The sequence below is a fragment of the Mycolicibacterium sp. XJ879 genome (genome assembly GCF_053483935.1).
Genome location: NZ_JBEFTH010000005.1, coordinates 1 through 57671 on the forward strand (window position 1 = coordinate 1; position 57671 = coordinate 57671).

At 66.2% G+C, this 57671-nt stretch carries 48 protein-coding genes and 1 tRNA gene (1 of these 49 running past the window's edge); 17 read left to right on the plus strand and 32 right to left on the minus strand.

Annotation, left to right across the window (positions count from 1 at the left end; all coding sequences use genetic code 11):
* Positions 1 to 104: 104 nt before the first annotated feature.
* The 4 genes from mscL to ABQF13_RS12890 form a co-directional block, all read right to left on the minus strand.
* Positions 105 to 566 (minus strand): large-conductance mechanosensitive channel protein MscL, encoded by a 462-nt coding sequence (mscL, locus tag ABQF13_RS12875; protein WP_448393150.1) that lies wholly within the window; start codon positions 564 to 566, stop codon positions 105 to 107.
* Between the two features lie 96 nt (positions 567 to 662).
* Positions 663 to 1325, minus strand: coding sequence for an SAF domain-containing protein (locus ABQF13_RS12880; protein ID WP_448393151.1), 663 nt, complete (start codon positions 1323 to 1325; stop codon positions 663 to 665).
* A gap of 69 nt (positions 1326 to 1394) precedes the next feature.
* Complete coding sequence (locus ABQF13_RS12885) at positions 1395 to 1727, minus strand: FmdB family zinc ribbon protein (RefSeq protein WP_448393556.1); 333 nt, start codon at positions 1725 to 1727, stop codon at positions 1395 to 1397.
* Positions 1728 to 1799: 72 nt separating this feature from the next.
* Positions 1800 to 2405: a 5-formyltetrahydrofolate cyclo-ligase gene (locus ABQF13_RS12890; protein WP_448393152.1), complete on the minus strand. Its 606-nt coding sequence runs from the start codon at positions 2403 to 2405 to the stop codon at positions 1800 to 1802.
* A gap of 65 nt (positions 2406 to 2470) precedes the next feature.
* Here ABQF13_RS12890 and ABQF13_RS12895 point away from each other — a divergent pair, with 65 nt between their 5' ends.
* From ABQF13_RS12895 to ABQF13_RS12915, 5 genes are all read left to right on the plus strand, one after another.
* Positions 2471 to 3382 (plus strand): UTP--glucose-1-phosphate uridylyltransferase, encoded by a 912-nt coding sequence (locus ABQF13_RS12895; RefSeq protein ID WP_448393153.1) that lies wholly within the window; start codon positions 2471 to 2473, stop codon positions 3380 to 3382.
* Between the two features lie 67 nt (positions 3383 to 3449).
* Positions 3450 to 4727, plus strand: a complete 1278-nt coding sequence (gene glp, locus ABQF13_RS12900; protein WP_448393154.1) for a molybdotransferase-like divisome protein Glp — start codon at positions 3450 to 3452, stop codon at positions 4725 to 4727.
* A 14-nt stretch (positions 4728 to 4741) separates the two neighbouring features.
* Positions 4742 to 5395 carry a GNAT family N-acetyltransferase gene (locus tag ABQF13_RS12905; protein WP_448393155.1) on the plus strand — a complete coding sequence of 218 codons (654 nt, stop codon included), beginning with the start codon at positions 4742 to 4744 and terminating at the stop codon, positions 5393 to 5395.
* Between the two features lie 223 nt (positions 5396 to 5618).
* Complete coding sequence (sepX, locus tag ABQF13_RS12910) at positions 5619 to 6608, plus strand: divisome protein SepX/GlpR (protein ID WP_448393156.1); 990 nt, start codon at positions 5619 to 5621, stop codon at positions 6606 to 6608.
* A 51-nt stretch (positions 6609 to 6659) separates the two neighbouring features.
* A tRNA-Ala gene (locus tag ABQF13_RS12915) sits at positions 6660 to 6732 on the plus strand.
* 82 nt (positions 6733 to 6814) lie between these two features.
* On the opposite strand, the gene ABQF13_RS12920 is transcribed toward ABQF13_RS12915, so the two are convergent.
* From ABQF13_RS12920 to ABQF13_RS12935, 4 genes are all read right to left on the minus strand, one after another.
* Positions 6815 to 7639: a hypothetical protein gene (locus ABQF13_RS12920; RefSeq protein WP_448393157.1), complete on the minus strand. Its 825-nt coding sequence runs from the start codon at positions 7637 to 7639 to the stop codon at positions 6815 to 6817.
* Positions 7636 to 8235 (minus strand): TetR/AcrR family transcriptional regulator, encoded by a 600-nt coding sequence (locus tag ABQF13_RS12925; protein ID WP_448393158.1) that lies wholly within the window; start codon positions 8233 to 8235, stop codon positions 7636 to 7638. The genes ABQF13_RS12920 and ABQF13_RS12925 overlap by 4 nt, the downstream gene beginning before the upstream one ends.
* Before the next feature lie 77 nt (positions 8236 to 8312).
* Positions 8313 to 9077, minus strand: a complete 765-nt coding sequence (locus ABQF13_RS12930) for an SDR family NAD(P)-dependent oxidoreductase (protein ID WP_448393159.1) — start codon at positions 9075 to 9077, stop codon at positions 8313 to 8315.
* A 95-nt stretch (positions 9078 to 9172) separates the two neighbouring features.
* The gene (locus ABQF13_RS12935; RefSeq protein WP_448393160.1) at positions 9173 to 9793 is read right to left on the minus strand and encodes a superoxide dismutase; all 621 of its coding nucleotides are present in this window, start codon (positions 9791 to 9793) and stop codon (positions 9173 to 9175) included.
* A 1204-nt stretch (positions 9794 to 10997) separates the two neighbouring features.
* Between ABQF13_RS12935 and pks2 the strand changes: the two genes are divergently transcribed.
* The 4 genes from pks2 (at position 10998) to ABQF13_RS12955 (ending at position 21563) form a co-directional block, all read left to right on the plus strand.
* Entirely contained in the window at positions 10998 to 17288 is a 6291-nt protein-coding gene (gene pks2 / locus ABQF13_RS12940; protein WP_448393161.1) for a sulfolipid-1 biosynthesis phthioceranic/hydroxyphthioceranic acid synthase, read from the plus strand.
* Between the two features lie 29 nt (positions 17289 to 17317).
* On the plus strand, positions 17318 to 18763 hold the full coding sequence (locus ABQF13_RS12945; RefSeq protein ID WP_448393162.1) for a condensation domain-containing protein: 1446 nt from the start codon (positions 17318 to 17320) through the stop codon (positions 18761 to 18763).
* 25 nt (positions 18764 to 18788) lie between these two features.
* On the plus strand, positions 18789 to 20147 hold the full coding sequence (locus tag ABQF13_RS12950) for a hypothetical protein (protein ID WP_448393163.1): 1359 nt from the start codon (positions 18789 to 18791) through the stop codon (positions 20145 to 20147).
* A 96-nt stretch (positions 20148 to 20243) separates the two neighbouring features.
* Positions 20244 to 21563, plus strand: coding sequence for a condensation domain-containing protein (locus ABQF13_RS12955; protein WP_448393164.1), 1320 nt, complete (start codon positions 20244 to 20246; stop codon positions 21561 to 21563).
* Here ABQF13_RS12955 and ABQF13_RS12960 read toward each other — a convergent pair.
* Positions 21560 to 22369 (minus strand): phthiotriol/phenolphthiotriol dimycocerosates methyltransferase, encoded by an 810-nt coding sequence (locus ABQF13_RS12960; RefSeq protein ID WP_448393557.1) that lies wholly within the window; start codon positions 22367 to 22369, stop codon positions 21560 to 21562. The two genes, ABQF13_RS12955 and ABQF13_RS12960, sit on opposite strands and share 4 nt — an antisense overlap.
* 184 nt (positions 22370 to 22553) lie before the next feature.
* On the opposite strand from ABQF13_RS12960, the gene ABQF13_RS12965 reads away from it, so the two are divergent.
* A complete protein-coding gene (locus tag ABQF13_RS12965; protein WP_448393165.1) occupies positions 22554 to 23921 on the plus strand; it encodes a hypothetical protein in 1368 nt (455 codons plus the stop codon).
* On the opposite strand, the gene ABQF13_RS12970 is transcribed toward ABQF13_RS12965, so the two are convergent.
* Positions 23911 to 25161 carry a glycosyltransferase gene (locus ABQF13_RS12970; RefSeq protein ID WP_448393166.1) on the minus strand — a complete coding sequence of 417 codons (1251 nt, stop codon included), beginning with the start codon at positions 25159 to 25161 and terminating at the stop codon, positions 23911 to 23913. The two genes, ABQF13_RS12965 and ABQF13_RS12970, sit on opposite strands and share 11 nt — an antisense overlap.
* 279 nt (positions 25162 to 25440) lie before the next feature.
* Between ABQF13_RS12970 and ABQF13_RS12975 the strand changes: the two genes are divergently transcribed.
* The gene (locus ABQF13_RS12975) at positions 25441 to 28653 is read left to right on the plus strand and encodes an MMPL/RND family transporter (RefSeq protein ID WP_448393167.1); all 3213 of its coding nucleotides are present in this window, start codon (positions 25441 to 25443) and stop codon (positions 28651 to 28653) included.
* A 14-nt stretch (positions 28654 to 28667) separates the two neighbouring features.
* Here ABQF13_RS12975 and ABQF13_RS12980 read toward each other — a convergent pair whose 3' ends face one another.
* The 10 genes from ABQF13_RS12980 to ABQF13_RS13025 form a co-directional block, all read right to left on the minus strand.
* Positions 28668 to 29540: an ATP-grasp fold amidoligase family protein gene (locus tag ABQF13_RS12980; RefSeq protein WP_448393168.1), complete on the minus strand. Its 873-nt coding sequence runs from the start codon at positions 29538 to 29540 to the stop codon at positions 28668 to 28670.
* Positions 29541 to 29592: 52 nt separating this feature from the next.
* On the minus strand, positions 29593 to 30531 hold the full coding sequence (locus ABQF13_RS12985) for a methionyl-tRNA formyltransferase (RefSeq protein ID WP_448393558.1): 939 nt from the start codon (positions 30529 to 30531) through the stop codon (positions 29593 to 29595).
* Positions 30532 to 30920: 389 nt separating this feature from the next.
* The gene (locus ABQF13_RS12990; RefSeq protein WP_448393169.1) at positions 30921 to 31820 is read right to left on the minus strand and encodes a glycosyltransferase; all 900 of its coding nucleotides are present in this window, start codon (positions 31818 to 31820) and stop codon (positions 30921 to 30923) included.
* Between the two features lie 208 nt (positions 31821 to 32028).
* Entirely contained in the window at positions 32029 to 32856 is an 828-nt protein-coding gene (locus ABQF13_RS12995) for a glycosyltransferase family 2 protein (protein WP_448393170.1), read from the minus strand.
* A gap of 50 nt (positions 32857 to 32906) precedes the next feature.
* Positions 32907 to 33704, minus strand: a complete 798-nt coding sequence (locus ABQF13_RS13000; RefSeq protein WP_448393171.1) for an ABC transporter permease — start codon at positions 33702 to 33704, stop codon at positions 32907 to 32909.
* On the minus strand, positions 33701 to 34444 hold the full coding sequence (locus ABQF13_RS13005; protein ID WP_448393172.1) for an ABC transporter permease: 744 nt from the start codon (positions 34442 to 34444) through the stop codon (positions 33701 to 33703). Before ABQF13_RS13005 ends, ABQF13_RS13000 begins: the two co-directional genes overlap by 4 nt.
* The gene (locus tag ABQF13_RS13010) at positions 34441 to 35376 is read right to left on the minus strand and encodes an efflux ABC transporter ATPase subunit, DrrA-related (RefSeq protein ID WP_448393173.1); all 936 of its coding nucleotides are present in this window, start codon (positions 35374 to 35376) and stop codon (positions 34441 to 34443) included. Before ABQF13_RS13010 ends, ABQF13_RS13005 begins: the two co-directional genes overlap by 4 nt.
* Before the next feature lie 3 nt (positions 35377 to 35379).
* Positions 35380 to 36723: a UDP-glucose dehydrogenase family protein gene (locus ABQF13_RS13015; protein ID WP_448393174.1), complete on the minus strand. Its 1344-nt coding sequence runs from the start codon at positions 36721 to 36723 to the stop codon at positions 35380 to 35382.
* A gap of 198 nt (positions 36724 to 36921) precedes the next feature.
* Entirely contained in the window at positions 36922 to 37404 is a 483-nt protein-coding gene (locus tag ABQF13_RS13020) for a hypothetical protein (protein WP_448393175.1), read from the minus strand.
* A 190-nt stretch (positions 37405 to 37594) separates the two neighbouring features.
* Positions 37595 to 39328, minus strand: a complete 1734-nt coding sequence (locus tag ABQF13_RS13025) for an AMP-binding protein (RefSeq protein ID WP_448393176.1) — start codon at positions 39326 to 39328, stop codon at positions 37595 to 37597.
* Between the two features lie 601 nt (positions 39329 to 39929).
* Here ABQF13_RS13025 and ABQF13_RS13030 point away from each other — a divergent pair.
* Positions 39930 to 40928 carry an acetyltransferase Pat gene (locus ABQF13_RS13030; RefSeq protein ID WP_448393177.1) on the plus strand — a complete coding sequence of 333 codons (999 nt, stop codon included), beginning with the start codon at positions 39930 to 39932 and terminating at the stop codon, positions 40926 to 40928.
* A gap of 10 nt (positions 40929 to 40938) precedes the next feature.
* Here ABQF13_RS13030 and ABQF13_RS13035 read toward each other — a convergent pair whose 3' ends face one another.
* Positions 40939 to 41631 carry an envelope biogenesis lipoprotein LpqN gene (locus ABQF13_RS13035; protein ID WP_448393178.1) on the minus strand — a complete coding sequence of 231 codons (693 nt, stop codon included), beginning with the start codon at positions 41629 to 41631 and terminating at the stop codon, positions 40939 to 40941.
* A gap of 218 nt (positions 41632 to 41849) precedes the next feature.
* Here ABQF13_RS13035 and ABQF13_RS13040 point away from each other — a divergent pair, with 218 nt between their 5' ends.
* Positions 41850 to 43376 carry a PE-PPE domain-containing protein gene (locus tag ABQF13_RS13040; protein WP_448393179.1) on the plus strand — a complete coding sequence of 509 codons (1527 nt, stop codon included), beginning with the start codon at positions 41850 to 41852 and terminating at the stop codon, positions 43374 to 43376.
* On the opposite strand, the gene ABQF13_RS13045 is transcribed toward ABQF13_RS13040, so the two are convergent.
* Positions 43373 to 43684, minus strand: a complete 312-nt coding sequence (locus ABQF13_RS13045; RefSeq protein ID WP_448393180.1) for a hypothetical protein — start codon at positions 43682 to 43684, stop codon at positions 43373 to 43375. The genes ABQF13_RS13040 and ABQF13_RS13045 overlap by 4 nt on opposite strands.
* A 73-nt stretch (positions 43685 to 43757) precedes the next feature.
* On the opposite strand from ABQF13_RS13045, the gene ABQF13_RS13050 reads away from it, so the two are divergent.
* Both ABQF13_RS13050 and ABQF13_RS13055 read left to right on the plus strand, forming a co-directional pair.
* Complete coding sequence (locus ABQF13_RS13050) at positions 43758 to 44393, plus strand: DUF5642 family protein (RefSeq protein WP_448393181.1); 636 nt, start codon at positions 43758 to 43760, stop codon at positions 44391 to 44393.
* Between the two features lie 29 nt (positions 44394 to 44422).
* A complete protein-coding gene (locus ABQF13_RS13055; protein ID WP_448393182.1) occupies positions 44423 to 45067 on the plus strand; it encodes a DUF5642 family protein in 645 nt (214 codons plus the stop codon).
* Here ABQF13_RS13055 and ABQF13_RS13060 read toward each other — a convergent pair.
* Positions 45064 to 45660: an alpha-ketoglutarate-dependent dioxygenase AlkB family protein gene (locus ABQF13_RS13060; protein WP_448393183.1), complete on the minus strand. Its 597-nt coding sequence runs from the start codon at positions 45658 to 45660 to the stop codon at positions 45064 to 45066. The genes ABQF13_RS13055 and ABQF13_RS13060 overlap by 4 nt on opposite strands.
* A 33-nt stretch (positions 45661 to 45693) precedes the next feature.
* A complete protein-coding gene (gene soxR / locus ABQF13_RS13065; RefSeq protein WP_448393184.1) occupies positions 45694 to 46128 on the minus strand; it encodes a redox-sensitive transcriptional activator SoxR in 435 nt (144 codons plus the stop codon).
* Positions 46129 to 46174: 46 nt separating this feature from the next.
* Here soxR and arcA point away from each other — a divergent pair, with 46 nt between their 5' ends.
* The gene (gene arcA, locus ABQF13_RS13070) at positions 46175 to 47386 is read left to right on the plus strand and encodes an arginine deiminase (RefSeq protein WP_448393185.1); all 1212 of its coding nucleotides are present in this window, start codon (positions 46175 to 46177) and stop codon (positions 47384 to 47386) included.
* 50 nt (positions 47387 to 47436) lie between these two features.
* On the opposite strand, the gene ABQF13_RS13075 is transcribed toward arcA, so the two are convergent.
* Positions 47437 to 48309 carry a type IV toxin-antitoxin system AbiEi family antitoxin gene (locus ABQF13_RS13075; protein ID WP_448393186.1) on the minus strand — a complete coding sequence of 291 codons (873 nt, stop codon included), beginning with the start codon at positions 48307 to 48309 and terminating at the stop codon, positions 47437 to 47439.
* Between the two features lie 113 nt (positions 48310 to 48422).
* Positions 48423 to 49964: a dolichyl-phosphate-mannose--protein mannosyltransferase gene (locus ABQF13_RS13080; protein ID WP_448393187.1), complete on the minus strand. Its 1542-nt coding sequence runs from the start codon at positions 49962 to 49964 to the stop codon at positions 48423 to 48425.
* Between the two features lie 24 nt (positions 49965 to 49988).
* Between ABQF13_RS13080 and rsmI the strand changes: the two genes are divergently transcribed.
* Entirely contained in the window at positions 49989 to 50825 is an 837-nt protein-coding gene (rsmI, locus tag ABQF13_RS13085) for a 16S rRNA (cytidine(1402)-2'-O)-methyltransferase (protein ID WP_448393188.1), read from the plus strand.
* On the opposite strand, the gene ABQF13_RS13090 is transcribed toward rsmI, so the two are convergent.
* The 6 genes from ABQF13_RS13090 to gdhA form a co-directional block, all read right to left on the minus strand.
* Complete coding sequence (locus tag ABQF13_RS13090; RefSeq protein ID WP_448393189.1) at positions 50781 to 52031, minus strand: aminodeoxychorismate synthase component I; 1251 nt, start codon at positions 52029 to 52031, stop codon at positions 50781 to 50783. The genes rsmI and ABQF13_RS13090 overlap by 45 nt on opposite strands.
* Positions 52032 to 52121: 90 nt before the next feature.
* Complete coding sequence (locus ABQF13_RS13095; protein WP_448393190.1) at positions 52122 to 53045, minus strand: RNA polymerase sigma-70 factor; 924 nt, start codon at positions 53043 to 53045, stop codon at positions 52122 to 52124.
* A complete protein-coding gene (locus ABQF13_RS13100) occupies positions 53042 to 54256 on the minus strand; it encodes an NAD(P)/FAD-dependent oxidoreductase (protein ID WP_448393191.1) in 1215 nt (404 codons plus the stop codon). Before ABQF13_RS13100 ends, ABQF13_RS13095 begins: the two co-directional genes overlap by 4 nt.
* Positions 54257 to 54336: 80 nt before the next feature.
* The gene (gene sigJ / locus ABQF13_RS13105) at positions 54337 to 55239 is read right to left on the minus strand and encodes an RNA polymerase sigma factor SigJ (RefSeq protein ID WP_448393192.1); all 903 of its coding nucleotides are present in this window, start codon (positions 55237 to 55239) and stop codon (positions 54337 to 54339) included.
* Positions 55236 to 56417, minus strand: coding sequence for an NAD(P)/FAD-dependent oxidoreductase (locus tag ABQF13_RS13110; RefSeq protein ID WP_448393193.1), 1182 nt, complete (start codon positions 56415 to 56417; stop codon positions 55236 to 55238). Before ABQF13_RS13110 ends, sigJ begins: the two co-directional genes overlap by 4 nt.
* Before the next feature lie 91 nt (positions 56418 to 56508).
* Positions 56509 to 57671, minus strand: partial view of an NADP-specific glutamate dehydrogenase gene (gene gdhA, locus ABQF13_RS13115; protein ID WP_448393194.1) — the 3' portion only. It continues 187 nt past the right edge of the window; 1163 of the gene's 1350 nt are visible here — the last part of the coding sequence; the start codon falls outside the window, past its right edge; its stop codon occupies positions 56509 to 56511.

Genomic DNA, 57671 nt, shown 5'->3' on the forward strand with positions numbered 1-57671 from the left:
TGGTGACAGCGTGACCACCTACGGCGAACCCTGGAACATGAACTGAGAAACGTCTCAACACGAAACGGCCCCCGAACCATCCCGGGGGCCGTTTGTGTTGCGGCTCAGGACTTGTCGGCGCTTGTGGTGTTCGCGGTATCGGGGCTGGGCCCGGTGCCCTCGCCGCTGACATGCTTGCCAGAGGAGGAACCGTTGGTTTCGGCGAGAAGGTTGCGGATCTCGGTCAGCAGCGAGAGTTCGGTGTCCTGGGCCTGTTCGACTTCGCCCTTCTTGCGCAGCCTGTTGTAGGGCATCACGACGAGGAAGTACACCACCGCGGCGACCAGGATGAAGTTGATCAACCCGGACAGCAGGATGTTGAGATCGATCGACTCCCCGCCGCCGATGCCGATGCGCAGAATGCCGTAATCGGATTCACCGTCCGCGCCGATGCGGTTGATCAACGGTTGGATGATGCTGTCGGTGAATCTCGTGACCAGTGCGGTGAACGCGGTGCCGATGACCACCGCGACCGCCAGGTCAACGATGTTGCCGCGGGCGAGAAATTCCTTGAACCCCTTCAACATGGCCGACCCCTCCCAGCAGTGGTGTGTTAGCTGACCAACACGGTAGTCCGATGGTGCTGCGTTGACGGCGAATCGGACGCGAACCACGCCACGCGGTCAATGGAAGGTCAGCGTGACCGCCGAGACCAGCGTCGCCGCCGCCACGTTGTTTGCCGCATGCGCCGGCAGGGCGACCAGCACCACCCGATCCTCGCCGCTTCCTGCGCCCGTTGGCTTCTCAGACACCACCACGACGACGGCGTCTCGGGCGACCACGCTGGATTTGGTATCAGCGGACATCGTCGGATCTGCGCTGGCCGTGAGCACGTCGACGACGTCGCCCGGGCGCACGAGGTTTAGTAGCGCCGGGTCGTCGAGGTGTAACGGCACGATCCGCGCATCGGGGCCCACCGCAGATTCGGCAAGGCGCGGACCCAACAGCCGAACGTCGGTGAGCGCTTCACCGCGCCGAGCCGGACCGGCCAACGTCGCTCCGACAACGGCGCCCAGGTCCGCGTGTGCGCCATCCGGAACCACTGTGGCAGAGCGAGATTGGATCTTGACGTCGTCGGCGCTGAGCTTCCTGCCCGGCGCCAGATCGTGCGCGGCGACGACGATGTCGGCGCGCTGGTCGTCGGGGTCTGGACGCAGGGCCGCGACGGCGGCCAGCACGACGAGCGCACCGGCCGCGGCCCGACGGGCCGCCAGCGTGCGGGTCCAGTCAGGGTGCAGCGCCTGTTGGAGCCGGCTCAACACCGACGGGTTCAGAGATTGCCCCATACCGCCAAACTAAGCGGCAGGCGACCACGATGGGCCGGGCAAGAGCCCGCCTGTGGATAACTGTGCGCGTTAGCTCGAAGCCGCTGCGGCCGGAGCCGAACTCGACGAGGCAGAGCTCGAGCTCGATTCGCTACTGGAAGTGGACTTGTCCGAGGAGGAGCTCGTGGAGCCGGCCGACGAACTCGTGGAGCTACTCGAGGAGCCGTTGGACGAGCTCTTGGCCGGCTCGCGGCTGTCGGTGCGATAGAAACCGCTGCCCTTGAAGACCACGCCCACGTTGCCGAACAGCTTGCGCAGCCGGCCGTTGCACTTGCTGCACGTGGTCAGTGCGGAGTCGCTGAAGGACTGCACGGCATCGAACCGATCGCCGCATTCAGTGCATGCATAAGAGTAGGTGGGCACGCGAACCTCCGAGGTGGTCAAACTACTTGGCACTCTAGCGCGTCAAGTGCTAGAACCGCTACGTGGGCTTGGTCATTCCCGCTCATCGACCAGCGCACGGCCGAGCGCGATCAGACCGCGCCGTGGCGTCAACGCGTGGGTCATCGGCACGTCGTGCGGCTCAGCAGGCAATTCGTCGAGTAGCTCCTCGTCGCGCACCACGGCGATCAGCTGCGTATCCGGGCCAGCCAGGCGCAGCGACCGGTCGTAGAACCCCGCGCCGCGGCCCAGCCGCACGCCGGCCCGGTCGACGGCAAGCGCAGGCACCAAAATCGTCGACGCACCGGCCACCGCCTCGGCGGCCAGCCACGGCGGAGCCGGTTCGCGCAACCCGAACCGCGCGTCGACCAACTCTCCCGGCCGGTACTGGCCCCACTGCAGTGGCAGCGGGATACCGGCGGCGTCATGCCGCGCTACCGGAAGCAACACCTCGACCCCCCGCCGATGCAGCGAATCAATGAGCTCCGACGAGCCCGGCTCGGAGCCGACAGGCACATAGGCACATACGGTTTGGCCGTCGGCCACCAGCGCGGTGAGGTGTGTCACCAAGGCGTGTGCGTCGGCGTCGTGCTCCTGTGGCGGCAGGGTCCGACGGGCCGAAAGGATCGCGGCCCGCAACTCCGTTTTCGTCACGCTCACCGCACCGCCTTTAAACAACAACCGTGGGGAGGTTAAACCAACGCGAGGAGGTTAATGTGTGAACGATGACACGGGGTTCGGTATCGATACCGCTCACGGCGGTAGTCCCAGCAGCCGGGTTGGGGACCCGGTTCCTGCCTGCGACGAAGACGGTGCCCAAAGAGCTGTTGCCGGTGGTGGACACGCCGGGCATCGAGCTCGTCGCTGCTGAGGCGGCGGAGGCCGGCGCCGAACGGTTGGTGATCATCACCTCCGAAGGTAAGGACAGCGTGGTCGCCCACTTCGTCGAGGACCTGGTGCTCGAGGGCACGTTGGAGGCGCGCGGTAAGAAATCGATGTTGGAAAAGGTGCGTCGCGCACCGGCGCTGATCAAGGTCGAGTCGGTGGTGCAGGCCGAACCGCTCGGTCTCGGCCACGCGGTGGGCTGCGTCGAAGACACGCTGGGGCCCGACGAAGACGCGGTGGCGGTGCTGCTGCCCGATGATCTGGTGGTGCCCAGCGGCGTGCTCGAGACCATGTCGAAGGTCCGAAGCAAGCGCGGCGGCTCGGTGCTCTGCGCGATCGAGGTCCCGGGCGAGGACATCAGCGCCTACGGCGTGTTCGACGTCGAAACCGTTCCGGACGCCGAAAACCCGGATGTGTTGCGGGTCAAGGGCATGGTGGAGAAACCCAAGGCCGAGGACGCGCCGTCGCCGTATGCCGCCGCGGGCCGATACATTCTGGACCGCGCGATATTCGATGCGATCAACCGCGTTTCGCCGGGGGCCGGCGGCGAAATCCAGCTGACCGATGCGATCGCGTTGTTGATCGATGAAGGACATCCCGTGCACGTGGTCGTGCACCGCGGCTCTCGACACGACCTGGGAAATCCCGGCGGCTACCTCAAGGCTGCGGTTGACTTTGCATTGGAGCGCGACGACTACGGACCTGAATTGCGGCGATGGTTGGTAGAGCGACTGGGCTTGACCGCACAGTAGAACCACACGCCGCGGCCGCCGGGTCGGCGACATTGGGGGATAGCCCCGCAAGGCAGAAAGGCGTGTTGTGCGTTCGGTGGAGGAGCAGCAGGCTCGGGTAGCGTCCGCCGCGGTGGCTCCCCGGCCGGTCCGGGTGGCGATCGCAGAGGCGCAAGGTCTGATGTGCGCCGAGGAGGTGGTCACCGAGCGTCCGCTGCCCGGCTTCGACCAGGCGGCCATCGACGGTTACGCGGTCCGCAGCGTGGATGTTCTCGGGGTGGACTCCGACGACTCCGATGACGACGACGACGCTGACGGCGGTCCGGTCGATCGGGAGATCAGCCTGCCGGTAATGGGTTTGATCGAGGCCGGCGCGCGCACCCCTAGCCGCTTGCAGCCGCGCCAGGCCGCGCGCGTGCAGACCGGTGCGCCGATGCCCACGCTGGCCGACGCGGTGCTGCCGCTGCGCTGGACCGACGGCGGCGACTCACGGGTGACCGTGCTGCGCGGCGTGCGGTCCGGGGCGTATGTCCGTCGTACCGGCGACGACGTGCAACCCGGCGACGTCGCCGTGCGGGCCGGCACGATCATCGGGCCCGCGCAGGTCGGCCTGCTGGCCGCGGTCGGGCGCGAACGCGTGCTGGTGCACCCTCGGCCGCGGCTGTCGGTGATGTGCGTCGGCGGCGAACTGGTCGACATCTCCCGGACGCCCGGAAACGGTCAGGTGTACGACGTGAACTCCTACGCGTTGGCTGCCGCAGGCCGCGATGCCGGTGCGGAGGTCAACCGTGTCGGCATCGTCGACGCCGACCCCACCAAACTCCGGGAAGTCGTCGAGGGCCAACTCAACCGGTCAGAGGCGCTGGTCATCGCGGGCGCTGTCGGTGGGGCCGCCGCCGAAGGGGTCCGGTCGGTGCTCGCCGAGTTGGGCGATATGGAAGTCACCCGCATCGCGATGCATCCCGGTTCGGTCCAGGGTTTCGGGCAGCTGGGAGCCGAAGGTGTACCGGTGTTTCTGCTGCCGGCCAACCCGGTCAGCGCGTTGGTGGTATTCGAGGTGATGGTGCGCCCACTGATCCGGTTGTCGCTGGGCAAGCGCCAGGCGCACCGACGGATCGTGCAGGCGCGCACCCTGTCGCCGATCAGCTCGGTGATCGGTCGCAAGGGCTATCTGCGGGGGCAGTTGATGCGCGACCAGGACACCGGCGAGTACCTGGTGCAGGCGCTCGGCGGCGCGCCGGGGGCGTCGTCGCATCTGCTGGCCACACTGGCCGAGGCGAACTGTCTGGTGATCGTGCCCAGCGAAGCCGAGCAGATCCGTACCGGCGAGATCGTCGACGTCGCGTTTCTGGCCCAACGCGGTTGATCAGCGCGGCCGACGTGAACTTCTGGCGGTCCAGTTCCTTACATCCAGGTTGGCCGCTGCCGGTCGGTCCGCTTCGGGTGCCCGCGGGCGTGGTGCGGTTGCGGCCGGTGCGGCTGCGCGACGGGGCGCAGTGGAGCCGTCTTCGGCTGGCCGATCAAGCGCACTTGGAGCGGTGGGAGCCCGCCACCGGGATGGATTGGAAAGCGCGCCATGCCGTTACGTCGTGGCCGGCGGTGTGTTCGGGATTGCGGGCGGAGGCGCGCAAAGGCCGCATGCTGCCCTACGTGATCGAACTCGACGGCCAGTTCTGCGGCCAGCTCACGATCGGGAACGTGACCCACGGAGCGCTGCGGTCGGCGTGGATCGGGTACTGGGTGGCCAGCGCGGTGACCGGCGGCGGGGTTGCGACGGCCGCGTTGGCGTTAGGTGTCGATCACTGCTTCGGGCAGGTTGCATTGCATCGCGTCGAGGCGACGGTGCGCCCGGAGAACGCGGCGAGCCGCGCGGTGCTTTCCAAGGTCGGTTTCCGCGAGGAGGGCCTGCTGCGGCGCTACCTCGACGTCGACGGCGCGTGGCGGGACCACTTGTTGGTCGCCATCACCGTCGAGGAGGTCAACGGTTCGGCATCCTCGACCCTGGTTCGCGCGGGCCGCGCGGCCTGGGTCTAGCCGCTTGTGCAGACGGCTTCTTCGCGAGGTGTACGGGAGGGCTGTGCGACGGGCCCAAATCACGACCCTGGCGTAGATCTCGCGACACAAACTTGTTACAAATGTGACATTTGTGACTGGTGGTGCTTGTCAGCAGTGAATTACAGGTGTGTAATTGTCTCGGCGCGCCATCCACGGATGCGCTGGTCACGGACCTAGCCTGATGGGGAAAGGAGCAGGCGCAATGCCAAGCATCCCCCAATCTCTGCTGTGGATCTCGCTCGTCGTCCTCTGGTTGTTCGTCCTCGTCCCGATGCTGATCAGCAAGCGGGACGCCGTGCGCCGTACCAGCGACGTGGCACTGGCGACGCGGGTGCTCAACAGCAGCCGCAATGCGCGGCTGTTGCGACGACCTCGGGTCGCGGCGGGCCACGCGAGCGATCCGGACTGGCGGCCGACCGAGACCGATCTCGACGACGACCTCGACGACGCGGACGACGAAGAGCCGGCCCGGCCCGCCGAACGATCCCTGGTGCACGCGGCGGTGGTCGAGGTCGAGCGCGACGAGGAATCGGAATACCTCGATGTGGACGTGATCGGGGAGGGTGCCCTGCCCGTCGGCGAGTCCGCGATGGCCGAGGATGAAGAGCCCGAAGCCGAAACCGGTGAGTTGACACTGGAATTCGACGAGCCGGCCGAGGAAGAGGCCGACGGCACCGACGACGAGTACGAGTACGTTGACGATTCGTCGGGACTCGAGGCGCCCTCGGAAACCGATTTGCAGCTCGCCGACTCGATGACTGCGGCCAGGCGACGCAGGCACGAATCCAATACGGCCGCCGCGGTCAGTGCCCGCAAGTACAAGTTCCGCAAGCGGATGCTGACCACGATGGCGGCGATGCTGGTGGTATCGGCGATCGCGGCGGCGACGTTGTCACCGTCGTTGTGGTGGCTGTGTGGCGCGGTCGGTGGCGTGACGGTGCTGTACCTGGGGTACCTGCGCCGTCAGACCCGCATCGAGGAGCGGCTGCGGCGGCGCAGGGCCCAGCGGATCGCCCGCTCGCGGTTGGGTGTGGAGAACACCCTCGACAGCGAGTTCGACGTCGTGCCGGCACGGCTGCGGCGCCCGGGTTCTGTGGTGTTGGAGATCGACGACGAGGATCCCGACTTCGAGCACCTGGAATACGTGGCGTTCGCCCGAGGGTTCGACCTACCGCGGGCCGCAGGCCAGTAGTCAGCGGTTTTTTGCCACCGCGGGCTGGCTGGTAGCCTGCTACCGGTACCAGGGGCTATGGCGCAGTTGGTAGCGCGACTCGTTCGCATCGAGTAGGTCAGGGGTTCGATTCCCCTTAGCTCCACAACCCATTACCTGAGTTCAGACCTCGAATTCTCGAGCGGACTCGTCGCGCGGCGAGTCTCGAAGTCCTAAAGCTCAACCCGTCAGGGGTGAGTGACGAGATAGGTCTCGTTGCTCAGGTCGGCGGTGAGTTCCCCGACGTTGAACGGCCGGTCCAGCCGAGCGTGCAGTGCTTCGGGGTCGATGAGAAGGCTGATCTCCGCGGTCTGGCGGGCGAAGAATCTTCCGATGAGTGGGTAGATCCGACGCATCATCGCACGCTCTGCTGCCGTGCACCGCGATGCGCAATACCCGACATGGCCGATTTCGTCGGTCAGGATCTCGCTGTACAGCAGCCCGATCCGGTCGGCGACTTCGGGTTCGTCGGCGAACAGCTGGACTCCGACGCGGCGCAGCTCGTCGAACATGATGCAGCCGGCCATCTCTGCGGCCCCGACGAACATGAAGCTGAGCCGCTCCGGAACGAACACGCCGGTCTTGACGAACTGCCGCATCAAAAACGGCGGCGGGACCACCTGGAACGTCAGGTCGAAGACATCGAGAGCGTATGCCAGCAGCCGCGTGTGGTAGTGCTCCTCGAGTTCGAGGTAGACGTTCTCCGGCGGCAGATTCTCATCGCTGTTGCGCCCGTAGGTTTCGCCGAGCCCGACGCCGAAGCGTTCTGCCTGATTCAGTTTTGCGGTCGCCAGCAGAAACAGCATCTTGCGGTCCAGGCCCGGCTCGGGGCGCCGGCGACGCAGATTGCGCAGAAAGGTCGACCGGTCGGCGGGATGGGCCGATCGAACGGGGTTGGCCTCCAGCTCGCTGAAGAACTGCTCCCGATTCGCCAGCCGCCGATTGAGCAGGTCGGCTGCACCGTCGCGCCTGGCTAGAAACTCCCGGTAGCCTTCGATGCCCGTAGTATTCATCGCTTCTCCATTCCCTTGACAATCGTTGTCACATAACGGCGTAACACCGCAGGGTCGTGTGCTCCCGTGGCTAAGAGGGCGAAAAGGCCTGTCGAGAAGAAGATTCCGAGTTCTACGGGGTCCGCAGACGCGGTAACCTGGCCGACCTCTTGTGCTCGTCTGATCAGAGCGATCACAAATTCGGCGAGTGGGTGTCGCACCAGCTCGTCCTCGACAGGACGTGTCGCCGAGAAATGCAATCCCAGCATGTCGCGGAAAACGACTGTACCCAAACGTTGTTCAGCGTCGAGCACATGATTCACCACCTGTGAGAGCACAGACTCCAGATCGCCCTCGGCTTCGCCGAGCTCACTGACGATTTGCGTCTCCTCGGCGCGCTCCAACTCGACGAGGACATGTTCCTTCGTCGGGAAGTGGAAGTAAAACGTTCCTCTCGCCACACCCGCCGCCCCGGCGATGGCGCTGACATCGGCGTCGGCCAAACCGCGCTGGGCGATTTCGGCCAGCGCGGCGTCAAACAACCGTGCCCGCGTTTGAAGCCGTCGCGCCTCCCGGACGCCGCCGGGCGATCCGGTCAGCGAGGCGCGCGAGGGCATGCAGAAACCCTACGCGCTCCGCTGACGATCGTCAATGACAAGTGTCAACCAAAATGGGCGCGGCCGGACACCGCCGGCTACGTGATCGTCACACCGCCGTCGACGACGATCGTTTGTCCGGTCACGTAACCCCCGGCTTCGGAGGCCAGCCAGATCAACGCCGCCGACAACTCGTCCGGGTTGCCAACCCGTTGCAGCACAACGCGAGCCGCGAGTGTCTGTTCGAGATATCCGGGCACGTACTGATCGGTCATCTCCGAGTGGAAGAACCCCGGCGCGATGGCATTGACGCGAATCCCCTTGCGTGAGCCCCACTGCTGGGCCAGATCACGGGTGAGCCCGATGACGGCGGCCTTGCTTGCGCTGTAAGCCGCCTGCGGCAGACTCGCCGTCGTCAGGCCCAGCACGCTGGAGATGTTGATGATCGAGCTGCCCGGCTGCATCACCCTGCCGCACGCCTGAGCGGTCCAGTACGACCCGTGCAGGTTGATGTCGACCACCGAGCGGAACTCTTCGGGGGTCTCCCGGGTGGCCGGAACCGCCGTGCCCACACCGGCGTTGTTGACCAGCACGTCGACCCGGCCGAACTCCTCCATGGCCGCCTCGACGAGGGCGGTGCACTGCTGCGGGTCGGTGACGTCGGTGGGCACGATCAGCGCGCGGCGCCCCGCGCTGCGGACGAGGTCGGCTGTGCCACTGAGCTTCTCGGCGCGTCGAGCCGCCAACACCACGTCAGCTCCCGCCTGTGCGCACGCCTCGGCGAATGACACACCCAAGCCCGACGACGCTCCGGTGATGATGACAACTTTGTCATCGAGCCGAAACCTGTCCAGAATCGTCATCGTATTGGCCCTTTCGCGTAAGCGGGTTGTCGTCCGGAGACATCCTCACCTGGCGACCTACGCGAGCCGCAACGGGGCTACCCGACCGGTTCCGGCTAGAAGATCAGACCGTTGGCCCTGCTGGTCGCCGCGGCGAACCGGTCCTGGACATCGGCCCAGTTCACGACATTCCAGAACGCCCTGACGTAGTCGACTTTGACGTTCTTGTACTGCAGGTAATAGGCGTGCTCCCACATGTCGACCTGCAGCAGCGGAATGATGCCGAGCGGCACGTTGGCCTGCTGGTCATAGAGTTGGAAGGTGAGCATCCGCTGGCCCAGCGTGTCATAGCCCAGCACCGCCCAGCCCGAGCCCTGCAGCCCGTTGGCGGCCGCGGTGAACTGTGCCTGGAACTTGTCGAACGAGCCGAACTGGTCGTCGATCGCCGAGGCGAGGTCGCCGGTGGGCTTGTCTCCGCCGTTAGGCGACAAATTCTTCCACCAGATCGAGTGGTTGACGTGTCCGCCGAGGTGGAAAGCGAGGTTTTTCTCGTGCAGGAAGATCGCCGAGTAATCACCGTTGGCGCGGGCTTCCTCGAGCTTGGCCAGCGCGTCGTTGACGCCCTTCACGTACGTGGCGTGGTGCTTGCCGTGGTGGATCTCGTTGATCTGACCCGAGATGTGGGGCTCCAGCGCGCCGTAGTCGTAGTCGAGGTCCGGCAGCGTGTACTCGGCCATGAGCTTCCTTTCCGTTGTTCAGTTGTCGTGCCTGTACCCGCAGCCGCGCGGTTCTCACAGGTGCACCGAGGTGGGCAGCATATGGCCTGGCCAGCTCTTCTGTCCAGCTGTTCATATGTTCATGTGTTAGGTTGGCGCCCGCGGGTCGGTCGTGTGCGACGTCGATGCAGCACATCGGAACCGACTTATTTTCGAGCGGTAGCTGGCGCTGCGGCCGACCCGCTCCAATGTTCGCCAGGCGCGGCCAGACGCCGGTGTGAGCACCGCTACCGAAGGGGCCCCCACCCGGCGCAGGCTTGCTTACACGTTGCTGTGAGGAGCCTGAGAGACGTCGCTTCGGTGTCCGACGAGGGGTTGAACGATTTTAATGAGGGGCACTAAGTATTTGCGAAATTTGCCTTTTCTTGCACTTCTCTTTGTCGATAAATTTGCCATTCCCGCGCAGCGGTAGGCCGAATCCCGGCAAACCCCCACGTCGAGCCGGACGGTGTGACGAATGTCACCGGGAGGCGAAAAATTGCCATGAGTAAACGGCTGGGAAGAAGGCTCAGAAGGACAGCGTCATCTCAGCCACCGATTGTTCGCGCCCGAACCGTAACGCAACCGTTGCCGGATCGATCTGATCGGCGGCCCCAGGTGGGCCCTTCTGCAGCCTCCGGCGATGGTATCAAATTCTTTGCCTAGCCTGCCTAAAGCGGCATATAACAGCAGGATATTGACCTGCACGTTATTTCAGGAGGATTTGCTGACTGCGGGGCCGATGTGCCGGTCATTTGGGTGGGGAGCGAATCTGGGAAATATGTCCCATCTCTGGGAATCGCCTGCTAGATTGACGCGCATGCTCGATCTCACTGGCCCGAAGCAAACCAGCTCCACAGCAGCGTGGCCACCGGATCTGTTCACGGTCGACATCCGCGGCTCGTTTGCGGATTCGGCGATGCCTTCTGAGGGCGACCGCGCAAACTGCGGAATAGTTGCCGTCATCAGGGACTCGTGGCGGTCCCGCGGGCGGTGCAGCTGCGGTTGGCAGGGGAGGCAACATTTGTTGTCAGCGATCGCGGTTTATGATGCGCATCTACATGCGGCCAGCAACCAATGTCGGCCGGCGGTGCCATTAGTATTCAGGAGTTGAGACAGGGCGCGACTTTCGCTTTATTCTGTTCCAGTCGCATTCAGTGCTCACTCCTGAGAGAGGTTTACAGACGTGGGTGAAACGCGCACAATTTCCGTCGCTGTAATCGGAATGTCGTGCCGCCTTCCGGGGGGCATTGTGTCCCCTGAACAGCTATGGGAAGCGTTGCTGCGTGGCGACGACTTCGTCACTGAGGTGCCTGCCGAGCGCTGGGATGCCGAGCAGTACTACGACCCGGAGCCGGGTGTGCCCGGTCGATCGGTCTCCAAGTGGGGCGCCTTCCTCGACGACGTGGCGGGCTTCGACGCCGACTTTTTCGGGATCACCTCCCGTGAGGCGACGGCCATCGACCCGCAGCATCGTCTGCTGCTGGAGACCGCTTGGGAGGCGGTGGAGCACGCAGGCGTGAACCCGACGACGCTGACCGGGTCGAAGGCCGGCGTGTTCATGGGCGTCACGCACAACGACTACGCGTACCTGGCCGCCGACACCCAGACGTTGGAGGGGCCGTACGGGTTCACCGGCACGAGCTTCAGCCTGGCCTCGGGACGGATCGCCTATGCGCTCGGCGTCCACGGACCCGCCTACACGGTGGACACCGCCTGCTCTTCGGGGTTGAGCGCGATCCACATGGCCTGCCGCAGCCTGCAGGACGGCGAAAGCGACCTCGCGCTGGCCGGCGGGGTGTCGGTCCTGCTCGAACCCCGCAAGGCGGCAGGCGGGTCGGCGGCGGGCATGTTGTCACCGACCGGCCACTGCCGCGCGTTCGACGAAGCCGCCGACGGCTTCGTCTCCGCCGAGGGCTGCGTCGTACTCACCCTCAAACGGCTCGACGACGCGCTCGAGGCGGGTGACCGCGTCATGGCGGTCATCAAGGGCACCGCGGTGAACCAGGACGGCCGCACGGTCAACATCGCCACGCCGTCCTCGGAGGCGCAGACCGCGGTGTACCGGGCCGCGTTGGCGGCCGCCGGCGTGGAGGGGAGCACCGTCGGGCTGGTGGAGGCGCACGGCACCGGAACCCCGGTCGGCGACCCTCTCGAATACGCCAGCGTGGCAGACGTGTACGGCACCGACGGACCTTGTGCGCTGGCATCGGTCAAGACGAACTTCGGTCATACGCAATCGGCCGCGGGCGCGCTGGGCATGATGAAGGCCGTACTGGCCGTGCAGCACGGCATCATCCCGCAGAACCTGCATTTCGACCGTCTGCCTGATGAGCTGACCGAGATCGAGACGCATCTTTTCGTACCCCAGTCGACGACGGCGTTTCCGACCAACGGCCAGCAGCCGCGGCGGGCGGCGGTCTCGGCGTACGGGTTGTCGGGGACGAACGCGCACGCGATCGTCGAGCAGCCCCCGGAGCCGGTGGCGCCGCAGAAACCGGATGCTGCCACCGGACCGCTGCTGTTCGCCTTGTCGTCGACGTCGGCCCACGAACTGCGCCGCACTTCAGGCAATCTGGCCGACTGGCTGGCCAAGAGCGGCGACGGCAATGGGCGGGGGCCGGCCGTCGACCTGTTCGACCTCGGTTACACGCTGTCACGTCGGCGTGGTCACCGCTCGGTGCGTACCTCGGTCATCGCCGGCGGTCGCGAGGAACTGATCGCCGCGCTGCGGGAGGTGGCAGACGGCGAAAGCCCCTACCAGGCCGCCGTCGGCCAGGACGACCGCGGACCGGTGTGGGTGTTCTCCGGGCAGGGCTCGCAGTGGGCCGGCATGGGCGCCGAGCTTCTCTCGCGCGAGCCGGTGTTCGCTTCGACCGTCGCCGAACTGGAGGACTTGATCCGCCAAGAGTCGGATTTCTCCGTTACAGAGGCGATGTCGGCGCCGGAAACCGTCACCGGCATCAACCAGGTGCAGCCGACTGTTTTCGCGGTCCAGGTGGCCTTGGCCGCGACGATGAAGTCGTACGGCGTCACCCCCGGCGCGGTGATCGGACACTCCATGGGTGAGGTGGCCGCCGCGGTCGTGGCGGGCGCGCTGACGCTGCAGGACGGGGTCAAGGTCATCTGCCGACGGTCGGCGCTGATGTCGCGTATCGCCGGCTCCGGCGCGATGGCGTCGGTGGAACTGCCTGCCTCCCAAGTTCTTTCCGAGCTGGCTGCGCGTGGCATCACCGATGTGTCCCTCGCGGTGGTCGCCTCACCGCAGTCGACCGTCATCGGTGGCGCCACACAGTCGGTGCGCGACCTGGTCGCCGGCTGGGAGCAGCGCGACGTGATGGCGCGCGAGGTGGCCGTGGACGTCGCATCTCACTCGCCGCAGGTCGATCCGATCCTCGACGAGCTCGAAGAGGCGCTTGCCGACCTCGACCCGATGCAGCCCGAGATCCCGTACTACTCCGCGACGCTGTACGACCCGCGCGACGAGCCGGAGTGGGACGCTTACTACTGGGTGGACAACCTGCGCCACACCGTGCGGTTCGCCGCCGCGGTGCAGGCGGCGCTCGAGGACGGCTACCGGGTATTCGGCGAGCTGTCCCCGCATCCGCTGCTGACCCACGCCGTCGACCAAACCGCGCGCGGCCTCGACGTTCCGCTGACAGTGCTGGCGGCGATGCGCCGCGAACAGCAGTTGCCGTTTGGGCTGCGACAACTGGTCGCCGACGTCCACAATGCCGGTGCCGCAGTCGATTTCTCGGTGCTGTACCCGACCGGGCGGCTGGTCGACGCACCGCTGCCAACCTGGACGCATGAGTCGTTGCTGCTCGACCGCGACGGTCAAGACGTGGCCGCCCGCGGCGGCTGCTCGGTTTCTGTGCACCCGCTGCTGGGTTCGCACGTCGTGCTGCCCGAAGAACCCGAGCGCCACGTGTGGCAGGGCGAGGTCGGTACGGAGGCCCAACCGTGGCTCGGCGACCACCAAGTCCACGAGGTGGCGGTGCTACCGGGTGCGGCCTACTGCGAGATGGCTCTGGCCGCAGCGCGTACCGCGCTTGGTGAAACCGCCGAGGTTCGCGACATCGTCTTCGAGCAGATGCTGATGCTCGATGAGTCGACGCCGATTTCGGCATCCGCATCCGCGCTCGCGTCCGGGATCCTCGACTTCGCGGTGGAGACCTATGAGGCCGGCGAACGTACCCGACGCGCACATGCGGTGCTGCACGCCGAGGTGGCGACGGGTGAATCCGCTACTCACGACATCGACGCGCTGCTGACGGCGCACGCCGACGGTGTCGACGGCGCTGATCTGCGGGCGGCCTTCGGCGCGTTGGGAATCCATCACGGGGCCGCCTTCTCCGGTTTGGCCACCGCCTACACCGCAGACGGCGCCGAGCCCACGGTGCTGGCCGCCGTCGCGCTGCCCGGACCGCTGCGGGCGCACCAAGGCGCCTATGGGGTGCACCCGGCGCTGCTCGACGCCTGCTTCCAATCGGTCGTCGCGCATCCGGTCGCTCAGAACGCCGCCACCGGTGGCATGCTGCTGCCGCTGGGCGTGCGCCGGTTGCGCGCCAACGGCTCGGCCCGCAACGCGCAGTACTGCTACAGCCGGATCGTCAAGGCAGACGCCGAAGGCATCGAGGCGAACCTCGACATCCTCGACGAGCGCGGCGCAATCCTGTTGAGCCTGGAAGGTTTACGGCTCGGCTCCGGCGCTTCGCAGAAGGCTCAGGCGGACCGCGTACTCAACGAGCGGCTGCTGAGCATCGAGTGGGACCAGCACGAGCTGCCCGAAGCCGACTCCGTCGACGCCGGATCGTGGCTGTTGATCGACACCAGCATCAACGGAGACATCCTCACCGCCGCACTCGGCGATGCACTGAAGACAGCGGGAGCTGAGTGCACGACGATGACCTGGCCATCGCAGGGTGACCACCAGACCAACGCCGAGTTACTGACGTCCTACGTCAGTGAGCAGGTGCTGACCGGCGTGGTGGTAGTGCCCGATCTCGCCGATGGTGGCGGCGTCGCCGAGGCGGCCGTGCGTGGTGGCGAGCATGTCCGCCACCTGGTGCGGATGATCCGCGAACTGCCCGAAGCGCCGGGCGAGCCCCCGCGCCTCTACGTCATCACCCGCAACACGCAATGCGTTGTGGCCGACGAGGTTCCGAACCTCGAACATTCCGGTTTGCGCGGTTTTGTACGTGCGATGGGGATGGAGCATCCGCGGCTGCGCGCCAGCCAGATCGACGTGGATGAGACGACCGGCGCCGACCAGTTGGCTCGCCAGTTGCTGGCTGGCTCCGACGAGGACGAGACGGCGTGGCGCGACGGGCGCTGGTACACCGCGCGGTTGTGCCCGGCGCCGCTGCGCGCCGACGAGCGGTATACCGCAACCGGAGACAACGAACACGACGGCATGCGGTTGCAGGTCCGCACGCCGGGCGACCTGGAGTCGCTGGAAATGGTTTCGTTCGAACGTGTTGCGCCGGGTCCGGGCGAGATCGAGGTCGCAGTCAGCGCATCCAGCATCAACTTCGTCGACGTGCTTGTCGCGTTCGGGCGGTGCCCGAGCTTCGACGGGCGGCTGCCGGAACTGGGTTCGGAATTCGGCGGTGTGGTCACCGCCGTCGGCCCGGGGGTGACGACTCACCGCGTGGGAGACCGCGTCGGTGGGGTGTCGGCCAACGGCTGCTGGGGCAACTACGTGATCTGCGAGGCCAACTTGGCGACGCCGTTGCCCGCCGGGCTGGAGGAGCACCAGGCCGCAGCGGTGGGCCTCGCATACGGCACCGTGTGGCTCGGTCTGCAGGAGCTGGCGAGGATCTCCTCGACCGACAAGGTGTTGATCCATTCCGCGACCGGTGGTGTCGGCCAAGCGGCGATCGCGGTGGCACGCGCCGCTGGCGCGGAGATCTACGCCACGGCGGGCAGCGAGGCGCGACGACAGCTGCTGCGCGACTGGGGTATCGAAAATGTCTACGACTCGCGCAGCACCGAATTCGCCGACCAGATCCGCCGCGACACCGACGGCTATGGCGTGGACATCGTGCTGAACTCGGTGACCGGTGCCGCGCAGCGCGCAGGTTTGGAGCTGCTCGCCTTCGGCGGGCGGTTCCTCGAGATCGGCAAGCGCGACATCTACGGCGATACGCGGGTGGGTCTGTTCCCGTTCCGCCGCAACCTGTCGTTCTATGCGATCGACCTCGCGTTGATGACCGTGACGCATCCGGACAAGGTTCGCGGCCTGCTGGAAAAGGTCTACCAGCTGACCGCCGATGGTTCACTGCCGCTGCCGGACATCACGCGCTATCCGCTCGCCGACGCCGCGAGTGCGATCCGCAAGATCGGCGGCGCCCAGCACACTGGGAAGTTGGTGCTCGACGTCGCACGCACCGGCACCACCGAGGTGATGGTGCCGCCGGAAGAGGCTCCGACCTTCCGTTCCGACGGTGCGTATATCGTCACCGGCGGCCTCGGTGGTCTGGGCCTGTTCCTCGCCGAGAAGATGGCTGAAAAGGGTTGCGGGCGCATCGTTCTCACCTCGCGTAGCCAGCCGAGTACGAAAGCACAGGAGATCGTCGACCTCATCAGGTCCACGGGCGCCGACATCGTGGTCGAGTGTGGCGACATCGCCGCGCAGGGTACGGCCGACCGGTTGGTGGCCGCGGCGACGGCGACCGGACTACCGGTGCGCGGCGTGCTGCACGCGGCCGCGGTCGTCGAGGACGCCACCCTTCCTAACATCACGGACGAGCTCGTCGAACGTGACTGGGCGCCAAAGGCATACGGCGCGTGGAACCTGCATCGCGCTACGGAGGGTCAGCCACTGGACTGGTTCTGCTCGTTCTCGTCAGCAGCCGCGCTGGTGGGCTCGCCGGGTCAGGGGGCCTACGCCGCCGCCAACAGCTGGCTGGACGCGTTCACGCGTTGGCGCCGGGCCCAAGGTCTGCCTGCCAACGCCATCGCGTGGGGTGCCTGGGGCGAGATCGGTCGCGGCACCGCGATGGCCGAAAACGATGCGGCGATCCTTCCCGACGAGGGCGCCTACGCCTTCGAGTCCATGCTGCGGTATGACCGGGTGTACACCGGTTACGCCCCCATCCTCGGGACGCCCTGGTTGACCGCCTTCGCGCAACGCAGCCCGTTCGCGTCGGCATTCAAGTCGGCAGGTCAAAGCTCCAGCGAGGGACGGAAACTCCGGGCGGAGCTGGCCGCGCTTCCACGCGACGAGTGGCCAACTCATCTGAGGCGGCTGATCTCAGAGCAGGTTGGTTTGATCCTGCGGCGCGCGATCGATCCGGACCGCCCGCTGTCCGAATACGGGCTCGACTCGCTCGGCAATCTCGAGCTGCGCACTCGGCTCGAGGCGGAAACGGGAATCCGCATCACGGCAATGGGGGTCAACACGGTTCGCGCACTGGCCGATAGTCTTTGCGAAACACTCGCGGCGGACGACACGGTCGCGGCGTCAACATGACGACGGCACCGAAGTAGGAGGCGGAAGAATTGTTCGCGCTAGAAGCAATCCACGAGTGGGTGGACGCTCCGGGCCAACTCATCACCTGGGATCCGTCACCGGCCACGCTTGCGAAGGTCAGCGAGGCGCCCATCGCCGATGTGCCGGCCAGTTACCAGCAGGCCCAACATCTTCGGAGCTACCGTGCACACGCGGCCCGCGGCACCGAGATGGCGCGGCTGACGATTCCGGCGTGGAACATCGCCGGACGCTGTGATGTCCGGGCGATGACGCATGTGCTCAACGCCTACCTTCGGCGCCACGACACGTTCCGCAGCTGGTTCCAGTTCACCGACGATGACCGCATCGTGCGGCGCGCGCTGCGCAACCCCAAGGACATCAAGTTCGTCGCGTCCGAGCGGGGGGAGAAGTCGTCTGCGCAGTGGCGCGAACACATCCTGGCTACACCGTCTCCGTTGCACTGGGATTGCTTCCGGTTCGGCATCATTCAACGCGCCGACCATTTCACGTTCTGGATGAGCGTGGACCATCTGCACGTCGATGCCATGTTCATGGGCTTGGCGTTCGTGGAGATCCACATGATGTACAACGCGCTGGTCGGCGGCGGAGCACCGATCCCGCTGCCGGAGGCAGGCAGCTATGAGGACTACTGCATCCGGCAGCGAGAGTTCACCTCCTCGCTGACCTTGGACTCGCCGCAAGTCAACGAGTGGATCAAGTTCGCAAGGGGCAACAACGGAACCCTTCCGCAGTTCCCGCTTCCGCTCGGTGATCCGGCGGTACCTTGCGATGGCGATCTGCTGACGGTTTCGTTGATGGACGAAAAGCAATCGGACCGCTTTGAATCGGCGTGCATCAAGGCCGGTGCCCGGTTCATCGGCGGAGTGTTCGCCGCAGCTGCGATGGCCGAACATCAGCTCACCGGTGCCGACACCTACCACGTCATCACCCCGACCAGCACACGAAGCACCCAAGCCGAGGTGATGACGACGGGTTGGTTCACCGGCACGGTGCCCATCACCGTGCCCGTCACGCCGACATCGTTCACCGAAACCGCAAGGGCCGCACAGGCATCCTTCGATTCGGGTCTGGCCCTGGCGCATGTGCCGTTTGACCGGGTTCTCGAACTGGCGGCGGAAGCGCGCGGCTTGACGCAGCCGAAGCCGGGCGTGCCGATGATCTCCTACCTCGACGCCACCATTGCGCCGCTGTCGCCTGCCGTGGTCGCCGAGTGGAACGGCTTGAACGGCAAGATCTACAGCGAACTGGGCGCAGCTCATCAGGTCGGCATGTGGATCAACCGGTTCGGCAACGGCACTTCGGTCACGCTGGCCTTCCCCAACAATCCGATCGCGCGCGAATCGGTCACCCGCTACGTCGACGCGATGAAGGCGATCTTCGTCCGCGTCGCCGAGGGCCGCGGTGAACTGGCGACGGCATCCGACCTTGTTGGCGTCATCCAGAAGTCGTTCTGAACCGCGCAGTTCGACGGACGTCTCGATGACTGTGGCGGCACAAGCACGGCTGGACAACCAGCTCACGTTCACCGATCAGCTGTTGTTCCTCGGACAGCGTGCAACCGGTCAGGAACTGGTCATGCAGTGCGTCTGGGTGTACGAGCATCCTGTCGACTACGACGGGTTGCGCCGGCTTCACGACAACGTCGGTTACGGTTTGTACGGTCGCTTGATCGAACGCTCGCCGCTGCCGTTCGGCAGGCATCGGTGGGTTTCCTCCCCCGGGCCGAAGTCAAACCTCGACATCGTCGAAACCCCGCGCCCCCGAGAAGAACTCAGCGACTGGATCGACGAACGCGCACAGTTGCCGATCGACCCGGAAACCGGACCCAGCTGGCATTTCGGGGTGCTGCCGATGACCGACGGGTCGACGGCCGTCTCCATGGTGGGCTCGCACTGCCTGGCCGACGGCTTCGGCGGGCTGCTGACGATCGTCGATGGGATTATCGGTAACCGCCGTGACCTCGGCTATCCGCCGCCGCGGTCGCGCCCGCCGCTGCGGGCCGCCGCCACCGACCTCAAAGAGACGGTCCGTGGACTTCCCGAGGTGGCGCGCACACTGGTGCGGGTCGGCAAGCAGGCTGTGCGTCGGCGCCATGAGTTCACGAAATCGACGGGTCCGCGAGCCGCGCTGACCGCAGACGGCATGGCGGAAAACGTTGTGGTGCCTGCGATCACCATTTACATCGACCTCGACGTTTGGGATGGCCGGGCCAACGCTCTCAACGGCTCGAGCCACTCGCTGATCGCTGCGTTCGCCGCGAAGCTGGCCGAACAGCTCGAACGCCGTCGCGCCGACGGTGCCGTCACCCTGCACATTCCGATCAGCGACCGGATCGCCGACGACACGCGGGCCAACGCCGCGTCGATCGCCACCGTGGTCATCGATCCCACCACGGTGACCGCAGATCTGTCGGTTGCCCGCCGCGATATCAAACAGGCGCTGACGACCCTGCGCGAGAAGCCGGACGAGACCCTCGAGCTTCTTCCGTTGACCCCGTTCATCCCCAAGCGCGCTGTCAAGCGTGGCTCCGATGTGGTTTTCAACTTCGCCGATATGCCCGTATCCTGTTCCATCCTGGGCGATATCGATTCCATCGTCGCGCGAGCCGACGGAACCGAAGCCGAGTACGTCATGCTGCGTGGTGTGGACCGACAGGTGTCACGCGGATACCTCGAGCACCGTGGGGGGATGCTGACGGTGCTCGCCGGAAGAATCTGTGGCAAGGTGTCGATGACCGTCGTCGGGTATCAGGCCGGTGAAGAGAACTCCAAGTCCCGCTTGCGCGAGGTGGCCGCCAAGGTGCTGGCCGAGTTCGACCTCGTCGGTGTGATCGAATAGCAGGAAGCCATGGCCATCCAAGCTCGTCCAACGTTTCGACGGCTGAGCCGTCGAGCCGCCAAATCTCAGGCGGCGCAGGACAATCACCTCACATTCATGGATCAGGCCGGATTCCAGCTGTGGCGTGCCACCGGACGCGGCCAACTCATGCAGGTGCTGTGGATCTACGAGCATCCCGTCGACATGGACGGGCTGCGGCGGTTCCACCGCAACTTCGGCTACGGCTGCTACGGCCGGCTGATCGAACGCTCGCCGCTGCCGTTCGGTCGGCACCGGTGGGTGTCTGCGCCGGGACCGGCCACCGACCTCGACGTCGCCGAACCGCGGCCCCGGTCTGAGGTAAGCGACTGGTTCGACGAACGAGCGCAGATACCGGTGGATCCCGAGTACGGACCCGGCTGGCATATGGGTGTGCTGCCGATGACCGACGGGTCCACCGCGGTCAGCCTGGTGGGTTCGCATTACCTCGCCGACGGTGTGGGCGGCCTGCAGTCGGTCATCGAGGCGGTCTCCGAAACCAGGCGCGACTTCGGCCATCCACTGCCACAGTCGGGCGGCCGCTTCCGCGGTGCGCTGGGAGAACTTCGGGGAGCCGTCAAGCACCTACCCGAGGCCGTCCGCACTGCGGGGGTGGCCGCGAAGCTGGGCCTTCAGAGCCGAAACGAGGTGGCGGCCTCGACCACGTCCGCACCACTGACCACCCGTCCAGCCAGCGACGACACCCGCGTTGCGATGCCTGCCGTCTCGGTTCTGGTCGACCTGACGCAGTGGGATGCCCGGGCAGCTTCGCTCAACGGAACGAGCCATTCCCTGGTAGCCGGTTTCGCTGCGAAACTGGGTGAACATATGGGGCGCAAGCGCGCTGACGGCACCGTGACGTTGGTGATGGCACTCAACGCGCGCAACCTCCCGGACGACACCCGCGCGAACGCGATGATTTTCGGCTCTGCCGATATCGACCCGACCCCGGTGACCGCGGATCTGACCGATGCGCGCAGCGCCGTGCGGCAGGCGCTGCAGAAGGCACGAGAAGAGCCCGACCCGATCATGCAGCTCCTACCGCTGGTACCGTTCGTGCCGCGCGCCGCACTCAAGCGAGTGGTCCAGCAGTTCTTGGGATCCGGTGCCGACCTTCCGGTTTCGTGTTCCAACATGGGCGACTTTCCCCCGGCGGCGGCCTGCCCCGACGGCAGCCCGGCCGAGTACATGCTGTGTCGCGGGGTGGACCAGAACGTGCGTCGCGCCGACCTCGAGCGCGCCGGTGGCCAGCTTGTGCTGGTGGTCGGACGGATCAGCGGCAGAATCTCAATCGACATCGTCGGCTACCAGGTCGGCGCAGAGAACTCCAAACAGCGGCTGCGCGAGTTGGCCGGGCGCACACTGGCCGAATTCGGGCTCACCGGCGAGATTTTCTAGTTCTTGACCAAGCAGTACAGCCGGTAGGACAGATCGCCCCTTTCGACCTGTTCGTACAGCGGTGAGCCTTGGGTGACAGCGACATCGCGGCCGAACCTGCGCAGCGGCCTGGGTGCATGCCGATTGACCAATTCCTGGTAGCGAGGCGAGTTCAGCTCCAGCCCCCGTAGGACCTGAGCGTTGATCTCCTCCTGCGACACCACCTGCAGTGCGGAATCGGCAAGGGCCGCTTCCCATTCCTCGATCCCGTTTCGGCCGCGAAGATCGGCGTACAAGAAATGTCCGCCGGGGCTGAGCACCCGCGTCACTTCGGCGAGGAAGCGGCGGAAGTTCGGATACAGGTGAGCGGCTTCAACATTGACCACCGCGTCGAAGTTCTGGTCGGGAAACGGCAGGTTCTCCGCATCGCCTTGGACAAATGTCAGGTTGGGAATGTTGTGTCGCCGTTGGCAAAACGCGATACCTGACGGGTTGAGGTCCAGCCCCGTGTAGGAGGCGGGGCTGAACGTCCGCATGATGTAGGAGGCGGCGCCGCCGTGGCCGCAACTGACCTCCAACACCCGTTTATCCTTCAGGTCGACCTGACTGGCCACGCGGTGATAGAGCTGAATGCAGACGCGATCTGGCTCATCGGAGGCCGAGAGCGGCAGATCCATCGGCGGATCCTCCTCATAACCCCAGTTGAGGAACAGCACCTCGTCGTCGCCCAGCCTGCGGGTCATCAGGCTGTAGCCATATTTGCCAACGAGTTTCCCGAGGTGGCGGTGCGAAAAGCCGACGACTTTGGACACCAAGGGCCGATAGATCTCCTCAATCACACGGGCAAGTATTCACGCTGTGCTATCTGCTGTCAGCAACATGGGAAAACCCGTGAAAGTGCGGTGGCGCGATGGGTGGATGGACAGATCGCTTCGGCTGTGCGCACGTCGAATCGGCCATTGATAGCCTCAATGTTCGGTAAACCCTTAAGAGCCGGTAGAGAGAGGTGACGTGGCCGAATCCGATACGCGATCCGGGCTTCCGGCAAATGACAACACGCTTGCCTACATGGACCAGGCCTCACACCTGTGGGTCCGAGCCAGCGGTCATGTCCACGGCATCCAATGCACCTGGGTATACCAGCGCGAAATCGACCACGACGGATTGACCCGGGTGCGCGACAACCTGGCCCACGGCTTGTTGGGCCGGCGTATCGAACGCTCGCCGCTGCCATTCGGCCGGCACCGCTGGGTCTCGTGTCATGACCTGCCCGGAATCGACATCGACACACCGGTCAGCACCCGCGCGGCTGTGACCGAATGGTTCGATGAGCGCGCCCGAATTCCCATCGATCCGGAGTTCGGCCCCTGCTGGCACCTCGGTGTCCTTCCCATCGAGGGTTACGGAACCGCCGTGACTTTGGTGGCGTCGCACACCGTCGTCGACGGCGTCGGTACGTGCATTGCGCTCACCGACGCGATCAACGGGGTACGGCGCGACCTGGGTCTTCCGCCTCCCGGCGCGCGTCTGAAGCGCCAAGCGCTGCTCGAAGACGCACGGGTCACCCTTCGGGGACTACCCGAGATCGGTCGTGCGCTGCGCGCGACGGTGACCGTGGCCCGACAGAACCCACCCACCCGAGGGGGGTCGGGCGGACAGCCGTCGCTGCCCAAGGCGCACCGTAAAGACAACCGCCCCGCGCTGGTGCCGGGGGTCACCATCTACATCGATGCGGCCCAGTGGGATGACCGCGCGGAAAGTCTCGGAGGCACAAGCAACGCGCTGATGGCAGGGTTCGCGGCGAAGCTGGCCGAGAAATACGGGCGGGTAGGGAGCGACGGCATGGTGACGTTGTCCTACCCGATCAACGACCGCACCGAAAACGATGTGCGTGGTAATGCGTTGAAGGGCATCGACTTCTCGGTGGACCCTCGCCCGGTGACGTCGGACCTGCGCAAGATCCGCAACGATTTCCGGGAGACCATCAACGCCGGCCTCGGGAAGTTCAAGGAACAGGAGCGGGCCTTTCCGCTGACCCCTTTCATACCCACGCTGGTCCTGAGAAAGCTTCCGCTGGCGGCGATGAACGCGGATCTGACCGTCGGGTGTTCGAACTTCGGTGAGATGGACCCGGCCGTCGCCTACGTGGACGGCAGCGAGGCGGACTACTACGGGATGCGGATGGTCGAACAGAACCTGACGGTCAACAGCCCGGAGGTCGCATCGGGTGAGCTTTACGTGGCCTCAGGCCGCGTCTCCGGGAAGCTCTTCGTCAGTTTCCGCGCTTACCACCCGAATTGGGACAACTCGAGGCAGGCCCTGCTCGCGAAGATATCCGAGACGCTCGCCGACTTCGAGTTGACGGCGTTCATCGAGTAGCGCGGCCGTCGCGGGCGGCCGCTTCGAGCAGGTCCGCCGCGGTGGCGACGCTCACCGCGGGCTTGGTGAGTTCGGTGGCGACGTCACGAGCCTGCGCGACGTACTCGGGTGCGAGAACGGTCCGCAAGGCGGATCTCAGCGACGCGGTGGTCATCTTCGAGAACCGCTGGTACGTACCGACTTTCAGGCGTTCGACTTGTTTAGCCCAGACGGGCTGGTCGGCACCCACCCACAGCACCAGGGTCGGCACGCCGGCACGGATGCTTGCGGCGGTGGTGCCCGCCCCACCGTGGTGCACGATGACCCGGCAGAGCGGAAACACGTCCGCGTGGTTGACGGCTCGGACGATCTTGACGTGTTCGGCAGGCTGGTAGCCGTCGAGATCCCAAGAACCCGAACAGATCAGCGCCCGCTCACCCAGGTCGGCGCACACAGCGGTGATCGTGGCGACGGCGTCGCTGGGGGATTGCACCGGCATGCTGCCGAACCCGAAGTAGATCGGCGGTGTGCCGGCGGCGATCCAGGAGAAGACGTCGTCGTCGGTTTCGGTGCCCAGCTCCATCGTCATCGCGCCGACGAACGGCCGCCGACCACCCCACTCTTCGGCCAGTCCCGGAAAGAACAGTTCGTCGTAGGCCTGGATTTCCAGCGCCCCGCCCTCCACGATGCGACGGACCGCGCGCGCTCGCGCCTTGGGCAGGCCGAGCTCGCGTCGTTGCGCGTCCTCGGCGTTCTTCAACGCGCGCCAGTGCACCCACTCGGCCGCCGCCCATCCCGACCGGACCACCGTCGACGGCAGTGGTACGGGCAGCACCCGGCCGTTGGCGCGCGCGGGGAAGTAGTGCAGCGCAGCCAACGGGACGTCGTAGTACTCGGCGACGTTGGCCGCGACCTCCTGATAGGTCGTGCCGGTCAGGATCAAGTCGGCGCCATCGGCCAGCGACACCAGGGTCTGGTTCATCTCGGCCCAGCCCTGCGTGATGTATTCGCGCAGTTCGCGTAGCGCGGTGACCGGGTTCCGGATCTTCCAGTACTTGCGGAAGATGTCGGCGTCCAGCTGTTTCTGGGAATCCACCCCGTAAGGCGCCGCCGCAGGCAGACCAGCCGTTTCGACGAAGCCGACGAGGTTGGGCGGGACCGCCAGACGGACGTCGTGCCCGCGGCGCAGAAGCTCCCGGCTGACGGCAGCGCACGGTTCGATATCGCCACGGGTGCCATGTACGCCCACAGCAAACTTCACAAGCAGCTCCAATTAACGTTCATTGGGGGTTAAAAGCCCTCAACGGAAAATGTGGCAAACATTCGAGCGGTGCTGTGCCTCGGATCGGCCGGTGACGGCAGCTCGGTCAAAGACAGCACATGGTCGGGCACGCCCCGATTACAGCACAGTTACCTAACACGCACGACGGCCAAGGCGGGTAACACTAATGCCTACACCGGATTCCGGCATATACGTGGTCGGCGCCGAGCAAACTCGGGGATTCCTCATAACGGCCGGTACCGGTGTACCGTATCTGGGGTGTTGAGGCGCGCCATATCCACCGGTGCGTTCGAGGGCGCGGGGTTTCCGGCGCTGGGTCGCCTGGTGGTCCGTCACCCGATCTTGATGATCGTCGCGTGGCTTCTACTTGCCCTCACACTCTTTTTGACGCTGCCTCCGCTGACAGAAGTAGCGGAACGCAAGCCACCGGGACTCCTCCCGGATGACTCCTCGGTGCTGATCTCCAGCCGCGAGATGAGCGAGGCCTTCAACGAAGGTGGCGAGAGCGGGTCCGGCAGCTCCGGCAACGTCGGCGTCATCATCCTGACCAACGACAACGGGCTCACCCCTGAAGACGAGACGGTTTATCGCACGTTGGTGGAGCGGCTGAACGCCGCGCCGGAGAGCGTGTCCTCGACGCAGGACTTCGTCACCATCCCCGAACTGCGGGAGGTGATGACGAGCGAGAGCGGCGAAGCCTGGCAGCTGCCCATCAGCATGGAAGGCACGATGGGCACCGGCCCGGGGCAGCGGGCCTACAAGAACGTCGTCGAGATCGTCGAGGAAACCACCGCGGACAGCGGGCTGAAAGCGAACGTCATCGGCCCGGCGGCGACGGTGGCCGACCTCAACCGGGTCGGTGTGCGCGATCAGCACGTGATCGAAATCGCCACCCTGCTTATCGTCTTCACGATCTTGATCGTGGTGTACCGCAACATCGTCGCGATGCTGTTGCCGTTGCTGATGATCGGCGTGGCGCTGGTGGTGTCCCAACAGACGGTGGCCGGCCTCGGTGATGCAGACCTGTTGGGTCTGGGCCCGCAGACGTTCATGTTCATGACGGCCATGATCATGGGCGCGGGCGTTGACTACGCGGTGTTCTACTTCACCCGTTATCACGAGTGCCTACGGCAAGGGCTCAGCTCAGATGACGCGGTGATCGCCGCGATGGAATCCATCGGGAAGGTGATCGCAGGCTCGGCGGCCACGACGGCGCTCGCGTTCTACGGGTTGAGCTTCACCAAGCTCGGCGTGTTCTCGACGGTCGGTGCCGCCCTGTCGATCACCGTCGCGATCGGTTTCTTGGCCGCGATGACGCTGTTGCCCCCGATGGTCGTGCTCGCCGGGCGGCGCGGTTTGGTCAATCCGCGTAAAGACCTGACCGGGCGGCTGTGGCGGCGCTCGGGTGTGCACATCGTGCGCCGACCTGTCGCACACCTGGCCGTCAGCCTGGTCATTCTGATCGGGCTCGCCAGCGCGGTCGCGTTCATCGAGTACAACTACGACGAGCGCAAGAACCTGCCTGCCGACGCCCAGAGCAACCTCGCCTACGACGCCATGGACGAGCACTTCGACGTCAGCGGCACCGTTCAGCAGTTCATTCTCATCCAATCCCCGCGCGACCTGCGTAGCCCCAAGGCGCTCGCTGATATGGAGGAGATGGCCGACCGCGTCGCCGACCTGCCGGACATTGCCGTCGTGCGGGGCATCACCCGGCCCACCGGGGAAGTGCTCGAGCAGGCCAAGGCCACCTACCAGGCCGGTGAGGTCGGTACGAAGCTCGGCGACGCCTCGGAACTCATCTCCGACAACGACACCAACCTCGACCTGCTCAGCGGAGGCGCCGACAAGCTCGCCGACACCCTCGATCAGCTCCGCGACGCCGTGCTCAACGGGCTGATCACCGTGCGGCCGCTGACCAATGCACTCATCGATATGCAGGCGAAGTACGGCGGCGAAACTACGCTGGAAGAAATCGACAAAACCGCGACGCTGGTCGCGAACATGAACTCGCTCGGCGATGCGATGGGCGACAGCCTCATGGAAATCTCCGAGATGTACAGCTGGGCGGCGCCGATCGTCAACGCCCTCAACACCAGCCCGGTGTGCAACGTCGATCCCGCGTGTGTCGAATCGCGGACATACCTACAGCGCGTCACCACCTTCCAGAACGACGGCACGGCGGAGAAGGTGGCCAACCTCGGTCGCGTACTCAAGGAGACAGAGGCAACGCAGACGCTCGACGAGACCGTGCGGGATCTGGGCACCACCATGCAGACCGCGGTCAACGCGGCGCGTGCGGCGGGCCTGGACGAGCCGAACTCGATCCGCGAGCAACTCAAGCAGGCCGAACAGGGCGCGAACCTGCTGGCCGATTCCAGTCGACAGCTCGCCGAGGGCGTACAACTGCTTGTCGACCAGACCAGGAACCTGGGCGGCGGACTCGACCAGGCGTCGGCGTTTCTGATGGCGATGAAGCAGGGCGCTTCCGACCCGCCGATGTCGGGCTTCTACATCCCGCCGGAAATCCTCACGCAGGAGGAGTTCAAGAAGGCAGCCGACGTCTTCATCTCCCCGGACGGCCACACAGCGCGGTACCTGGTGCAGACGGCCCTCAACCCGTTCGGCACCGAATCGATGGACCAGGTGAAGTCCATCATCGAGACCGCCGAAAGCGCGCGGCCCAACACGATGCTCGAGGACGCCGAGATCTCGATGGTGGGCTTCTCGGCGGTGCAGAACGACATGCGCAACTACTACAACGACGATTTGCGGTTCATCATCCTGTTCACGCTGATCATCGTCTTCGTCGTCCTGGTGATGCTGCTGCGGTCCATCGTCGCGCCGATCTACCTGGTGGGGTCGGTCATCCTGTCGTATCTGTCGGCGCTTGGCATCGGGGTGGTCTTCTTCCAGTTCATCCTCGGTCAGCAACTCGCCTGGAGCGTCGCAGGACTGGCGTTCCTGGTGCTCGTCGCCGTCGGCGCCGACTACAACCTGTTATTGATCTCTCGTATCCGCGACGAGGCTCGGCACGGCATCCGCTCCGGCGTCATCAAGACCGTCGGCGCCACCGGCGGCGTCATCACGTCGGCAGGCCTCATCTTCGCCGCGTCGATGTTCGGCCTGACGTTCAGCAGCATCGCCGGTGTGGCCCAGATCGGTTTCGTCATCGGCATCGGCCTGCTGCTCGACACCTTCATCGTGCGTACGATCACCGTCCCCGCGATGGCTGTCCTGTTGAAAGACTGGAACTGGTGGCCGGGCAAGTTGACCTTCTTCAAGAAGAAGCCCGCCGATCAGCCCACCGAGGACTATGACGAATTCCCAACGGACGAACTGCCTTTGCTGACCACCGCGACGACGGCCCGGATCGGCAGCGCGGTCAAGGCGCGCCGGGAGCCGATTTCGCGGCCGCGCAGATCGCCGCGCTCACCGGCGCGGCCGTCGCCGTCGGGTGTGACCTACTGAGGTTGCAGAATCCGTCAGGGCTGGCCGCGCCGCACCTGCTCCAGCGGCGGCACCTTCCAGTGCCTCCCCTGCTCGTCGTCGAATTGCCTTGGCCGGTAGCGAAGTAGCCCGCCACCGGGGTAGGGGGTGTATTCCCCGAACCAGATGGCGCCATCGACCGCGTAGAGGTCGATCCTGATGAAATCCCAACTCGATCCGAGGATGCTGGCGATGTGCAGCATCGTCTCTAGTTCCGGCGGCCGTGGTTCATCGGCGACCGGCCGAATCCGCCAGCGTACGGGCAGCCGGTTCCAGTCGGCGTCGAGGAAGGTGGCGGTCTGGTGGCCGAACCGGCCACTGTTGACCTGGATGAGCTCCACCCGGCCGTCGAACACGAAGAACTTGTAGTCGGCCGGCGGGCTGCCGTCCGGAGTGGGGATACGTTCTTCGAGCAGCAGCATGGGGCGTGCCTCGCCGTAGCCCCACTCACCCAACTCCAGTGGGGTCCGCTTCCACCAGTCGCGCGTCTGCTCCATCAGATCGGCGATATCGGTCTTGGGATCCGGCCCGAACAACGCGTGTCCGCTGCTGTGGTTGGGCTTGAGCACCCACGGCGGAAGATCCGAAAGATCCGGGGCGTCACGTAGATCGGTACCGTACCAGTAGGTCTGGGGAATCCGCATATCGGCGCCCGGGTACGCCACGCGCGCCATCTCCTTCATGCGCAGTTTGTCGCAGGCGGCGACGATCCGGTCCCGCCGGTCATAGAGGATGCGCCAGTTGACCTTCTCGTTGAAGGTGCGTGGCTGATCGAAATTGCCCAGCCGGTGAATCATCGTGAGGTGAAATGCCTGGCGCAGCAGCGGTAATGGGATCTTGCTGATCATCCGCCGGTGTGCCGCAATCATGAACGCAGGAGGTTGCCTGTTCATCAACAGTGGCATCGAAATCCCCCGGGTGCTACGGCTGCTGGGTTAGGTAACCGCCGCGCCGGAAGAACTCGGCCGCGCGATGCTCGACGCCATCGGCAGAACGGAGGCGGGTGATCACCAACCCGCGGTTCCCGCCGCGATACGCGGCCGGCCCGCACACCACCGCGCCGCCGCCTTCCTGGACGATCACTCGGCCCGGCGTTCCGCCGTAACGGATCTGCGAGACCTTCGCCTCTAGCACCTCGACCCGCTCGCCCCGGTAGTAGGCGTAGGCAGGGGGATAGGGCGCCGACAGCGCCCGCACCAGCCGCTCGAGATCCTCGGCGGGCCAACTCCAGTCGAGCAAACTGTCGCGCTCGGAACGCTTATGGAAGTAGGTGCGCTTGGCCCTGTCCTGCGGTCGCCACTGCGGATCGCCCGACTCCAACGCGGCCAACGCTTCCTTCAGCGCGCCGGGAATCAAGTCGATGCCGCGTTCCACCAACTCGGTGCCCGTATCGTTCGGGCCGATCGGCAACGAGTGCTGCACCAGGATGTCACCGGTGTCGAGGTTTTCGTCCATGCGGTGAATCGTCAGGCCGATCTGCGACTCCCCGCTGATCAACGACCAGATCACCGGGGAGAAGCCGGTGCCCTTGGGCAGCAGTGAATCGTGCAGGTTCAGGGTGCCGTGTGGAGGCAGTTCGTACAGTTCTGGTGGCATCCACGTGTACCAGCTGTTGACGACGATGACGTCGGGCTCCGCCCGCTTGACCAGATCGATCGTGTCGTTGTCGACTCGCTCGGTGAGGTGAACCGGGATGCCCTGGCTGTGCGCAAGCTCCTCGACGGAATCAGAGAAGATCCCTTTATAGGAGTCATCGCTGGCAGGGTGGGTGACCGCCAGCACGACGTCGTGGTTCAAGTCGATCAGCGCTTGCAGGGTTTTGACTCCCCACGTCTGGAAGCCGAACGAGACGATGCGCACTAGGAACCTCACTGAATCTTCGCTAGGCGGTGAGGGCGACCCCCCATCGGACCAGGTTAACTTACCTTAGGCTAAGCTAAGGCGCGCGTTGGCCCCCGCGATATCGTCTTCACGCCGTCTTATCGCGGGTTATCGCAAGTGCTTCCTCCCGGCACCAGCGCTTCTCGCAAACATCGCCGCCGTAGCGGCATGGCATGCGGAAGCGGGCCCGATTTCAGTCAGACGTCGTGTGCTACATAGGGGTTTTCTTCACTGCCGCGTCAGCTACAAATCGCATCTTTCGGTCGGCGCCGAATCGAACCTGCGCGACCCGCGGTCGTGCCATCGCGGGTACCAGTGATTGCTGTAACCGTTCTCGACGACCCAGGTGCGGAACCCGACGCCTGACCTCAACTGCGGAAAACCGCCGAAATTCGTGCCGCCGCGTCGCGCCAGTCGCCGAGGCAGCCCGCGGTCCAGGCGCGCACCTCGCCGTGGTCGATGGTGGGGGCGGCGGCACGGGCCTGGGCAAGAGTTGCCGCCAGGCCGTCGGGGCCGTCGGGGATCGGAAACACACGCTGTCCGCCCGCGAGCTCGGCGAGGTGGTGCACCGAAGGTCCCACGACCGGACAACCCATGGTCAGCGCGAGCGGTGCGGTGCCGGAGGTGAAAAACGCCCGATGGGCGGTCACGGCGACGTCGGCCGCCCCGAAGTACAGCGGGACGTCATCGTGCGGAATCTTTCGCGCGTGCACCAGGATTCGCGGGTCACCTTCGGCCAGTGCGAGCTCAGCATCGACATCACCCTCGCGCAGGCCGGCGATGACGAGCCGGTCACGTTCGCCTGCGATCGTCCGGAACGCGGAGATGATCGAGCCGACACCTTTGTAGGGGCGGATGCGGCCGAACGCGAGGCAGACGAACCCGTCATCGGGCAGCCCCAGGCGCGCCCTGGCCGCCGCGCGTGGCGCAGGCGGCGGATAGGTGTCCATGAAATGGGGGTGGGGCATGACGGTGCTCGGGCCGGTGTAACCGAATGTTTCGGCCAGATCGGTTCGCGCGCTGGCGAAATGCACGAAAACGTGGTCGACAAGCGCGAGCATGTCGCGACGGGCACGGTGGCCCAAATCGGGGTGCGGATCGTCGTGAGGGACGAGGTTATGGGCGGTCCAGGCGATACGGACGCCGCGGCGCTTGAGCGCGCGCAACTGCATGCGCACCGTCGCGGAGTGCAGCTTGTAGAGCCAACGATGCTCGTGGGTGTGCGCCTCGCCGGGCCAGTGCAGGTGCAGCCAATCTCCTGCGCGCAACCGCGCAGCACAGACAGCAAGCGTGAACGAGGCGCTAGCATCGATGCCTTCGTCGCGCAGCGCGGCAAGCAGTTTGGGCAGGTACGGGTTCGCAAACCACCGCGGCCAACTGACGACGCGGACAGCGCTAGTTTGATGTGTCAGACCACGGGTATCGCTTGTCGTCGCTTTCACATTCCCCCTAGGTGTCCCGCAGCGCGAAAGCCCGTCAGCCGTCGGTCAGCCAACGCACAAATCCGTGCTTGCGCAGTAGGTACCGCAGGGATTTGATCTGTTGCCATTTGCGCTTTCTGCCCCGTACATCGATGTAGTGGTGAACGACTTCGATGCTGGGATCAAACTGCCGTTTGACGCCACGCTTTTCCAATCGGATCGCCAGGTCTTGCGCGCCGTGATTGCGCAGCAACGGATCATAGCCGCCGATGGCCTTGAACACGTCGGAGAAGATGAGCATGTTGCCCTCGTGAAGCCAGTACGCCGGAGCAGGTTTCGGCGGTTCGAGCACGTTGGGCCAGTATTTGGTCCCCGGGGCCGCCAATCGCTGCACCATGCGGGACAGCCGCGGCTTTTCCCGCACCCGGTCCAGCAGTGGGGGCACCGCCGAGAGGTGGCCTTTGAGGGAGAAGACCGGACCGTAGTTGTACGGCTCCTGGGTGCCGTCTTTTCGGCTCACCAAACCGCCGATCGCTCCGACCCCGTGTTCGGCGTAGCGGGCGGCGACTTCTCTGGCAACCGACGCGGTTTCCGGTGTCTCCAAATCCATGTCGGCGTCGATGAAGTGGATGAGTTCGCCTTCGCCGACGTGGTCGATGATCTGGTTGCGGTTGGCGGTGCAGCCCTGGTTCTGGGGGCTTCTCACCAACGTCACCTCACCGCCGAATCCGTTGACCACCTCGACGCTGTCGTCCGTGGAGCCGTCGTCGAGCACGACAACCCGGTCATAACCTTGAGTCAAGGCCTGCGGCAGCAACATGCGGAGATGATGTCCCATGTTGTAGTTGGGAATTGCCGCAACTACAGGTAGCTGTCTAGGCATCGTGGTTGCCAGTCCTCGCTTTCCGCCTCGTCACACACTCTGCAAGCGCATCAGATCGCCGATTCCGCCGCGATCCGGTAGTTACGTATGGCCAGCGGCACGAACACCGCCGAAAGGCCGAAAACCCATGCCAACGTGAGCATCAGCGGTTCGAACAAGGGTCCGCCCTCGCTGAGCGCGCGCATCGTCTCGATCGCCGGCGACATCGGTTGGTACTGGATCAGCGGGTGCAGCCAAGACGGAAACACCTCGACGGGAGCAATTCCTGAGCTGCCGAATACCATGCCGATGGACGCGGTGCCCACCCACGTCATCATCGCGTTGCCGTCGGGTCCCACCCGCAGCCCCAGGGTGATCACCACCGTCGCGACGACGAGGACCACGAGCACCGGTACGAACAGGTACGGGATGATCGCCAGCGGACCGCTTTCGAATCGAAGGCCCATCGCTACACCGATCGCCGTGACCAACGCGGCGGCGATGAAGGTTCGCGCGCCTTCGGCGACCAGCCGGCCGATCAGCGCGCTGGCCCGGCCGATCGGAAAGGTCCACATGCGGCTGAGAAGCCCGATGGCGCGTTCAGCGGGAATCGCGAACCCCAACCCGAGCGCGCCCAACAGCCCACCGGCCAAGGCGCACATCGGCACCAGCCCGTTGAGGTTGTTCGTGCCGGTGAGCCGGGTCATCGACTCGGATACCAGCGTGTGGTAGACGATCAGCAATAGTGTTGGGAAAGCCAGACTTTGGAGCGGTACCAGTGGCTCGCTGCGCCACCGTCTGATGTACCAGCCCGCGAACAACAAGCTCTCGGCGAAAAGTCGGGAGCGCGACGACATGTCGGCGGTCATTGTGGACGCCTCTGCAGCCGCAGCGCGATCGCCCCGAACACCACGAAAAGGCCTATGCACCACGCCAGGCTTGCGACCAGGTTACTGCCCACGACGTGACCGCTGGTGAAGCCGCGCAGCGTATCGGTGACGACCGAGATGGGCTGGTGGCGCACGAACGGCTCCAGCCAGTCGGGGAACGCCTCGACGGGCGCCATCCCAGTAGATAACAGCACCAAGAGCAGTTGAGGCACCAGCAGCAAGTGGCTGGCGGCGTTCATCTTCCAGCCCAGCGATCCGGTGGCGTCCGCAACCAGCGAGAGCGCCAGCGTCAGCAACAAGGCGACGACGACGAAGGCCACTCCGTTCAGAAATCCGCCGGTCATCCGGAAGCCGAACAGATAGGCAAACGCGATGGCCGCGACGAGTGCGAGAGTTCCCCGGATGAGGCAGTAGAGCATGCGGGCAATCAACGGAACCGCCGCAGTGATCGGAAGCGTGCGCAGCCGGGTGCCGAACCCGGGCCGCAGGTCCTTGGCGGCCCTCTCGGCGGTCGTCATCGCGCCGAGAAGCATCGTTTGGACCACCACCGCGGGTAACACGTACTGGGGGTAGCTAATGCCCCCCGTGTCGATCACGTTCTGCAGCACCACCACAAAGCCGAGGAACGTGCCCACCGGTGCCAGGATCGCGAACAGCAGATCGCGGTCACGCAGCGTGCTGAGCACGACGCGCTCGGTCAGAGCGGTCAGCGCGGTCATACGCTGACAGTCCCCGGGGTGAGGTGCAGAAACACCTCGTCGAGCGACGGCTTGCGCAACGTGATGTCGTGCAGTTCGATCCCAAGTTGATCGACCCTGCGGAGTACCTCGATCAGGGTCGCGACCCCGTCGTGGGCCGGCACCGAGACCGTGTTCGACTCGTACGAGGCTTCTGCACCCTCGATGTCGGCCAGCGCCCCGACGATGCGAGACAGGTCGCCCGGGTGAACCGGCGTCACCTCGCAATAGCTCAGGCCCACACGGCGTTTGAGGTCCTCGGCGGTACCGGTGGCGATGATCTGCCCGCCGTCGAGGATGACGATCGAGTCACTGAGCACGTCGGCTTCTTCGAGGTACTGCGTGGTGAGGAGGACCGTGATCTGTTGGGCGCAAAGCTCGGACACCAATGCCCAGACGTCACGACGGCTGCGGGGGTCCAGTCCCGTTGTGGGCTCGTCGAGAAACAGGACCTTGGGCGGGTCCACCAGCGCGGCGGCGATGTCGATGCGACGACGCATGCCGCCCGAGTACGTCGTGACGCGCCGATCGGCGGCGTGCTGCATCTGGAACTGTTCGAGTAGTTCGTCGGCGCGCACCCGCGCCTCGCGTCGGCGCATACCCCGCAACCGTGCGAACAGCACCAGGTTCTCGCGCCCCGTGAGCGATCCGTCGAGCGCGACTTCCTGCCCAGTCAACCCGATGCTGGCGCGGACTTTTCCGGGCTGGCGGACGACGTCGTAGCCGGCCACGACGGCTTGTCCGGAAGTGGGCCGCAGCAGGGTGGACAGGATCTTGACGACCGTGGTCTTACCGGCGCCGTTGTGACCGAGCAACGCGCAAACCGTGCCGGTCGGAACGGAGAAGCTGACGTCGTTCAGCGCGGTTACGGTGTCGCCGAATGTCTTTGAAACGTTGTGCAGCTCTACTGCCATGAATCAACCTCCACCGTGCGCGCCGGAAGGCTTGGTCTCGCCCCGGCCCAGCGCGTACACGTGCCAGCCCACGCTCGACCAGTAGTCGCGGTCGATCGCGTTGCGGGTGTCGAGCAGACGCGCCGCCCGAACGATCGACCGCAACGCCACGGGATCGAGGTTGCAGTATTCATCCCATTCGGTCGCCAACACGATCAGATCGACGTTGCGGCAGGCGTCGTCGACGCCTTCGCAGTAGGTCAGGGTGGGAAACAATGCCTTGGCGTTGACGATCGCCCTCGGGTCGTGGACCCGCACTGAAGCGCCCTTGAGATGCATCGCCGCAGCGACGTTCAACGCCGGGGAGTCCCGCACGTCGTCGCTGTTCGGTTTGAACGCCGCGCCCAGAACCGCGATGTTCCTACCGAGAAAGTCGCCGTCGAGCAGCGCGCTGGCCACTGCGACGGCCTTTTCCCGGCGGCGGATGTTGATCTTGTCGACCTCGTGCAGGAACCGCAGCGAATCCGAGGCGCCGAGTTCACCGGCTCGCGCGCTGAACGCGCGGATGTCCTTGGGTAGGCAGCCGCCGCCGAAACCCAGACCCGCGTTGAGGAACCGCCTGCCGATACGGTCGTCGTAACCGAGCGCCCGGCCCAGCGTCACGACGTCGGCGTCCACCATTTCGCAGACCTCTGCCATCGCGTTGATGAACGAGATCTTGGTGGCGAGGAAGGAGTTGGCGGCCACCTTGACCATCTCCGCGGTCGGCAGGTCTGTCGTCAGGTGCGGGGTGCCCTGCTCGATGAGGCTGCCGTACACCTGCAGCAGCACCTTTTCGGCGTGCTCAGAGGTGACGCCGAAGACCAGCCGGTCGGGATGGAGCGTGTCCTCGATCGCCCTGCCTTCGCGGAGGAATTCCGGGTTCCAGGCCAGCTCGAGCAGATGCTGTGATGGTGTCGCGGCCACCTCCCCGGCCAGGCGTTGCGCCGTACCGACCGGCACCGTCGACTTGCCGACGATCAAACCCTGGCAGTCGGCGTTGGCGACGACGGCCCGCACCGCGCTGTCGACGTACTGCACGTCGGCCGCGTTGGAGCCGGGTAGTTGCGGGGTGCCGACGCAGACAAAGTGCACCGCTGCCCCGGACACCGCCTCCGCGGCGTCGTGGGTGAAGTGCAACCGGCCGGTGTCCAGCGCGGAGGTGAGCAACTCCTCGAACCCGGGTTCGTAGAACGGTGAGCTACCGGCGGAGAGCAGCTCGATCTTCGATGCGTCGGTGTCGTATGCGCAGACTTCATGGCCGATTTGCGCCATACATGCGGCGTGCACCGCACCCAGGTAGCCGGTGCCAATAACGCTTATCCGCATTCGACTGAATTCCGCCTCTCCCAAGGCTGCTCCGCTAACAATTTGTGTTCGTATCGGTCAGCATAATGGCGTGTGACTGGCCAAAAGCGCGAATCGATAGCGAACAGATTACGGTTGCCAGAACAGATCTGATCGATGGGGTGTCCCAACACCCAACCGGGTCTCAAGCAAACCGGTTGGATGCTGTCAAAATTTCGGTCAGAACGGCAGCTTGGGCGGCCCGAGCTTCGGCAGGCCGATCTTGGGCGGTCCCGGCAGCTGCACCTTGGGTGCCTGCAACTGCGGGAGGCCGACCGCGGGCGGCGCCGGCATCTGGAACTCCGGCAGCGGGAACGCGATCGGAATACCGATATCGGGTACGACGTCGGGCATCCCGACACCGAAGGACACCGGCACCGATACGTCGGCGAGCTTCGGCACGTCCACGTTGGAGAAGTCGGGCGGCGGTAACTGCTTGGCGGCGTTGATGACCTCGCACCACGGCCCCGTGCACGGGTTCTTGGCGGGCTCCTCGCGGCGCTCCTCCGGCGGCGGGTTCTCATGCGCCGCAACAACGCCGGGGTCGTGCGGCGGTGCCGGTGCTACCGGGTCCGCAGCGGCCAGCCCGTTGCTGAGGAACAAGGCTGCGAGGCCAGCTGCGCCCGAAACAGCCGCGCACGTGGCCATGTGCTTGATAGTCACTGATTCACTCCCGCCGTAGACGCGTTAATCATATGTCGGGAACCGCAAATTGTCGTTCCCTTTGTTTCTGAGGATGTGCGTGAGGTTGGCTTCGCGACCAGCGAAGCTATTGTTGTTTGGCACAAGCGAATGCTTACGTTCACGCAAAACAGCCGCAATCTGGATTTCCAGCAAACATTTTATCGGCCGCTCACCCGTCGACCCGGGCGAACTGGCCGGTGCGGTAGTGCTCCACGCAGGTCGAGCGGCGAATCTTGCCGCTCGTCGTGATCGGAAGCGACCCCGGCGCCACCAAAACCAGATCGGCGATCCGCAGCCCGTGGGTGGCCGATATCGCCGACGTGATGTCGTTCTTGATGGCGGTGAAACGTTCGTTGATCTCCTCGGCTGAGGCGCCCTTCTGCTTTACCTCGACGATGGTCACCAGCTCTTCGGTCCCGTCCTCGGCGATCGAGATCGCAGCGCAGCGGCCTCCGGAGATCTCCTGGATCGTCGCCTCGATGTCCTCGGGGTAGTGGTTGCGCCCATAGACGATCAAGAGGTCTTTGACCCTGCCCATGATGAACAGCTCGCCCTCGGAGATGAACCCCAGGTCTCCGGTGCGAAGCCACGGCTTCTCCGGGGTGCCCGGCGACGGCGCGACCAGCGTTCCACCGAACGTGCGCTCAGTCTCCTCAGGCTTGTTCCAGTAGCCCTTGGCGACGTTCTCGCCGTGCACCCATATCTCCCCGGTGGTGCCCGCCGGGCATTCCCCCATGGTTTCCGGGTCGACGATTCGCACGGTGTTGGACTCCGGCCTGCCGTAGCTGACCAGGGGAGTGCCCGAAGCGTTCGTGCAGCGCTTGGCGTGTCCGATCGACAGCTTCTCGGATTCGAAGTGGGCGATCTCCGGGGGGTCGCCGGGTCGGCGGGTGGCCACGTACACCACCGCTTCCGCCAGCCCGTAGGACGGCCGGATCGCGGTGTCGCGGAAGCCGAACTTGCTGAACCTGTCGGTGAACCGGCGCAACGTCGCCGGATGCACGCGCTCGCTTCCGCTCAACAGGCCGAGCACGTTGCCCAGGTCGTAGCCCTCCAGGTCCTGGTCGGTGGTGCGTCGCACCGCGAGCTCGAAGGCAAAGTTGGGCGCCGAGCTCATGACGTTGGTGTGGCTGGCCATCAACTGCATCCACCGCGCCGGGCTCTGCAAAAACGACATCGGGCTCATCAGCACGGTGTGCAGGCCGCCCAGGATCGGCACGCACAACCCCAGCAACAGGCCCATGTCGTGGTACAACGGCAGCCAGGACACGACGGTGGTGCCGGGCGGTGCGACCTTGCCGAAGTCGACGAAGAAATCGGCGTAGATCTGCTCGAAGTTGGCCGACAGGTTGCGGTTGGTGATCATCACACCGGCCGGTTCGCGGGTGGAGCCCGACGTGTACTGCAGGTACGCGATGTCCTGGCCGGCGTCGCCCTTGAGCCGCGGACGTTTCCGCGGCTTCTCCTCGAGCTCATCGACCGCGACGACGGTCGGCGCCGACGCCGTCGCCTTCGCGTAGTCGGCGACGTCGGCGACGGCCGCGGACGTGGTGAGGACGACCGCTGGGTCGGTGTCGCGCAATACCGAAGTCACGCGTTCGTCGTGGGCTCCCGGTTGCGGCACCGAAAGCGGCACCGCGATGAAACCGGCCTGGAGCGACGCCACGAACGCGGCGATGTAGTCCAACCCCTGCGGAGCCAAAATGACGGCCCGGTCCCCAGGTGCTCCGCAAACACTCAACTCGGAAGCGATGTTTGCTGCGCGTCGATTCAACTGGGCCCATGTCATGGTCTGGGGCACGGCCGTTCCGTCGTGGTCGTAATCAACGAATGTGAATGCGACGTCATTGGGCTGCAGACTGGCGCGTTCGCGCAGTACAGCAGGTATCGAGGACCCCAACATCAACGTACGTCGACCTTCCGGTTCGGCCCGCTTTGCCGCGAGCAGGGCGTTTGCTAATTGACCGCGCGGACAATTGCTTAAAGCTTATGCAACATCAGATTAGTGTGCGTGCTTACGTCTAAAGTTGCCACTCTAACTGGGCCTCCGATCGGGTCTGTCGCGACCTGATCGGCTAACGCCTCGGCTTCGGCCGAACATTTGCTGCGCAGCCTTTCTCGAGCGTAAACACGACTAATCGTGCAGCGTAGCAAACACTTTGGCGCTAGCCACAGCCGCGAAAAGTGTTGTTGCAGCGCAGTGCATCGCGCCGAAAATGTGATTTTCAACCGAATACCGGCGGCTTCCGGCCTCCGTGGCACGGTAGCTTGCCAGCCGCCCAGCCAATATTTGCCTGCGACGTCAATTTCGTTGGCCGCGGCGTCCGCGGGCGCCGTCGCGCACCGGGCGGCACATCCCTGACACGCGGTCGGGCGCGTCGCGAGGGCTTTGTGGCTGTCCGCGCCCGCCGCACCTGCATGGAAGCGGCGAGGCGCGGCGGTCGCCGTCCGGCGACACGCAGCGTTCCTTGCTGGGTGCGACCAGCACGCCGTAGCCTCGTGTGGTGGCCGGCCCGACCGTCGTCCGCGCCGACGAGCTCACGAGGTTGGAGATCTTCGCCGGCTGCCCCACCGAGACCCTGGTACCGCTAGCGGCGCAGCTGCGACCGCTGACCGCGGACCCCGGGCAGGTGCTCATGCAACAGGACGAGCTCGCGGTGTCCTTTCTGCTCATCGGCTCCGGTGAAGCAGAGGTGACCCACACTGGTGCCGACGGCAACGACACCGTCGCCCGGCTGACGCCCGGAATGATCGTCGGCGAGATCGCCTTGCTGCGCGACGCACCGCGCACCGCGACGGTGATCGCCACCCAGCCGGTCACGGGTTGGGTCGGCAACCGCGACGCGTTCGCCACCCTGCTCGCGATCCCGAGCATGCTCGAGCGACTGCTGAGCACCGCCCGTCAGCGGCTAGCCGCGTTCATCACGCCGATACCCATCCGGCTGCGCGATGGTACGGAGTTGGACCTGCGCCCGGTGCTGCCCGGCGACAGCGAACGCACCTCGCGTGGGCCCGTCGAGTTCTCCAGCGAGACGCTGTACCGGCGGTTCCAGACGATGCACGCGCCGAGCAAATCGCTGATGCGGTATCTGTTCGAGGTCGACTACGTCCACCATTTCGTCTGGGTGATGACCGACGGGTCCGACGGACCGGTTGTCGCCGACGGACGGTTCGTCGTCGACGCAGACGACCCAACCGTCGCCGAGGTCGCGTTCATCGTCGCCGACGCCTACCAGAACAAAGGGGTCGGCACCCTGCTGATGGGCGCCGTCTCGATCGCCGCGGAATACCATGGCGTGCAACGGTTCACCGCCCGGGTGCTGAGCGACAACCTGGCGATGCGTGCGATCCTCAACCATGCCGGCGCGCGGTGGCGGCGCGAGGATCTCGGCGTCGTCACCACCGAGATCGAGGTTCCGCGTCCGCGCAACCCGCCGTTCACCCCCCGGCTGACCAAGCGGGTGCGCGATGCCACCCGCCAGGTCGTGCGGGCGGTCGGCTGAGGGGCTTTGGTCAGGCCGTGATCGTGGTCTGCTCGTCGATCGCCACGGTCGCGTCCATCAACACGCCCATCTGGTCCTCGCGGCCGTCGGCGTTGAGCTGCAAGACATAGACCGCGCCCTCGGTCGGGATCACCACGGTCTTCTGCGCGATCGCACGCCTGACGCCGTCCCTGACATATAGGCCGCCGAGCTGAACCGCGTCGAAGCCGGACAGCTGGCTCGGCTCCCCCTGGTCCGCGCCCTCGTAGTTGGGCAGGTTCTGGACTTCACCAGCGGCGAACTCCAGGATCTTCGCGGGGTCGACGTCGCCGGTCAGCTTCGACATCAGCGCGACGACCGTCGGCGGATCGGCGGCGAACTCCGGGGCCGTGAAAAGTATTGCGCTATAAGCCCACTGCGGGGTGTTGGGGCCGGCGTCAGCCCACCCCGGCGGCATCGGCATGTTGACCACCGGCGCTCCGGGCGTATCGCGCTTAACCGGTTCCTCGGTGATGTTGTTGTCGCGGATGTAGTCCACGATGGTGTAGTGGGGACCCTGTGCCTGCGGCGTCGCCGTGGGCGCGGCTTCGCTGGTGGCGGTGGTGGTCGTTTCCGCGGCGGTTTCCGTTGACTCCGTCTCGGTGTCCGATCCGCAGCCGGCCAGGCCAAGGCCGAGTGCGGCGACCGCTATGGCGACGACGCCGGCCCTCACGGAACTGCTCATTGAATCTCCCATCGTTGACGTTCGGCCGTAGCCTACGGTCGGCACCGGCCTTACGCAGGCGAAAACCGCCGGGCCACGCCCGGGTGTTCCGCAGCGCTGCCCGGGAACGAATTCATAATAGATTTGCTCTACCGTGACCGTAGTTCTCCATCGATGGTCGCGATCTGGTCCAATAAGTTTTGGCGCGGCACCTATCGCCGTTGCTGAGGAGGTTGCGCTTGTTCCGCCCGGTCGTTGCTGTGGTGCTGGGGTTGTTCGGCACCGTCGTCCTTGCCGTCGCATGGACCGCGGCCACGGCGGTGCAGTTGGCGGCGACCGCGCTGGTCATGGGTGGAAGCGGCCACACGCTGGGCACCGACGACGCCGCGTCCTACGTCAACCCGTATATGAGCAACGCCATCGACGACTACATCAACCAGGCCGCGGCGAAGCCGACGGGCACCGGGGGTGCGCCACTGGCGGGCGTGGGCCCCGGCGACGACCGGTACGCCGTCGTGAACCCGGCGCAGTTCTTCCCCGTGTACGGCTCGATGACGTTCGACCGCTCGGTGGCCATCGGCCGGGACAACTTGAACAGCTGCATGCGCGGCACCGGATGTCTCTACAACGACAGCGACCTTCTCGACCCTGCGCCGCCGTCCGGTCCGCCGGTGGTTGGGGATGAGTTCGTCGTGTTCGGCTACTCGCAAAGCGCGGTCATCGCATCGCTGGTCAAGCGTGACCTGATCGCCAACCCCGGCGCGACACCGCCGGTCTCATCGTTCTTCCTACTCGGCAACCCGATGCGGCCCAATGGCGGCATCCTGGCGCGCGGCCTGCGCGGCTGGACCATCCCGATCATCGACGTGACGTTTTCCGGCCCCACGCCGACCAACAGCTGCGACACCGGCAACTGCATGCCCACGGTCGACGTCGCCGGACAGTACGACTTCCGCGGCGGGGATGCACCGGCCAGCGTCACCAACGTGCTGGCGTGGCTCAACGCAGTGGCCGGCTCGATCCTTCTGCACGGGCCGCTGCAGAACGCGGACTTCAGTGACGCCCGCTACCAGGGTTCCTACGGCGACACCGACTACTACCTCTATGTGACGGAGCGGCTGCCGATCCTGATGCCGTTCGAGCCGTTCGTGCCCTCGCCGATCCTGACGTTCTTGGACGCACCGCTTCGGGCCGCGATCGAGGGTGGCTACGCGCGACACGTCAACCCGGGCGTGCCCACGAAGGTGAGCTGGTTTCCCTTCCTGGACCCAGTGCAGACCATCGTCAACATCGTCGCCGCGATCCCGGTCGGTATCGATGACGCGCTGGCCGAAGTGGCCCACGATCCTTCGTTTCGGCCGCTCGGGACCAAGCCCGTGACCAGCCCATTCGGCGTGGGCGGCCCGGAGTTGCCAGAGCCGCCGTCAAACACGGACACCGAGGAAGTGCTGACCGTGTCGTCGTCGTCCGAAAGCGGCGACGAGGCACCGGAGCACGGGACCGTCGACGAGCTCGTGGAAGAACCGCCTGAGCCGGAGACCGATAGCGACGCCACCGACTCGGACGACCTCGAGGACAGCGAGGAAGAGGACAGCGAGGAAGAAGAAGTCGTCGACGAGGACACCGATGACACCGAGCACACCGAAGCCATCGACGACGAGACGTCCGAGCCACCCACCTCACCCGCGAGCCAGGACGCGGGCGAGGCCGAGTCGGACACCGACACCGACACCGACAGCGACAGCGACGATCAGGCTGCGGCTTAGGCGTCGCAGTTCAACGACACCGTGATCGATCTGCTGACGACGACGGTGACCAACTCGCGATCCTTACCTTTGCCGACGACGTAGGTCTGGGTGACCTCCTGCGGATTGCGCACGCTGGTCACGATGCACCGCTCGATCGGCGCGCTGCCGACACGGTCGATGACGACGTCGTAACCGGAGGCCTCCAGTTCCCCGATCGTGCGTTGCGCGTTGCCGGGTGCCACGGGTTGTGCGACGGCCGCGGTCGCCGGGGCCAGCATGACGCCCGCGGCCGCCACCATTGCTGCCACGCTCCATAACGCACGCATGACAGCCTCCGTCCGATGAGAATGAACCTTGCTACCTGATTGATCGCTGGGGGGCCCAGAATTGTTGCGTGCGATGGTCGCGACGTTGGCGCTGGCCGCGGCGGCGTGCGGGACACCTCCCGTGCCCACGCCGACGTCGACGACGGAGCTGCGCGTCAACCCCGCCCGCATCGACCGCGTCCGTGGTGACCTTCCGGCCGGCTACGAGTTCACCGGCATCGCCGACGGAACAGCGCCCGCCGCCCTGTGGGGTTACGGCGAGGGATGGACAGCGGATCCGCCGCAGTGCGGGGCGTTGGCCGACCCGATCCCCGAGGCCACGACGACAGCGGGATGGTCGGCCTCCGGGCCGGGCGGCATCGTCTACGCCGTCGTGCTCGGCGCGCCGCATCCAGTGGGCCTCGACCCCGCACTGCCCGACGAGTGCCTGCGCTGGACGGTGTCCGGCGGGCAGGGTCAGGGCATCGTCACGATCGCACCGGCGCCGACCGTCGCCCATGCGACCACGGTCGCCACCGTCACCGACTCCACCACCGTCGTCGAGGGCGGCACCCAGACCCGCTCCTATGCCCACACCGTCACCGCCTACCTGGGTTCCCACGTCGCGTTCGTCGTCGTCGTCACCGACCCGGGATCGCCGAATCCGCAACTGGGACAGGATTTCGCCGCCGGATTGCTGGTCGAAACGGTGTCGGCGTTGCGGGGTTGAGCGCAGCTCGGCGGGTAGCGTGTGCGGCGATGTCGAACAGGGTGATGGTCCCGCTCGCGTGCGTCGGACTACTGGCGGCGTGTACGAGCGGGGAAGCCGATCTGTCGAACGCCGACATCGCCCGGGTCTTGGATGTGCGGTCCAGTTTCGGCCAGGAGTTCGAGGTGAGTGACGTCGGGCCCAGCGGGATTGACCCGCGGCTGCTGGGCCCGCAGGCGCTGCCGCCCGGGATGACGTTCGACCCCGCCGACTGCGCCTCATTCGCCAACCGGCAGATGGTGCCCGCCGGGGCCAAGGGCAACATGGCTGCCGTCACCGCCGAGGGCGCGGGCAACCGGTTCATCACCATCGCGATCGAGACGTCTGAGGCCGCCGACGTCGACGCCCCGGCTGAAAACTGTGCCAAGGTCGGGTTCGTCGGCCCCGGGGTGCGCGGGCTGGTCGAGACGGCCGAGGTGCCGCGGATCGATGGTGCGCAGACCGTGGGCACTCATCGCATACTCCAGACCAACACCGGCACCGGCGAGCTCTACAACTACGTGGCGAGCTTCGGCAGCTTCCTGGTGATCGTCACCGCGAACCCGTTGGTGCTGCCCGACACACCCGTCGCGCCGGTCGACACCCAGCGCGCCCGCGACCTGCTCGTCGAGGCGGTGACCGCGGTCAGGGGTTAGCGCACGTCGTGCGGACGGAACTGGATGCTGATGCGCGGACCGGTGGGTTTGGTGGTCTTCGGCACCGCGTGTTCCCAGGTGCGTTGGCAGGAGCCGCCCATCACCAGCAGGTCGCCGTGCGCGTGCTGCAGCCGGAGGGACTTACCCCCGCCCCGCGGGCGCAGCGCGAAAGTCCTTGTGGCGCCGAGGCTCACGATCGCCACCATGGTGTCCTCGGTTCTGCTGCGGCCGATGTTGTCGCCGTGCCAGGCCACGCTGTCGTTGCCGTCGCGGTACAGGCACAGCCCCGCGGTGGTGAACGGTTCGCCGAGTTCGCCGGCGTAGGCGTCGTTGAGCCGGCGCCGGATCTGCTTCAGCCGGGGATGCGGCGACGGCTCCTCGATGAGGTGGTGGAAGCTGACCAGCCGCGGCACGTCGACGACGCGGTCATACATCGGCCTGCGTTCGGCGCGCCAGGGAATCACGGATTGCAGTTTCTCGAAGAGCTCGTCGGCGTCTTCGAGCCAGCCGGACCGGAAATCGATCCAGGCACCGTGGCCCAGATGCCGTCGTTCGGCGTGCTCGAACAGCGAGCTCTGCAGCGCCAGCTCCATACCCGCGAGTCTATCGCACAAGCGTTCGAAGCATCAGAGCCGGACAGCGCCGGGGCCGTGTTCGGCGAGCACGTCGTCGGGGTTGGTCAACGCGCACGTCTTCAGGCTCAGGCAACCGCAGCCGATGCATCCGGTCAGGTTGTCGCGTAGCCGCTGCAGGTGCAGGATCCGGTCGTCGAGGTCCTCGCGCCAGCCCGCCGAGAGCCTGCCCCAGTCCTTGCTGGTCGGAACGCGGTCGGTGGGTAGGGTCGCCAACGCTTCCCGGATGCGCGCCAGCGGGATACCCAACCGCTGCGACATCCGGATGAACGCGACGCGGCGCAGGGTTTCGCGGGCATAGCGGCGTTGGTTGCCCGCAGTGCGCCGGCTGGTGATCAGGCCCTCACGTTCGTAGAAGTGCAGTGCCGACACCGCTACGCCGCTGCGGACCGACATCTCGCCGGGAGTCAGTTCAGGGATGCGCTCCATGACCTGAACAATAGTTGAGGTGGCGCGTGGCGCTACGGTGCTAAACGTGACGGGTGCTGCATTGGGATGCGATTCCGAGGTCGGCGCGCTGCGGGTGGCGATCCTGCACCGGCCCGGCGCCGAACTGCAGCGGTTGACGCCCCGTAACAACGACGCGCTGCTGTTCGACGGTGTGCCGTGGGTGGCCAGGGCGCAGCGTGAGCACGACGCGTTCGCCGCGCTGCTTCAGTCGCGCGGCGTCGAGGTGTTGCGGCTCGCCGACCTGCTGACCGAGGCGCTGGCGCACAGCGGCGCCGCCAGGATGCACGGTATCGCCGCGGCGGTGGACCCGAGGCGGTTGGGACTGCCGCTGGCACAAGAACTCTCGGCGTATCTGCGCGGTCTGGACCCAGCGCCGCTGGCGCGGGTGCTGATGGCGGGGATGACGTTCAACGAGTTGCCGTTCCGCGACAGCGAACTGTCGCTGGTGCGTAAGATGCACCACGGCGCCGACTTCGTCATCGACCCACTGCCGAACTTGATGTTCACCCGCGACTCGTCGTTTTGGATCGGCCCGCGGGTGGCGATCACCTCGCTGGCATTGCCTGCGCGGGTGCGCGAGACGTCGCTGACCGATGTGATCTATGCGCATCACCCTCGGTTCCTGGGGGTGCGGCGGGCATACGAATCCCGGTCGGCTCCCGTGGAGGGCGGTGACGTGCTGCTGCTGGCGTCGGGTGTGGTGGCCGTCGGGGTGGGCGAGCGCACCACGCCCGCGGGTGCGGAAGCGTTGGCCCGCAGCCTGTTCGACGACGATCTGGCGCACACCGTGCTGGCTGTGCCGATCACCCAGCAACGCGCGCAGATGCACCTGGACACGGTGTGCACGATGGTCGACGTCGACGCGGTGGTGATGTATCCGGGCGTGGTGGACTCGTTGTCGGCGTACACGATTCATCGCAACGGCAGCGGCGGGGTGCGCATCGACGACGCGGTGCCGTTCGTGGATGCGGCGGCCGAGGCGATGGGTATCGAGCGGCTGCGGGTCATCGCGACGGGTCTGGACCCGGTGATTGCCGAGCGTGAGCAGTGGGACGACGGCAACAACACGTTGGCGCTCGCGCCCGGGGTCGTGGTCGCATACGAGCGCAACACCGAAACCAATGCGCGGCTGGCCGATGCCGGCATCGAGGTGTTGGCAATCGAGGCGGCCGAACTGGGCACCGGCCGCGGCGGACCGCGGTGCATGTCGTGTCCCGCCGCCCGCGACCCGCTGTAGTTTTTTCGTGCCTCGCGAGACGTACACCAGGGCCGTCGAACCCCGCGTGATCACGGCCCTGGTGTACGCCTCGCGAGCGGAAACCACCGGCGACGCTCGGCGGCCTCTCGCAGTCTGTGCAATATGAACCCGCGGCTGTGCTCCTTGACGACGTGGATGTCGAGCCAACCTTGAGACTCCACGAACCCGTTTCGCCCGATGTCGTGGACGAATCGTGGACGATCCGTCTGATGCTGTTCACCGTCGTAGTCCAATGCAATCATCGGCTCATCCCAACCCATGTCCAGGAACGCCTCGGCTCCTCCAACCAAGCCGTCGTGAAGCCGGATCTGGGTGCGAGGCCGCGGGTATCCGGCGTCGATGACGAGCAGTCGCAGCCAGGTCTCCTTGGGCGACTGAGCACCGCCGTCCATCAGATCCAGTGCAATGCGGGCCCGCTTCATCCACCGCCAGCCGCGATACCGCTCGACGAGCGGAGCCACGTCGTCAGCTGTCACACCGGTCGCCGCAGCCAGCGCGTCGAGGTGCCTGACGGCCAAGTCGCGGTTGAGGTGTCGAGCCAGGTCCAATGCCGTGCGTGCCGGCGTGGTGACCGCGAGCTCGCCGATCTCGCAGATTTCGTCCCAGTCGATCCGTTCATTTCGGAGGACTACACGTGGCCGCCGCCGCTCACGCGGAGCGATCATGTCGATCGGCGTGCCCGGGTTGACCCACTTCGCTCCATGCAATGCAGCAGCGGCGCGACCGGCGACGATGCCGCGGCGATCCGTCCAGAGCCAGGCCGCGTGTGCGTCGAGATGCACCGAAGGCGGAGTACCGCACGGCACGTAGACGCGAGGGTGGACGGCCTTGTAGCGCCAGCGCAACTGGCTTCGCGTCAGACCGCTGCCTAGTAGTTCGGCGCCGAGGAATGCTTTTTCCATGCCACGGATGCTGGCCAGGAGCGCCGACAACTCTGCCCTCGATTCGCGAGGTTTACACCAGGGCTGTGGATAACTCGCCAACGACGACCGTGGTGTACGTTTCGCGAACGGAACTAACGCCAGCTGGGTAGCCAGATCTGCATGTTCCACGTCTCCTGCGAGATCGGAATGCCCGTCAGGATCGGGAACAGCCACGCGAAGTTCGTAAGGACAAGCGCGACATAAAAACTCACCGCGAGCAGCCCCAACGTTCGTCGTTCGGCGTTCTGCCGCGGCTTGTACAGGATGTCGCCGAGGATCAACGCGATCGCCAGCACCAAGAACGGCGCCATCGTCGCGGCATAGAAGAAGTACATCTGCCGGTCGATGCCAACGAACCACGGCAAAAAGCCAGCGCCGTAACCGACCAGCACCGCGGCGAAACGCCAGTCGCGCTTGATGAACGCACGCCACAGTGCCCACCCCAGCACCGGCACCGCGAGGAACCACATCGCAGGGGTGCCGACCAGCATCACGGCCTTCACACACGACTGCGCGCCACAACCCGGCACATCTTGGTTGTCGATCGCGTACAGCACCGGCCGCAGCGACATCGGCCACGCCCACGGTTTGGACTCCCACGGGTGGTGGTTGCCGTCGGCGTTGGTCAGGCCAGAGTGAAACCTGTACACGCCGTAGGTGTAATGCCACAGCGAGCGCAACGCGTCGGGGATCGGCAACACGCTGTGCTCACCGATCGACCGGCCCACCTCGTGGCGGTCGATCGCGTTCTCGGAGGCAAACCACGGCGTGTAGGACGCCACGTACACCAGGAACGGAATCACCACGAGCGCATACAGCGACGGCCCCAGGTCGCGCCGGAACGCGCCCAGCCACGGCCGCGGCACCCGGTACTGGCGGCGCGCGGCGATGTCGAACACCAACGTCATCACGCCGAAGAACGCCACGAAGTACAGGCCGGACCACTTTGTGGCGCACGCCAACCCGAGCAGCACGCCCGCGCCGAACCGCCACCAGCGCACCCCAAGCCTTGGCCCCCAGGCTGTTTCGCTGATGCGACCCTCGAACAGCGCGATGTGCATTCGCTCGCGCACCTGATCGCGGTCGACCATCAGCGCGCCGAACGCCGCGACCACGAACACCGTCAAGAACCCGTCGAGCAGCGCGGTGCGCGAGGTGACGAAGCTGACCCCGTCGGCGATCACCAGCAGCCCGGCGATCCCGCCGACCAACGTCGACCGGCTGAGCCGCCGCGCGATGCGCGCCACCAGCACCACCATGATCACGCCGCACACCGCGCCGGAGAACCGCCAGCCCAGCCCGGTGTAGCCGAACAACGCCTGTCCGATCGCGATCAACTGCTTACCGACGGGCGGATGCACCACCAGGCCGTAGCCGGGGTTGTCCTCGACACCGTGGTTGTGCAGGATTTGCCACGCCTGCGGCGCGTAGTGCTTCTCGTCGAAGATCGGGGTGCCCGCGTCGGTCGGCGATCCCAGGTTCAAAAACCGCGTCACCGCCGCCAACGCGGCAATGACGGCCGTCATCAGCCAGCCCTGTAACCGGTCGACGGGCCCGAAGTCGGCGACCGGCACCTGCGGCGCCGGGCTGATGACCGGCACCGCACGCGGAGCATCGGTGGCGGGGGCGGTCACGCCTGCGATCGTAGGCTGTCGGGCATGAGTGTCGGCCGGCTGTTGATCGCTGCCACGCCGTTGGGGCAGCCGTTGGATGCCTCGACGCGGCTGGTCAGGGCGCTCGCCAGCGCCGACGTCATCGCGGCGGAGGACACCCGCCGGATCCGGACGCTGGCCGCCGCGCTGGAGGTCAAACCGGTCGGCAAGGTCATCAGCCTCTACGACCAGAACGAGGCGACCCGGGTGCCGCGCCTGGTCGACGACATCCGCGGCGGCGCGACCGTGCTGGCCGTCAGCGACGCCGGCATGCCGCTGATCAGTGACCCGGGCTACCGCCTGGTGACGGCCTGTATCGATGCCGGCCTGCCGGTCAGCTGTCTACCCGGGCCGTCGGCGGTGACGACGGCGCTCGCGGTGTCGGGCCTGCCCGCCGACAGGTTCTGCTTCGAAGGTTTCGCGCCGCGCAAGCAGGCCGCGCGCCGAACCTGGCTCACCACGCTGGCTGTCGAGCAGCGCACCTGCGTGTTCTTCGAGTCGCCGCGCCGGCTGGCGGCGACGCTGAGCGACGCCGTCGACGTCCTCGGTGCGGAGCGGCGCGCGGTGGTGTGCCGGGAGCTGACCAAGACCCACGAGGAGGTGCTGCGCGGCTCGCTGGCCGAACTCGCCGACCGGGCGGCCGACGGCGTACTCGGCGAAATCACCGTCGTGCTGGCCGGCGCGGTGCCGCGGGCCGACCTCGAGACGCTGGTGGCCGAGGTGCACAAGCTGGTCGACGACGGTGTGCGCGTCAAGGATGCGTGCGCGGAGGTGGTCGCCGCGCATCCGGGGGCGCCGTCACGGCGTGAGCTCTACGACGCGGTCTTGCGGTCGCGCAGCTGACCCGGTGATCGGCGCCGCCTTGTGCAGGCACTCCTGCCACTCGCGTTCGGGATCGGAGTCGGCGGTGATGCCACCGCCGACGCCCAGGACCGCGTTGCCCGACGCGTCGAACTCCACCGTGCGGATCGCCACGTTCAGCTCGACACCAGCCACCGGTGACGCCAAACCGACTGTGCCGCAGTAGACTCCGCGCCGAACCGGTTCCCAGCCGCGCAGCAGTTGCCGCGCCCGCGTCTTGGGTGTGCCGGTGACGGAGGCGGGCGGGAACGTCGCGTCGAGCACCGTGGTCATCGGCATGGCGGTGTCCACCCGCGCAGTCACCGTCGACACCAGATGCCACACCCCGGGCGCGGGCCGCACGGCAAGCAACTCCGGCACGGTGACCGATCCGGTGATCGCGACGCGGCCCAGGTCGTTGCGCACCAGGTCGACGATCATGATGTTCTCGGCCACCTCCTTGGCCGACGCGCGCAGCGCGCGGGGATCGGCATCGCGCGGGAGCGTGCCCTTGATCGGGCTGGACGTGATCGCCGCACCGCGCCTGCGCAGGAACAGCTCCGGTGACAGCGACGCCACCGCGCCCCAGTCGCCCGCGACGTACGCCGCGCGGGCGGGGGAGGTGCGTGCGACCGCGTCGACGAAGTAGTCCACCGGCGAACCGGTGACCCGGCCGCGGAACTGCGTGCACACACACGCCTGGTAGACCTCGCCCGCCGTGATCGCGTCCAGGCACGCCGACACGCCACGGCGGTGCGCGTCTCGGTCGGCCTCGTCCCACACCACCTCGCAACGCCGCGACGTCACTTCGGTGCCGAGCGCGTCAATCACCCATCCGGAAAGCCCTGCGCCGGAAAGGCTTTCGTACCACCACCGGCCGTCGCGGTCTTGGCGCAGCACGTGGTCCGACCAGCCGCCTGCCGCCTCCGGGATGCGTGGCCCGGCTCCGTCGGCGCCGGCGTCGGGATAGGACAGGTAGCCGAACCACCCGCCGCCGACCGCGCCGCCGGATGCACCGGGCGCGACGTCGAACACGGCGGGTGGGGGAACGGGTGTGGTCGCCAGCGACGGCGCGATGACGGCGCGCGACTCGAACCACTCTCCGATCAGCGCGCCCGGCGGTGGCATGCCGCGCCGGGCGGTGGCGTAACCGAGGGTGCGCAGCACCGCAGGGGCGCTGCCCAGGTCGCCGAGCCGTTCGATCCGCACCGGTCAAGCTTGCTGTGTTCGGCGAGCAGACGCAAAATCCCCCTTCCGAGCCTCTTTTTGGGGGTTTTTGCGTCTTCTCGCGCCAGGAAGTTACCGGCTGATCGTGCGGGGGATGTCGACCCCGGCCAGCTTGTCGGGGTTGCGCATCGCATAGAAGTTGGAGATCCGCCCGTCGGTGATCTCCACCGTGATGACCCCTTCGAAGCTGTCACCGAGGTAGAGCTTGAGCGCTGGGGCGTTGTTGTACATCGCCGGTTCGACGCGGCCGCGGTCCCCGGCGGCCCGAATCAGCCCGACGAGCACCCTGGCGACCTTTTCGGCGCCGACGATCGGCCTGCGGGCCGCGCTGGCCTTGCCGTCGCTGTCCGCGGTCCATGTGACGTCGTCGGTGAGCATCTCCAGCAGCCCGTCCACGTCGCCGCTCGCGGCCGCCGCGAAGAACTGGGAGGTGATCTCCGCCGACAGCTTCGGGTCGACCGGCTCGAACCGTTTACGGCGTGACTGCACATGCGCACGGGCGCGGTGCGCCATCTGCCGCACCGCGACGGCGGACTTGCCGATCGTCGAGGCGATCTCGTCGTGGCTGAAGCCGAACACCTCACGTAACACGAACACCGCACGTTCGTCGGGGCTCAGTGTCTCCAGCACGACGAGCATCGCCATCGAAACCGACTCCGCGAGAATCACATCGGATGAGGCATCGGTGGCATCGAGAAGCAGCGGTTCGGGCAGCCACGGGCCGATGTAGTCCTCACGCCGACGCGACTGGGCACGTAGCGCGTTGAGCGCCTGCCGGGTGACGATCCGTGCCAGGTAGGCCTTGGTGTCGCTCACCGTCGCGAGGTCGACCTCCGCCCAACGCAGGTAACTGTCCTGCAGCACATCGTCGGATTCGGTTGCGCTGCCCAAAATCTCGTAGGCGATCGTGAACAGCAACGGACGCAGCTGCGTGAACCGCTCGACGTGTCCCCCGAAAGCGGGAGGTACCCCCACGTCACCCGGCCCGGTGTTCATCGCACCGACGCTACCCCGGTGTGCGCTGGCTGTTCGGGACGCGGGCCACCCTTGAACCAGAAGCTGGAACCGGGCTTGCGGGCCTCCCGGCGGATCCCCCACACCGTGCCCTTGCAGACCGCCTCCTTGATCGCGGCACCAAGCCGCCCCGGCACGTAGAACCGCACCGCGGTGTCGTCCTGACGGGCGAACTGGATGACCGCCGCGCGACGGCCCAAGCTGACGTTGGATCCCGCGAAGCCGTACTGCAGCGGCGCGGGTTCGGTGCCTGCGATCCGGCTGAGCACCGTGTCGGCCGCCTGCGGTCCCAGCTGCGAGGCCGACTGGCAACTCATCCGCAGCGGCGCGTCCGACGGGGACGCGCAGTCGCCCGCGGCGATGATGCGCGGGTCTTGCACGCTGGTGAGTGTCTCGTCGGTGAGCAACCGGCCCTGCGCATCGGTGCGCAGGCCGCTTTGCGCGGCGAGCGCAGGCACTCCGAAGCCGGCCGTCCACACGGTCAACGCGCTCGGACGTACCGCGCCGTCGGCGAACACCACCGCGTCGGATCGAACCTCGGTCACCACGTCGGACTCGAGGACTTTCACCCCGTGCTTGCGCAACCACTTGGCCGCCGAGCGTCGCGCCTGCTCCGAAAGGCTCGGTAGCAGCCGACCGCCGCAGACCAGCGTGACGTTGCGGCCCTGCTCGGCCAACTCCGCCGCCGTCTCGGTACCGGTGAGCCCAGCGCCCACCACGGTGACGGGCGCGTCGCTGTGCAGCTCGTCCAGCACCGCGCGCAGTCGCTGAGCCAGCTCGAATTCCCCGATGGGATAGGCGAATTCGGCCGCACCGGGCACTGTGTCGGTTACGGCGCCGGTGCTGCCGACGGCGTAGATCACGTAGTCATAGGCCAGCGTGTCGCCCGACGCCAACGCCACGGTGCGCGACGCGGTGTCGATGCGGGTGGCGGTGTCGACGACGAGCCGCACACCGTCGCCGAGCAGCGTGCCGAAGTCCACGGTGGCCTCGCCGCTGCGCGCCACCCACTGGTGCAGCCGGATCCGCTCGACGAACTGGGGGCGTGGGTTTACCAGGGTGACGTCGACGTCCGGCGGGCAGGAGCGGAGCGACCCGGGGATTGATTTCGGGCGCCCTCGCAGACGGTTGGCCGCCAACGCCCCGGCATACCCGCCGCCGATGACGATCACATGTGCGCGCTTGTCGGTCATGGTTGCTCCTCTCAACGGGTTCTGCCCTCTAGACACCGCAAGCCGCCCGGATGTGACAGGACGTGACGCAGGCCACACCCTCAGCGGCGGATCGTGCGCGGCCGGGCGATCCCGGCCAGCTTCTCCGGATTGGCCATCGCGTAGAAGTTGGTGATCTTGGCGTCGACGATCTCGACCAGGAACACACCGAGCGCCTCGTCGCCGTCGTAGACGATGATCGCCGGGGTGTTGTTGCAGTTGACCGTTTCGAAGCGCAGCGCAGGCACCCGCTCGGGTCCGTGGCGCATGAACGCGACGATCATCGCAGCCACCTTCTTCGCGCCGACCACCGGACGACGCACGGCCGGCGCCTTGCCGCCGCTGTCGGCGGTCCAGGTCGCGTCGGGTGCGAGCATCGTCAGCAGCTGCTCCATGTCGCCGGTGGCCGCCGCGGTCATGAACTGTTCGGTGACACGCACCGACGTGGCGAAGTCGACGGGTTCCATCCGCCGGCGCCGCGACTGCACGTGTTCGCGGGCGCGGTAGGCCATCTGGCGCACCGCGTTCGACGATTTGCCAATGGTCGAAGCGATTTCGTCGTGGCTGAACCCGAACACCTCGTGCAGTACGAACACCGCGCGTTCGTCGGGGGTGAGCGTCTCGAGCACGACCAGCATCGCCATCGACACCGATTCGGCGAGCACGACGTCGGCTTCGGCGTCGTGCTCGTCGAGCAGCAGCGGTTCGGGCAGCCACGGGCCGACGTAGTCCTCGCGGCGGCGGTTGCTCGTCCGCAGCGCGTTGAGGGCCTGCCGGGTGACCAGCCGTGCCAGGTAGGCCTTGGTGTCGCGCACCGTCGCCAGATCCACCTCGGCCCACCGCAGGTAGCTGTCCTGCAGCACATCGTCGGATTCGGTTGCACTACCGAGGATTTCGTAGGCGATCGTAAACAACAGCGGGCGCAGCAGCGTGAACCGCTCGGCATGCTCTTCGTGAGAGCTCATGACATCGTGACCGTCTCGGTGCTGGCCAGGCGCTGCTTGCGCTTGTCGCTCTTGAGCCAGCGCAGCGAGCCGGGCTTGCGCGCTTCGCGGGCCAGCAACTTGACCGAGGCCTGCAACGCGGTCTTCTTGAGCGCCGCGCCGGCGCGGCCACCGATGTACAGCCGCGTCGCCGTGTCGTCGGTATGGGACAGCTGGAAGATGCCCGCCTTGCTGCCCAGGCTGATGCACTGCCCGGCCAGCGCCACGCTCAGCGGCGGCGCCGCGGTGCCCGCCATCCGGGCCAGCACGGTGTCGGCGGCTTGAGCGCCGAGCGGGGCAGCCGACGCGCAGCACATCCGCAGCGGCTCGTTCGATGGCGCGGACGCATCGCCCGCGGCCACGATGTGCACGTCATCGACACTGGTCAGCGTCTCATCGGTGATCAGCCGGCCCAGCGCGTCGGTGCTCAACCCGCTGGCGGCTGCCAGATCCGGTACGCCGAAACCGGCCGTCCACACGGTCATCGGGCTGGGCAGCTCACGGCCGTCGGCGAGCGTCACCGCGCTTGGCGTGACGGCGGTGACGGTACTGCCCGGCCCGTCGAGCACGGTCACACCGAGCTTGGCGAGGCGCCGCGCGACCGAACGTCGGCCCGATGCGCTCAGGTACGGACCCAGCTCGCCGCCGCACACCAGCGTGATCGGGTGGCCCTGCTCGGCGAGTTCGGCGGCCGTCTCGATGCCCGTCGAGCCGGCGCCGACGACGGTGATCGGAGTGGCGGGGCCGACGTCGTCCAGTGCGGCGCGCAGTCGGGTGGCGTGCTCGAATTCGACCATCGGATAGGCGAATTCGGCGGCTCCGGGAACGGTCGGGGCGGCCACGCCGCTGCCCACCGCGTAGATCAGGTAGTCGTAGTCCAGCGTGTCGCCGGATTCCAGGGCCACGATGCGCGCCGCGGCGTCGATGCGGGTGGCCCGGTCCGTGACCAACCGGATGCCCTCACCGAGCACCTCCGCGTAGTCGACGACGGCGTCGTCGACTCCGGCGACCAACTGGTGCAGTCGGATGCGTTCGACGAACTGGGGTCGCGGGTTGACCAGCGTGACGTCGCAGTTCCCGTCGGCCTGCAGCCGGTTGGCCGCGACGGTTCCGGCATATCCGCCGCCGAGTACAACGACATGGGTGCGGGTGTCGGCCATGATGTCTCCTTACTCTCCAGGATCTCGTGTCCTTGAGACACCGTCGAGAGCGGGGACGTAACGGCCGGGCGGACCGGTGTGACCTACATCACTAGACGAGACCGAGGGCCAGCATAGCGTCGGCCACCCGGATGAACCCGGCGATGTTGGCGCCTGCGACGTAATTGCCCGGCTGCTCGTACTCCTCGGCGGTCGACAGGCACCGGTTGTGGATGCGGCGCATGATCTCTTCCAGTCGCTTCTCGGTGTCGACGAACGTCCACGAGTCGCGCGAGGCGTTCTGCTGCATCTCCAGCGCGCTGGTCGCGACGCCGCCGGCGTTGGCGGCCTTACCGGGCGCGAACGTCACGCCGGCCTCGTTGAACTGCTTGATCGCTGCCGGTGAGCACGGCATGTTGGCGCCCTCGGCGACGATCCGGCAGCCGTTCTTGATCAGGTATCCGGCCTCGTCGCCGTTGATCTCGTTCTGCGTGGCGCACGGTATCGCGATGTCGCACGGCACTTCCCACACCGAGCGACCCTGCACGGAGCGGGCTGCACCGGCCCTGGCCTCGGCGTAGTCGATGATCCTGCCGCGCTGAACTTCCTTGATCTCCTTGAGCAGAGCCACGTCGATGCCCTTCTCGTCGACCACGTAGCCGCTGGAGTCCGAGCAGGCCACCACGGTGCCCCCGAGGTGGTGGATCTGCTCGATCGCATAGGTCGCGACGTTGCCCGAACCCGAGACCACCACCCGCTTGCCCTCAAACGAGTCGTTGGCCGCCTTGAGCATTTCCTTGACGAAGAAGACCGTGCCGTAGCCGGTGGCCTCGGTGCGGACCTGCGACCCGCCCCACGTCAGGCCCTTGCCGGTGAGAACACCGGACTCGTAGCGGTTGGTGATCCGTTTGTATTGCCCGAACAGATAACCGATTTCGCGCATGCCGACGCCGACGTCGCCGGCGGGCACGTCGGTGTACTCACCGAGGTGGCGGTACAGCTCGGTCATGAACGATTGACAGAACCGCATCACCTCGCCGTCGGAGCAGCCCTTCGGGTCGAAGTCCGAACCACCCTTGCCGCCGCCGATCGGCATACCGGTCAGCGAGTTCTTGAAGATCTGCTCGAAGCTGAGGAACTTGATGATGCCGAGGTACACCGTGGGGTGAAACCGCAAACCGCCCTTGAACGGCCCGAGCGCTGAGTTGAACTCGACGCGGAAGCCCCGGTTGATCTGCACGGTGCCGGTGTCGTCGACCCACGGCACGCGGAAGA

What these genes read in the sequence shown, in the direction of transcription:
- mscL (WP_448393150.1), bottom strand. Translation starts at nt 566, where the DNA reads ATGTTGAAGGGGTTCAAGGAATTTCTCGCCCGCGGCAACATCGTTGAC.
- ABQF13_RS12880 (WP_448393151.1), bottom strand. Translation starts at nt 1,325, where the DNA reads ATGGGGCAATCTCTGAACCCGTCGGTGTTGAGCCGGCTCCAACAGGCG.
- ABQF13_RS12895 (WP_448393153.1), top strand. Translation starts at nt 2,471, where the DNA reads ATGACACGGGGTTCGGTATCGATACCGCTCACGGCGGTAGTCCCAGCA.
- sepX (WP_448393156.1), top strand. Translation starts at nt 5,619, where the DNA reads ATGCCAAGCATCCCCCAATCTCTGCTGTGGATCTCGCTCGTCGTCCTC.
- ABQF13_RS12920 (WP_448393157.1), bottom strand. Translation starts at nt 7,639, where the DNA reads ATGAATACTACGGGCATCGAAGGCTACCGGGAGTTTCTAGCCAGGCGC.
- ABQF13_RS12925 (WP_448393158.1), bottom strand. Translation starts at nt 8,235, where the DNA reads ATGCCCTCGCGCGCCTCGCTGACCGGATCGCCCGGCGGCGTCCGGGAG.
- ABQF13_RS12930 (WP_448393159.1), bottom strand. Translation starts at nt 9,077, where the DNA reads ATGACGATTCTGGACAGGTTTCGGCTCGATGACAAAGTTGTCATCATC.
- ABQF13_RS12935 (WP_448393160.1), bottom strand. Translation starts at nt 9,793, where the DNA reads ATGGCCGAGTACACGCTGCCGGACCTCGACTACGACTACGGCGCGCTG.
- ABQF13_RS12950 (WP_448393163.1), top strand. Translation starts at nt 18,789, where the DNA reads ATGACTGTGGCGGCACAAGCACGGCTGGACAACCAGCTCACGTTCACC.
- ABQF13_RS12955 (WP_448393164.1), top strand. Translation starts at nt 20,244, where the DNA reads ATGGATCAGGCCGGATTCCAGCTGTGGCGTGCCACCGGACGCGGCCAA.
- ABQF13_RS12980 (WP_448393168.1), bottom strand. Translation starts at nt 29,540, where the DNA reads ATGATTGCGGCACACCGGCGGATGATCAGCAAGATCCCATTACCGCTG.
- ABQF13_RS12995 (WP_448393170.1), bottom strand. Translation starts at nt 32,856, where the DNA reads ATGCCTAGACAGCTACCTGTAGTTGCGGCAATTCCCAACTACAACATG.
- ABQF13_RS13000 (WP_448393171.1), bottom strand. Translation starts at nt 33,704, where the DNA reads ATGACCGCCGACATGTCGTCGCGCTCCCGACTTTTCGCCGAGAGCTTG.
- ABQF13_RS13005 (WP_448393172.1), bottom strand. Translation starts at nt 34,444, where the DNA reads ATGACCGCGCTGACCGCTCTGACCGAGCGCGTCGTGCTCAGCACGCTG.
- ABQF13_RS13010 (WP_448393173.1), bottom strand. Translation starts at nt 35,376, where the DNA reads ATGGCAGTAGAGCTGCACAACGTTTCAAAGACATTCGGCGACACCGTA.
- ABQF13_RS13015 (WP_448393174.1), bottom strand. Translation starts at nt 36,723, where the DNA reads ATGCGGATAAGCGTTATTGGCACCGGCTACCTGGGTGCGGTGCACGCC.
- ABQF13_RS13025 (WP_448393176.1), bottom strand. Translation starts at nt 39,328, where the DNA reads ATGTTGGGGTCCTCGATACCTGCTGTACTGCGCGAACGCGCCAGTCTG.
- ABQF13_RS13035 (WP_448393178.1), bottom strand. Translation starts at nt 41,631, where the DNA reads ATGAGCAGTTCCGTGAGGGCCGGCGTCGTCGCCATAGCGGTCGCCGCA.
- ABQF13_RS13045 (WP_448393180.1), bottom strand. Translation starts at nt 43,684, where the DNA reads ATGCGTGCGTTATGGAGCGTGGCAGCAATGGTGGCGGCCGCGGGCGTC.
- ABQF13_RS13050 (WP_448393181.1), top strand. Translation starts at nt 43,758, where the DNA reads ATGGTCGCGACGTTGGCGCTGGCCGCGGCGGCGTGCGGGACACCTCCC.
- ABQF13_RS13055 (WP_448393182.1), top strand. Translation starts at nt 44,423, where the DNA reads ATGTCGAACAGGGTGATGGTCCCGCTCGCGTGCGTCGGACTACTGGCG.
- ABQF13_RS13060 (WP_448393183.1), bottom strand. Translation starts at nt 45,660, where the DNA reads ATGGAGCTGGCGCTGCAGAGCTCGCTGTTCGAGCACGCCGAACGACGG.
- soxR (WP_448393184.1), bottom strand. Translation starts at nt 46,128, where the DNA reads ATGGAGCGCATCCCTGAACTGACTCCCGGCGAGATGTCGGTCCGCAGC.
- ABQF13_RS13075 (WP_448393186.1), bottom strand. Translation starts at nt 48,309, where the DNA reads ATGGAAAAAGCATTCCTCGGCGCCGAACTACTAGGCAGCGGTCTGACG.
- rsmI (WP_448393188.1), top strand. Translation starts at nt 49,989, where the DNA reads ATGAGTGTCGGCCGGCTGTTGATCGCTGCCACGCCGTTGGGGCAGCCG.
- ABQF13_RS13095 (WP_448393190.1), bottom strand. Translation starts at nt 53,045, where the DNA reads ATGAACACCGGGCCGGGTGACGTGGGGGTACCTCCCGCTTTCGGGGGA.
- ABQF13_RS13100 (WP_448393191.1), bottom strand. Translation starts at nt 54,256, where the DNA reads ATGACCGACAAGCGCGCACATGTGATCGTCATCGGCGGCGGGTATGCC.
- sigJ (WP_448393192.1), bottom strand. Translation starts at nt 55,239, where the DNA reads ATGAGCTCTCACGAAGAGCATGCCGAGCGGTTCACGCTGCTGCGCCCG.
- ABQF13_RS13110 (WP_448393193.1), bottom strand. Translation starts at nt 56,417, where the DNA reads ATGGCCGACACCCGCACCCATGTCGTTGTACTCGGCGGCGGATATGCC.